Origin of the sequence: Iodidimonas sp. MBR-22 (assembly GCF_029946565.1) — a bacterium.
In the GTDB taxonomy this organism is placed as follows: domain Bacteria; phylum Pseudomonadota; class Alphaproteobacteria; order Sphingomonadales; family Rhodothalassiaceae; genus Iodidimonas; species Iodidimonas nitroreducens.
Genome location: NZ_JARKVQ010000010.1, coordinates 1 through 57,671, shown reverse-complemented (window position 1 = coordinate 57,671; position 57,671 = coordinate 1). Strand labels below are relative to the sequence as shown.

General features: G+C 56.1%; 52 protein-coding genes and 1 tRNA gene (1 of these 53 running past the window's edge). 30 read left to right on the top strand and 23 right to left on the bottom strand.

Going from position 1 to position 57,671, the window contains the following annotated elements:
- The 6 genes from QK300_RS09085 to QK300_RS09060 all read left to right on the top strand — a co-directional run.
- Positions 1-607 carry the 3' portion of a methyltransferase domain-containing protein gene (locus tag QK300_RS09085; RefSeq protein ID WP_281301374.1) on the top strand. The gene continues 203 nt to the left of window position 1, outside the view, so the window shows 607 of its 810 coding nt (coding positions 204-810); its start codon lies beyond the left edge, outside the window; the stop codon is at positions 605-607.
- A 118-nt stretch (positions 608-725) separates the two neighbouring features.
- Positions 726-1,580, top strand: a complete 855-nt coding sequence (locus QK300_RS09080) for a S49 family peptidase (protein WP_281301375.1) — start codon at positions 726-728, stop codon at positions 1,578-1,580.
- 88 nt (positions 1,581-1,668) lie between these two features.
- The gene (locus tag QK300_RS09075) at positions 1,669-2,553 is read left to right on the top strand and encodes a glycine--tRNA ligase subunit alpha (protein ID WP_281301376.1); all 885 of its coding nucleotides are present in this window, start codon (positions 1,669-1,671) and stop codon (positions 2,551-2,553) included.
- The gene (glyS, locus tag QK300_RS09070) at positions 2,546-4,579 is read left to right on the top strand and encodes a glycine--tRNA ligase subunit beta (RefSeq protein WP_281301377.1); all 2,034 of its coding nucleotides are present in this window, start codon (positions 2,546-2,548) and stop codon (positions 4,577-4,579) included. The genes QK300_RS09075 and glyS overlap by 8 nt, the downstream gene beginning before the upstream one ends.
- A gap of 184 nt (positions 4,580-4,763) precedes the next feature.
- A complete protein-coding gene (locus QK300_RS09065; protein WP_281301378.1) occupies positions 4,764-5,225 on the top strand; it encodes a hypothetical protein in 462 nt (153 codons plus the stop codon).
- Entirely contained in the window at positions 5,203-5,340 is a 138-nt protein-coding gene (locus QK300_RS09060) for a hypothetical protein (protein ID WP_281301379.1), read from the top strand. Before QK300_RS09065 ends, QK300_RS09060 begins: the two co-directional genes overlap by 23 nt.
- 69 nt (positions 5,341-5,409) lie before the next feature.
- Here QK300_RS09060 and QK300_RS09055 read toward each other — a convergent pair whose 3' ends face one another.
- The 5 genes from QK300_RS09055 to QK300_RS09035 form a co-directional block, all read right to left on the bottom strand.
- On the bottom strand, positions 5,410-8,619 hold the full coding sequence (locus QK300_RS09055; RefSeq protein ID WP_281301380.1) for an amidohydrolase family protein: 3,210 nt from the start codon (positions 8,617-8,619) through the stop codon (positions 5,410-5,412).
- A gap of 90 nt (positions 8,620-8,709) precedes the next feature.
- The gene (locus QK300_RS09050; protein WP_281301381.1) at positions 8,710-9,552 is read right to left on the bottom strand and encodes a DUF2189 domain-containing protein; all 843 of its coding nucleotides are present in this window, start codon (positions 9,550-9,552) and stop codon (positions 8,710-8,712) included.
- A 60-nt stretch (positions 9,553-9,612) separates the two neighbouring features.
- Positions 9,613-10,671 (bottom strand): alpha-ketoacid dehydrogenase subunit beta, encoded by a 1,059-nt coding sequence (locus QK300_RS09045; RefSeq protein WP_281301382.1) that lies wholly within the window; start codon positions 10,669-10,671, stop codon positions 9,613-9,615.
- A complete protein-coding gene (locus QK300_RS09040; protein WP_281301383.1) occupies positions 10,668-11,630 on the bottom strand; it encodes a thiamine pyrophosphate-dependent dehydrogenase E1 component subunit alpha in 963 nt (320 codons plus the stop codon). The genes QK300_RS09045 and QK300_RS09040 overlap by 4 nt, the downstream gene beginning before the upstream one ends.
- A complete protein-coding gene (locus QK300_RS09035) occupies positions 11,631-12,392 on the bottom strand; it encodes an SDR family oxidoreductase (RefSeq protein WP_281301384.1) in 762 nt (253 codons plus the stop codon).
- Between the two features lie 260 nt (positions 12,393-12,652).
- Here QK300_RS09035 and QK300_RS09030 point away from each other — a divergent pair, with 260 nt between their 5' ends.
- The 4 genes from QK300_RS09030 (at position 12,653) to QK300_RS09015 (ending at position 16,862) form a co-directional block, all read left to right on the top strand.
- On the top strand, positions 12,653-13,855 hold the full coding sequence (locus tag QK300_RS09030) for a pyridoxal phosphate-dependent aminotransferase (protein ID WP_281301385.1): 1,203 nt from the start codon (positions 12,653-12,655) through the stop codon (positions 13,853-13,855).
- 46 nt (positions 13,856-13,901) lie between these two features.
- Entirely contained in the window at positions 13,902-14,795 is an 894-nt protein-coding gene (locus QK300_RS09025) for a LysR family transcriptional regulator (RefSeq protein WP_281301386.1), read from the top strand.
- A 373-nt stretch (positions 14,796-15,168) separates the two neighbouring features.
- On the top strand, positions 15,169-15,990 hold the full coding sequence (gene proC / locus QK300_RS09020; RefSeq protein ID WP_281301387.1) for a pyrroline-5-carboxylate reductase: 822 nt from the start codon (positions 15,169-15,171) through the stop codon (positions 15,988-15,990).
- Positions 15,991-16,115: 125 nt separating this feature from the next.
- Positions 16,116-16,862: a TetR/AcrR family transcriptional regulator gene (locus tag QK300_RS09015; RefSeq protein WP_281301388.1), complete on the top strand. Its 747-nt coding sequence runs from the start codon at positions 16,116-16,118 to the stop codon at positions 16,860-16,862.
- A gap of 8 nt (positions 16,863-16,870) precedes the next feature.
- On the opposite strand, the gene QK300_RS09010 is transcribed toward QK300_RS09015, so the two are convergent.
- The 7 genes from QK300_RS09010 to QK300_RS08980 all read right to left on the bottom strand — a co-directional run bounded on the left by QK300_RS09010 (position 16,871) and on the right by QK300_RS08980 (position 21,056).
- Positions 16,871-17,359 carry a MarR family transcriptional regulator gene (locus tag QK300_RS09010; protein ID WP_281301389.1) on the bottom strand — a complete coding sequence of 163 codons (489 nt, stop codon included), beginning with the start codon at positions 17,357-17,359 and terminating at the stop codon, positions 16,871-16,873.
- A 4-nt stretch (positions 17,360-17,363) separates the two neighbouring features.
- Entirely contained in the window at positions 17,364-17,894 is a 531-nt protein-coding gene (locus QK300_RS09005) for a molybdenum cofactor biosynthesis protein MoaE (protein ID WP_281301390.1), read from the bottom strand.
- A 2-nt stretch (positions 17,895-17,896) separates the two neighbouring features.
- The gene (gene moaD, locus QK300_RS09000) at positions 17,897-18,151 is read right to left on the bottom strand and encodes a molybdopterin converting factor subunit 1 (RefSeq protein WP_281301391.1); all 255 of its coding nucleotides are present in this window, start codon (positions 18,149-18,151) and stop codon (positions 17,897-17,899) included.
- Positions 18,148-18,732 carry a CDP-diacylglycerol--glycerol-3-phosphate 3-phosphatidyltransferase gene (gene pgsA, locus QK300_RS08995; protein ID WP_281301392.1) on the bottom strand — a complete coding sequence of 195 codons (585 nt, stop codon included), beginning with the start codon at positions 18,730-18,732 and terminating at the stop codon, positions 18,148-18,150. The genes moaD and pgsA overlap by 4 nt, the downstream gene beginning before the upstream one ends.
- A 65-nt stretch (positions 18,733-18,797) precedes the next feature.
- Positions 18,798-19,466: a protein-methionine-sulfoxide reductase heme-binding subunit MsrQ gene (locus QK300_RS08990; RefSeq protein ID WP_281301393.1), complete on the bottom strand. Its 669-nt coding sequence runs from the start codon at positions 19,464-19,466 to the stop codon at positions 18,798-18,800.
- 18 nt (positions 19,467-19,484) lie between these two features.
- Positions 19,485-20,456 carry a protein-methionine-sulfoxide reductase catalytic subunit MsrP gene (gene msrP, locus QK300_RS08985; RefSeq protein WP_281301394.1) on the bottom strand — a complete coding sequence of 324 codons (972 nt, stop codon included), beginning with the start codon at positions 20,454-20,456 and terminating at the stop codon, positions 19,485-19,487.
- 132 nt (positions 20,457-20,588) lie between these two features.
- Positions 20,589-21,056 carry a Dps family protein gene (locus QK300_RS08980; RefSeq protein ID WP_281301395.1) on the bottom strand — a complete coding sequence of 156 codons (468 nt, stop codon included), beginning with the start codon at positions 21,054-21,056 and terminating at the stop codon, positions 20,589-20,591.
- A 289-nt stretch (positions 21,057-21,345) separates the two neighbouring features.
- Here QK300_RS08980 and QK300_RS08975 point away from each other — a divergent pair, with 289 nt between their 5' ends.
- The 14 genes from QK300_RS08975 (at position 21,346) to QK300_RS08910 (ending at position 33,825) form a co-directional block, all read left to right on the top strand.
- Complete coding sequence (locus QK300_RS08975) at positions 21,346-21,912, top strand: YqgE/AlgH family protein (protein ID WP_281301396.1); 567 nt, start codon at positions 21,346-21,348, stop codon at positions 21,910-21,912.
- Between the two features lie 36 nt (positions 21,913-21,948).
- Positions 21,949-22,440, top strand: coding sequence for a tRNA (cytidine(34)-2'-O)-methyltransferase (locus tag QK300_RS08970; RefSeq protein WP_281301397.1), 492 nt, complete (start codon positions 21,949-21,951; stop codon positions 22,438-22,440).
- 51 nt (positions 22,441-22,491) lie between these two features.
- Positions 22,492-23,358 carry an oxygen-dependent coproporphyrinogen oxidase gene (gene hemF, locus QK300_RS08965; RefSeq protein WP_281301398.1) on the top strand — a complete coding sequence of 289 codons (867 nt, stop codon included), beginning with the start codon at positions 22,492-22,494 and terminating at the stop codon, positions 23,356-23,358.
- Positions 23,359-23,634: 276 nt separating this feature from the next.
- Positions 23,635-23,709 (top strand) — tRNA-Val (locus tag QK300_RS08960).
- A 351-nt stretch (positions 23,710-24,060) separates the two neighbouring features.
- Positions 24,061-24,471 (top strand): hypothetical protein, encoded by a 411-nt coding sequence (locus QK300_RS08955; RefSeq protein ID WP_281301399.1) that lies wholly within the window; start codon positions 24,061-24,063, stop codon positions 24,469-24,471.
- Positions 24,468-24,821 (top strand): hypothetical protein, encoded by a 354-nt coding sequence (locus tag QK300_RS08950; protein WP_281301400.1) that lies wholly within the window; start codon positions 24,468-24,470, stop codon positions 24,819-24,821. The genes QK300_RS08955 and QK300_RS08950 overlap by 4 nt, the downstream gene beginning before the upstream one ends.
- A 326-nt stretch (positions 24,822-25,147) precedes the next feature.
- On the top strand, positions 25,148-25,648 hold the full coding sequence (locus tag QK300_RS08945) for a hypothetical protein (RefSeq protein ID WP_281301401.1): 501 nt from the start codon (positions 25,148-25,150) through the stop codon (positions 25,646-25,648).
- 96 nt (positions 25,649-25,744) lie between these two features.
- Positions 25,745-26,251 carry a biotin/lipoyl-binding protein gene (locus tag QK300_RS08940; protein ID WP_281301402.1) on the top strand — a complete coding sequence of 169 codons (507 nt, stop codon included), beginning with the start codon at positions 25,745-25,747 and terminating at the stop codon, positions 26,249-26,251.
- Positions 26,248-27,006, top strand: a complete 759-nt coding sequence (locus QK300_RS08935; RefSeq protein ID WP_348651864.1) for an efflux RND transporter periplasmic adaptor subunit — start codon at positions 26,248-26,250, stop codon at positions 27,004-27,006. Before QK300_RS08940 ends, QK300_RS08935 begins: the two co-directional genes overlap by 4 nt.
- Positions 27,007-27,030: 24 nt before the next feature.
- Complete coding sequence (locus QK300_RS08930; protein WP_281301403.1) at positions 27,031-27,756, top strand: ABC transporter ATP-binding protein; 726 nt, start codon at positions 27,031-27,033, stop codon at positions 27,754-27,756.
- Positions 27,743-29,029, top strand: a complete 1,287-nt coding sequence (locus QK300_RS08925; protein ID WP_281301404.1) for an ABC transporter permease — start codon at positions 27,743-27,745, stop codon at positions 29,027-29,029. The genes QK300_RS08930 and QK300_RS08925 overlap by 14 nt, the downstream gene beginning before the upstream one ends.
- A 179-nt stretch (positions 29,030-29,208) precedes the next feature.
- A complete protein-coding gene (locus QK300_RS08920) occupies positions 29,209-31,029 on the top strand; it encodes a methyl-accepting chemotaxis protein (protein ID WP_281301405.1) in 1,821 nt (606 codons plus the stop codon).
- A 19-nt stretch (positions 31,030-31,048) separates the two neighbouring features.
- Positions 31,049-32,233 carry a carbohydrate porin gene (locus tag QK300_RS08915; protein WP_281320837.1) on the top strand — a complete coding sequence of 395 codons (1,185 nt, stop codon included), beginning with the start codon at positions 31,049-31,051 and terminating at the stop codon, positions 32,231-32,233.
- Positions 32,234-32,328: 95 nt separating this feature from the next.
- The gene (locus tag QK300_RS08910) at positions 32,329-33,825 is read left to right on the top strand and encodes a capsule assembly Wzi family protein (protein ID WP_281301407.1); all 1,497 of its coding nucleotides are present in this window, start codon (positions 32,329-32,331) and stop codon (positions 33,823-33,825) included.
- A 24-nt stretch (positions 33,826-33,849) separates the two neighbouring features.
- Here QK300_RS08910 and QK300_RS08905 read toward each other — a convergent pair whose 3' ends face one another.
- From QK300_RS08905 to hemB, 4 genes are all read right to left on the bottom strand, one after another.
- On the bottom strand, positions 33,850-35,862 hold the full coding sequence (locus QK300_RS08905) for an ATP-binding protein (protein ID WP_281301408.1): 2,013 nt from the start codon (positions 35,860-35,862) through the stop codon (positions 33,850-33,852).
- Positions 35,863-35,990: 128 nt separating this feature from the next.
- Complete coding sequence (locus tag QK300_RS08900; RefSeq protein ID WP_281301409.1) at positions 35,991-37,814, bottom strand: amidase; 1,824 nt, start codon at positions 37,812-37,814, stop codon at positions 35,991-35,993.
- Positions 37,815-37,896: 82 nt separating this feature from the next.
- The gene (locus tag QK300_RS08895; protein WP_281301410.1) at positions 37,897-38,388 is read right to left on the bottom strand and encodes a PAS domain-containing protein; all 492 of its coding nucleotides are present in this window, start codon (positions 38,386-38,388) and stop codon (positions 37,897-37,899) included.
- A gap of 355 nt (positions 38,389-38,743) precedes the next feature.
- A complete protein-coding gene (gene hemB, locus QK300_RS08890) occupies positions 38,744-39,751 on the bottom strand; it encodes a porphobilinogen synthase (protein ID WP_281301411.1) in 1,008 nt (335 codons plus the stop codon).
- Between the two features lie 140 nt (positions 39,752-39,891).
- On the opposite strand from hemB, the gene QK300_RS08885 reads away from it, so the two are divergent.
- Together QK300_RS08885 and QK300_RS08880 are read left to right on the top strand one after the other, a co-directional pair.
- Positions 39,892-41,400 carry a CoA-acylating methylmalonate-semialdehyde dehydrogenase gene (locus QK300_RS08885; protein WP_281301412.1) on the top strand — a complete coding sequence of 503 codons (1,509 nt, stop codon included), beginning with the start codon at positions 39,892-39,894 and terminating at the stop codon, positions 41,398-41,400.
- A 129-nt stretch (positions 41,401-41,529) separates the two neighbouring features.
- A complete protein-coding gene (locus tag QK300_RS08880) occupies positions 41,530-42,780 on the top strand; it encodes a threonine ammonia-lyase (protein WP_281301413.1) in 1,251 nt (416 codons plus the stop codon).
- A gap of 22 nt (positions 42,781-42,802) precedes the next feature.
- Here QK300_RS08880 and QK300_RS08875 read toward each other — a convergent pair whose 3' ends face one another.
- The 3 genes from QK300_RS08875 to QK300_RS08865 all read right to left on the bottom strand — a co-directional run bounded on the left by QK300_RS08875 (position 42,803) and on the right by QK300_RS08865 (position 47,875).
- Positions 42,803-43,510 carry an endonuclease/exonuclease/phosphatase family protein gene (locus QK300_RS08875; RefSeq protein WP_281301414.1) on the bottom strand — a complete coding sequence of 236 codons (708 nt, stop codon included), beginning with the start codon at positions 43,508-43,510 and terminating at the stop codon, positions 42,803-42,805.
- Between the two features lie 129 nt (positions 43,511-43,639).
- Positions 43,640-46,780 (bottom strand): efflux RND transporter permease subunit, encoded by a 3,141-nt coding sequence (locus tag QK300_RS08870; RefSeq protein ID WP_281301415.1) that lies wholly within the window; start codon positions 46,778-46,780, stop codon positions 43,640-43,642.
- A 12-nt stretch (positions 46,781-46,792) separates the two neighbouring features.
- A complete protein-coding gene (locus tag QK300_RS08865) occupies positions 46,793-47,875 on the bottom strand; it encodes an efflux RND transporter periplasmic adaptor subunit (RefSeq protein ID WP_281301416.1) in 1,083 nt (360 codons plus the stop codon).
- 292 nt (positions 47,876-48,167) lie between these two features.
- On the opposite strand from QK300_RS08865, the gene QK300_RS08860 reads away from it, so the two are divergent.
- Positions 48,168-49,727 carry an acetyl-CoA acetyltransferase gene (locus QK300_RS08860; protein ID WP_281301417.1) on the top strand — a complete coding sequence of 520 codons (1,560 nt, stop codon included), beginning with the start codon at positions 48,168-48,170 and terminating at the stop codon, positions 49,725-49,727.
- Between the two features lie 18 nt (positions 49,728-49,745).
- On the opposite strand, the gene QK300_RS08855 is transcribed toward QK300_RS08860, so the two are convergent.
- From QK300_RS08855 to QK300_RS08840, 4 genes are all read right to left on the bottom strand, one after another.
- The gene (locus QK300_RS08855) at positions 49,746-50,597 is read right to left on the bottom strand and encodes an alpha/beta hydrolase (protein WP_281301418.1); all 852 of its coding nucleotides are present in this window, start codon (positions 50,595-50,597) and stop codon (positions 49,746-49,748) included.
- Positions 50,598-50,618: 21 nt separating this feature from the next.
- On the bottom strand, positions 50,619-53,318 hold the full coding sequence (locus QK300_RS08850; RefSeq protein ID WP_281301419.1) for a TonB-dependent receptor: 2,700 nt from the start codon (positions 53,316-53,318) through the stop codon (positions 50,619-50,621).
- Between the two features lie 77 nt (positions 53,319-53,395).
- Complete coding sequence (locus QK300_RS08845) at positions 53,396-54,433, bottom strand: FecR family protein (protein WP_281301420.1); 1,038 nt, start codon at positions 54,431-54,433, stop codon at positions 53,396-53,398.
- 110 nt (positions 54,434-54,543) lie between these two features.
- Positions 54,544-55,056: an RNA polymerase sigma factor gene (locus QK300_RS08840; protein ID WP_281301421.1), complete on the bottom strand. Its 513-nt coding sequence runs from the start codon at positions 55,054-55,056 to the stop codon at positions 54,544-54,546.
- Positions 55,057-55,266: 210 nt separating this feature from the next.
- Between QK300_RS08840 and QK300_RS08835 the strand changes: the two genes are divergently transcribed.
- The 3 genes from QK300_RS08835 (at position 55,267) to rpsI (ending at position 57,493) form a co-directional block, all read left to right on the top strand.
- Complete coding sequence (locus QK300_RS08835) at positions 55,267-56,340, top strand: COX15/CtaA family protein (RefSeq protein ID WP_281301422.1); 1,074 nt, start codon at positions 55,267-55,269, stop codon at positions 56,338-56,340.
- A 188-nt stretch (positions 56,341-56,528) separates the two neighbouring features.
- Positions 56,529-56,987 carry a 50S ribosomal protein L13 gene (gene rplM, locus QK300_RS08830; protein WP_042083644.1) on the top strand — a complete coding sequence of 153 codons (459 nt, stop codon included), beginning with the start codon at positions 56,529-56,531 and terminating at the stop codon, positions 56,985-56,987.
- Positions 56,988-56,992: 5 nt separating this feature from the next.
- Positions 56,993-57,493, top strand: a complete 501-nt coding sequence (gene rpsI, locus QK300_RS08825; RefSeq protein WP_348651863.1) for a 30S ribosomal protein S9 — start codon at positions 56,993-56,995, stop codon at positions 57,491-57,493.
- Positions 57,494-57,671 lie beyond the last annotated feature (178 nt).

Here is a 57,671-nt window from a genome sequence, read left to right as displayed (position 1 = left end):
CTGCCCCGATGCCCTGATCACCGGGATCGATATGGATCGCGATATGGTCGATCTGGCCAGCCGCAATGCCGCGCTCAATGATTTTCAGGATCGGGTTTCGTTTCTTGAGGCCCGTGTGACCGAACGGCCGGCTCTTTTGCCGCGCGGGCACTTTGATCATGCCATGGCCAATCCCCCTTATTTCGAGGATCAGACGAGCTTTGCCTCTCCGGCTGAAATGCGGGCGCGGGCATTTATCGATCGCGAAGCCCGCCTGGCCGATTGGGTGGCTTTCTGCCTTGATATGGTGCGCGAGCGCGGCAGTGTCAGCTTCATTCATCGGGCGGATCGCCTTGATGAATTGATCGCTCTTTTATATGGCCGGGCGGGAGAGATCGTGATCCAGCCTTTATGGCCGCGCGCGGGCTTGCCTGCGAAAAGGGTGATCGTGCAGGCGCGCAAAGGGATGAAGGGGGTATCGATGCTGATGCCGGGGCTTGTTTTGCATGAAGCGAGCGGGGCTTTCACGGAGATGGCTGATGCCATTTTTCGGGAAGCCAAAGCCCTTGATTTGAGCCGGGCGGCCTGGTCGCGTTTAATGCATCCCGGGCGTTCGCCGCAAAATTGATGAGATGCCCCTTTATTTGCCCCCTGTTGGGGGCTAGGGAAGGGGGCGATAGATGTGATCGTGCGGCAGATCATGGAAAAAGGCGCCAAGGGATCAGGCGCCATGATGGAGTGGATGGGTGAGTGTATTCAGCAAGATATTGCGGCGCAGTCGGCCCGTGGTGGGTGTTTTGCGCTTTAGCGGACCGATTGGCATCAGCAGCCGCTTCAAGCCGGGGGTGAGCTTTGAAAATGCCGCTCCCCAGATTGACGAAGCCTTTTCACTGGGTGGCCTGAAGGCGGTGGCTCTGGTGATCAATTCGCCCGGTGGCTCGCCCGTGCAATCGGCCCAGATCATGCGCCGCATTCGCGATCTGGCGCGTGAAAAAGATGTGCCCGTGCTTGCCTTTACCGAAGATATCGCGGCATCGGGGGGCTATATGCTGGCCTTGGCGGGGGATGAGATTTTCGCTCATGAAGCCTCGATCATCGGTTCGATCGGGGTGATTGCCGGGGGCTTTGGCTTTACCGGGCTGATGGAAAAGCTGGGGGTTGAGCGCAGGCTTTATACCGCTGGCACCAATAAGGCCCGGCTTGATTCCTTTTCCCCGGAAAAGCCCGAAGATGTGGCCTGGCTCAAATCTCTGCAGGCGCAAATTCATGAGTATTTCAAGGATATGGTGAAAGAGCGGCGCGGGCGTCGGCTGAAAACCGAGACGGATGGTTTATTTACCGGTGATGTGTGGCTGGGCGGCCCGGCGGTGGATATCGGCCTTGTGGATGGGGTGGGGGATGTGCGCACGGTAATGCGCCAGCGTTTTGGCAAAAAAGTGAAATTTCGCACCATCGGGGCGCGGAAAGGGCTGCTGTCCGGCCTTTTTGGCGGTGGCGGGGCGCGGGCATCAAGCCATGGTCTGATGGCCGATAAGGGGCTGGCCGATGATCTGCTGGCGAGCATCGAAGCGCGGCTGATCTGGGGGCGCTTTGGCCTTTAGGGCGAACGCCTCCTTGACCACAGCCGGGGGCCTGCCTACTGTCCGCCCGGCTTTTTCCGATTTTTCGTGCCTTTTGTGGAAACCTGATATGAGCGTTGATGCCACGGATCCCAAACGAAGCTTTCAAGGGCTGATTTTAAGCCTGCATCGCTATTGGGCAGAACAGGGCTGCGTGATCTTGCAGCCTTATGATCTGGAAGTGGGGGCGGGCACCTTTCATCCGGCGACCACCCTGCGCAGCCTGGGGCCAAAGCCATGGCGCGCGGCCTATGTGCAGCCTTGTCGGCGGCCCACCGATGGCCGCTATGGGGAAAATCCCAATCGCTTGCAGCATTATTATCAATATCAGGTGATCTTGAAGCCCAATCCGGCGGATATGCAGGATCTGTATCTGGGGTCGTTGAAGGCCATCGGGATCGATCTGCGCCGCCATGATATTCGCTTTGTCGAAGATGATTGGGAAAGCCCCACTTTGGGGGCCTGGGGGCTGGGCTGGGAAATCTGGTGCGATGGCATGGAAGTGACCCAATATACCTATTTCCAGCAGGTGGGCGGGATCGATTGCCGTCCGGTTTCGGGCGAATTGACCTATGGGCTGGAGCGGCTGGCGATGTATGTGCAAGGCATCGATAATGTTTATGATCTGGATTTCAATGGCTGCGGCGTGCGCTATGGCGATGTGTTTTTGGAGAATGAAAAGCAGTTTTCCGCCTATAATTTTGAAGCCGCTTCAACCGATATGCTGTTGCGGCATTTCAGGGATGCCGAAGCCGAATGCGCGGCTTTGGTGGATCGCAAGCTGATCCTGCCCGCCTATGATCAATGTATCAAAGCCAGCCACAGCTTTAATTTGCTCGATGCCCGCGGGGTTATTTCGGTAACGGAACGACAGGCTTATATCGGTCGGGTGCGGGCCTTGGCCAAAGCCTGCGCCGAAGGCTGGGCAGCGCATGAGGAGGCGGCTCATGTCTGAATTTCTGCTTGAAGTCTTCTCAGAAGAAATCCCCGCCCGAATGCAGGCAAAAGCCATCGCCGATCTGGAACGCCTGATGACCGAAAGCCTCAAGGCTGCCGATCTGGACTTTGGCGGGATGCGTCGTTTCGTGACCCCGCGCCGCCTTGTGCTGGTGGTGGATGGATTGCCTGCCCATCAGCCTGATCGCACCGAGGAACGCCGTGGCCCGCGCAGCGATGCCCCGGAACGGGCGATCGCTGGCTTCAAGGCGTCCTTGCCCGAGGGGGCGGTGATCAGCGAACGGGCCGAGAAGAAAGGCACTTTTTTGTTTGCCACCATCCATCAGCGGGGGGAAAAAAGCGTGGATGTGCTGGCCCCGATCACCGAAGCCATCATCCGTCAATTCCCCTGGCCGAAATCCATGCGCTCCGGCACCTCCGAAAGCCGCTGGGTGCGGCCATTATTGTCGGTTCTGGCGCTGTTTGATGGCCAGATCGTGCCCATCGAGATCGATGGCATCAAGGCTGGTCGCACCAGCTTGGGGCATCGCTTTTTATCGGATGGCGCCTTTTCGGTGACCGATTTTGCCGATTATCGCGCTCGACTGTTAGAGGCGCATGTGGTCCTTGATGCCGCAGATCGACGCCAGATCATCCTCGATCGGGCGCGGGCTTTAGCCGCCGATCATGATCTGGAACTGATCGAAGATGGCGACCTGCTCGATGAAAATGCCGGGCTCACCGAATGGCCGGTGCCCTATCTGGGGCGCTTTGATCCCGGTTTTCTGGATGTTCCGGCGGAAGTTCTGATCACATCGATGAAGGTGCATCAGAAATTCTTTTCTCTGCGCGATCCCAAAAGCGGTGCTTTGGCGCCATCCTTTATTTGTGTGGCAAATACTCAGGCCGTGGATGGCGGGACGACGATCATCGCCGGGAATGAGCGGGTTTTGTCGGCGCGCCTGTCGGATGCCCGGTTTTTCTGGCAGCAGGATTTGAAAATACCGCTCGAAGATCGCGTTGCGGCTTTGGATGCGATCATTTTTCATGAAAAGCTGGGATCATTGGCTGAGCGTGTGGCCCGGATCGAGGATTTGGCCGTCACCCTTGCGGCCTTTGTGGAAAAAGATGGGCAGGGGATCGATGAAGCCCGCCTGCGCCGGGCGGCACGCCTGTGCAAGGCCGATCTCACCACCGGCATGGTGGGCGAATTTCCTGAATTGCAAGGGCTGGTGGGGTGCAGGATTGCCGAAGCCCAGAATGAGCCTGATGCTGTGTGTCGGGCCCTGCTGGATCATTATGCCCCCAAAGGGCCGGATGATCGCTGCCCGGATGAAGGCCTTTCGGTTTGTTTGGCGCTCGCGGAAAAGCTCGATACGCTGATCGGGTTTTTCGCCATCGATGAAAAGCCCACCGGATCGAAAGATCCCTTTGCCCTGCGTCGCGCCGCTTTAGGGGTCATTCGCCTGATCCTTGAAAATGATCTGCGTATTCCGCTTTTGCGCCTGTCGGGTTTTAATGCCGATCTGCTCGCGTTTTTCGCCGATAGGCTGAAGGTGCAGCAGCGCGCCCTTGGCGTGCGCCATGATCTGATCGATGCGGTGTTCAGCCTGGGGGGCGAGGATGATTTGCTGCGCCTTCTGGCCCGGGTTGCGGCGCTCAGTCGCTTCATCGAAAGCGATGATGGGGCCAATTTATTGGCGGGCACCAAGCGCGCGGCCAATATCCTGAAAATCGAAGCCAAAAAAGATCAAGGCACGGATTGGGGCGCGGTGCAGCCCGCTCTTTTGAAGGATGCGGCGGAAAAAACCCTTTATGAAAAGCTGGGCGCTGCAAAAACAGAGGCAGCGCGGGCCTTGGAGGTGGAAGATTTCGCCGCCGCCATGCGGGCTTTGGCGGAATTGCGCGCCCCCATCGATGCCTTTTTCGATCAGGTGACGGTGAATGCCGATGATGCGGATTTGCGGCGCAATCGCCTTGCCCTTTTGGCGCATATCCGCGCGGCCGTGCATCAGGTGGCGGATTTCTCGAAAATCGAAGGCTGATGGCCACAGATCATCCTGCAGATAATCAATCACCTTTGTTGCACGTCTGACGAGCGCTTGGGCTATCTGTTGGCTTCGCACTGCCGTGCACTTGATATGCATAAAAAAGATTATTTATTTTATAAATTATCGTTATAATTGAAAACATAACAGGAGTAATTTACTTTTATTGAAGGGATTTTATATGGACACACAGGCAATGGTAACCGCTCCATCATGGACATGGGCAATTCCTTTGATCGCCTCTGTCGTGGCGTTTACTGGTGTTACGATCGCCGTTTTTTTGCAATCAAGGAACTTTAAAAAGCAATTGACTGTAACGTCCAAAGTAAAAATTGCTGAAATGAGAGCAGATAGGATTAACAAACTTCGAGACGCGATGGTTAACTTTCATTCATATGGTGTCACGCCAAATATAGATCATAAAAATACAAGAGAATTTTATGAATATGGCACTAGAATAGAACTTTTGATGAATTCAGAAGATAAAAATTATAAAAAACTTAATAAATGTCAATATAAATTTCTAAATGCTAAAAGTAAAAAAGACAAATATTCAGCTAACCGAAAATATGTAAAAGTTTGTCAGGCGATTCTCAAAGCTGATTGGGATGCTCTTGAGCGTGACGTCAAAGATGTGCCTTGATCAGGTGACGGTGAATGCCGAAGATGCGGATTTGCGGCGCAATCGCCTTGCCCTTTTGGCGCATATCCGCGCGGCCGTGCATCAGGTGGCGGATTTCTCGAAAATCGAAGGCTGATGCTGAAAGATTGAGGCGGCGGCGGGGTGAGCGCCCCCATCCGCCGCCCCATCCGCCGCCTTTAATGGCTCAGTTTTCCCAGTAGAAGGGTTTGCGCTGGCGATTGCCGGTGATGGTTTCATCCAGCGTTTCGGCATCATAAAGCCTGCCATTTTGCATGATCAGCGACAGATCATCGGTCGCCTCGATATCCTCCAATGGATTGCCATCCAGAACGATCAGATCAGCAAGCTTGCCGGTTTCCAGCGAGCCGATTTCGGCATCCATCCCCAGATAGCGGGCCGGATTGATGGTGGCGGTGGATAAAGCCTCCATCGGCGACATGCCGGCCATGGCAAAGGTCCAGATTTCCCAATGGGTGCCCAGTCCTTCGCGTTGGCCATGGGCGCCGCTATGGATGGAAACGCCGCGATCCATCAGCCTTTTGGCATTGGCGGCGCTATCGAGAAGGGGCTGATAATCGCGCATCGGCGCTTTTATGCGGCGGATGCTGCGCGGCTCTAAGATGTGCGGCGGTACATATTTCGACAGATGCGGATGCAGCCACACATCATCGCGTTGATAAAACATCACTTCAGCCGCCGGGCCACCATAATTCACAACAAGGGTTGGGGTATTGCCCACCTCTGTCTGGCTCCAGAATTGCAAAACATCCTCGTAAAAACGCTCGCCGGGGACATTATGCTCCACCCCGGTATTGCCATCGGCGATCAGCGACATATCCATATGATAAAGCGAGCCGCCCTCGGCCACCACCATCAGCCCTTCTTGGCGGGCGGCTTCCACCACCATCTGGCGCTGCTCACGCCGGGGCTGATTATAGTTTTTCACGGAAATGGCCCCCTGCGCCTTCAGGCGGCGCACCGCATCAAGGGCATCTTCGGGGGTTTTGATATCCACGAAAAAGCGGCTTTTCGCACCATAGAGAATTTCGCCGGTGGAAAAGATACGCGGCCCTAAAATCAGGCCCGCCCTTTGATATTCGCTGGCGGCAAAAATATGGGCCGCGCGGTTTGAAGGATCATGAACCGTGGTCACCCCCAGGCCGAGATGCGCCATCTGTGCCCAATTCTGTTGCGGGATGATGCCATCCACACCTTGCGGCCCATGGGCATGAATATCGATGAAGCCGGGCAGGATGGTTTTCCCGGCCACATCAACCCGTTTCGCATCATCGGGCACTGTGATGGCATCAGCCGCCCCCACCGCCATGATCTTGTTGTTTTCAATCAGGATCGTGCCATTGTCGATCACGGTGCGATCCGCATCCATGGTGATGATCCGCGCGCCCACCAGCGCCACGCGCCCCTGCGGCTTATCGGCTTTGCGGCTGAAACCTAGATCGAAGCCGCTGTCTGCGGGCTTGAAATCCTTGTCCAGAACCGCTGCCATATCCACATGATGCAAAACCGGCCCCACAGACCAATTGAGCCGATTGGCCGCCGACCAGCCCATGAAAGCGCCGCCGGTGGCAGACAAACGCTTCATCGGCAGGGATTTGCCATTGGGGGAAAGCTCCACCTCGCCCGATGGCGGGAAGGGCAGGGCATAGACCTGATAGCCTTCGCTATAAGCCAGCCATGATCCATCGGGCGAAATCCTGAAATCACTGCCATAAAGCGAGGTGGCGTGGGTGCGCTGGTCATTGCCATCGAGATCGGTGCTGACAAGGCTTTGTTTTTCGCCACCGATGGTGAAATAAACCCGATCATTGGATTGGCCGAAATGGGCATCGCGGCCATTATCGGCGATTTTTTTGGAGGCCCCGCTTTCCACCGAAAGCCGGTAAAGCCCCGGGTCCATCGACCAGAGATCACTGGTCAGCATCCCGCCTTCGCCGCGCTCCAGGATAATGGTTTTACCATCGGGCGAAAGGGCCGGGCGGCGATAATGGCCCGGTGTTTTGCTGATCAGCCGCGAATTGCCGCCACTGGCTTTCACCATGCGCACATGGCCCAGTTCCTGATCATCCCATGAAATGAAAACGATATTTTTGCCATCCCGGGAAAAGCTTGGGTAAAGCTCGAACTGATCACCTTCATCACGGGTCAGGCGCTTGGGCGTGCCGCCATCGGTTTTTTTGATCCACAGCTTGCCAAAAGCTTCATAAACAGCCTGCCCGCCATCGGGGGATTGGATGGCAAAGCGCAGCATTTTGGCGGCCACCTCATCGGGGGCCACATCCACCTTGAAGCGTGGGGGAGCAATCACCGTGCGGTTGTCTTTCACATGGAAAGGAATGGCGGAAACGCGGTTATCGGCCAGATCAATCCGCTTGATCCCACCCTTGGCCCAAAAAAGCAGGGATTGGCTGTTTGGTGTCCAGGCCATGGTGGGGTAAACCCCTTGGGTGGCCCAGGTTTCCTGCATATCCTGATCAAGATCATCATGGATCAGGGTTTCTGCACCCGATGTCAGATCCTTGATAAACAGGGCCGAACGGGTTTGGATGCGGCGCACGAAGGCGAGCTTTTTGCCGTCGGGCGAAGGGGTGGGGCGCACCGCGCCGCCGGGGCCATCGATCAGGGTTTCAATCTTGCCGCTGGCCATATCATAAGCGCGGATCTGGAAAATTTCATCATTGCTATCCTGCGCATAGATGAAGCGATTGCCCGGCGTGGCATTGCGGGTGAAATAAAGGGTTTTGCCATCGGGGGAAAAGGCCGGTTCGCCCTGTTCTTTCTGGAAATCCTCATTGGGGCGGGCCACCAGCTTCACCCCTGATCCGCCTTGAGCGTGATACAGCCAGATTTCCCCGGTGCCCAGCGAACGCTGGGTGGTGAAATGCTTGCGCGCCGCGATGAAGCGGCCATCCGGGCTCCACACCGGGCTATTGATCAGGCGGAAATCTTCGCGGGTGACCTGCCGGGGATCGCTGCCATCGGCCTTCATGATCCAGATATTCTCGCCCCCCGCCCGATCGGAAATAAAGGCAATCTGGCTGCCATCGGGGGAAAAGGCGGGATGCATATCCCATGACAAGCCCGATGCCAGCGCTTTCGCCTCGCCGCCCTCGATGGGCAGGCTATAGATATCGCCCAAAAGATCGAAAAGAATGGTTTTGCCATCGGGGCTGAGGGCAAGGCTCATCCATGTGCCTTCCCGCACATCGATCGCGACCTGAGACTGCGGCCCGGTGGGAGGATTTGAGACATCCCATTTGGCTTCTTTTGCCTCGCTGTCCTCTTTTGTCTCGGTATCCTGGGCGAAAGCGGATGTGCCCGCTACTGCCAGCAGGGGCATCGCCAGCAGGGCGATGAGACGGGTTAATCTGAGCATATTGAGATCCCTTGGATATGTTTTTTTTATAATAAAGCCGGATAATTGGTAGATGCGATCAGGGCCGGTAGAAATCAGGGCCGGGTCATTTCAGGGCTGGGTGAGATCGCGATAAGCATGCCATGTGGCCAGCCCCACCAGCGGAAAGGTGAGAACCAGGCCGATAAAGGCCGTGGCGACGCCGAAAGCGATCAGCAACAAGATCAGCCATGCCCATAAAAGCATCGGCGCAAAATTGGTTTTCACGGCTTCAAGGCTGGCGAGAATGGCGGTGATGGCATCGAGATTGCGATCCATCAACAAGGGGATGGAGAGCGCGCTCATGGCAAAAATAACAAAGGCGATGAGACCACCCGAAAGCGTGCCGATGATCAAAAGCCCCAAACCATCAGCGGTGAAAAACAGATTGGAGAAAAAGACATCCAAAGGCGGCATTTCCCCCCCAATGCCTGAGAAAAAGGCAAACAGCAGCATGGCAATCCGCACCCAGGCAAAATAGGCGAGCAACAGCACAACGCCCACAAAAGCCAATTGCGAAGGGGCCGCTGTTTTCACGAAAAGCGCCTGTTTGAAGCTGATCTCTTCACCTTTGCCAAAGCGCCGCGCCGCTTCATAAAGCCCCACCGCCAGCATCGGCCCCAAAAGCAGAAAGCCCCCCACCAAAGGCAGGATCAGGGGCAGGGCATTGCTGAATAAAAGCAAGACCACAAGGCCAAAGGAGATGATGGAAAAAACCAGCCCATAGCCCAAAGGCACTGCGGGGGCGCGCAAAATCTGCTGCCAGGCCAGAGTCAGCCATGTCCAGGGGGCCTCGGGGCTGATTTTTCGGATCACCGGTTTTGTGGCGGGCCCGCTCTTGTTCGCCCCAGCCTTTTTGGGTGTGGGTGTTTTCTCATCGGCATGGGGGCTGTGTCCGGCATCGATGGCGTTCATGCTCTCTCTCCCAAAAGACCTGTGGTGCACGATCTGTTCTATGAGGGGAGCAGATTGTTTTTATGGCTCCCCGGCACTGGGGTGGGCTTTTTCGGCCATCCCCGCATAAAGGTCAGTGTCACCCAAAAAGGGGCCTTTGCCAAGGGGCCAATCCTTGAGATCATGGGCGGCCTTAACGATCCGATCCACCGAGGGCAGCCAGGCATCTTCAAGGCTGGCGGCAAAAGGGATCGGCGCATGGGGCGGGGTGATCAGATGGATGGGGGCTTTCAGCGCGTTGAACGCCCGGCTGGCCACAAGGGCGGCAATATCGGCGGCCAAACCACAGCGCGCCGCCCCTTCATCCACCACCATCAACCGCCCGGTTTTCCGAACGGATTGCAAAATGGCAGTGCGGTCCAGGGGTTCGCTGCACCGGGGATCGATGAGATCGACCGAAAGACCCCTTTCTTCAAGGATGATCGCCGCTTTTTGTGCCAATCCCACCATCCGTGAAAAGGCAATGATGCTGAGATCATCGCCCGCCCGCAGCCGCCGCGCCGTGCCAAGGGGGATGGGGCGGATCGGTAAAGCCACATCGGCCGCATCGGCATAAAGCATTTTATGTTCGAAAAAAATGACCGGATCGGGATCGCGAATGGCGGCCAGCAACAGCCCACCGGCTTCATCGGGGGACGCGGGGAGGACGCATTTCAGCCCGGCGATAGAGGTAAACAGCCCATGCAGGGATTGGCTATGCTGTGCGGCGGCCCGTTCCCCCGCGCCGATGGTGGTGCGGATCACGAGCGGCAGGCTGGCCTGCCCCCCGGTCATATAGCGCAGCTTGGCCGCCTGATTGAGGATCTGATCAAGGCAAACGCCCGCAAAATCGCAAAACATCAGTTCCACCACCGGCCGCAGCCCGGTCATCGCCGCGCCGATGGCCGCCCCGATGAAGGCGGTTTCGGAAATCGGCATATCGATCACCCGATCCGGGCCAAAGCGCTCATAAAGCCCGGCGGTGACCCCCATCACCGAAGGGCGCACATCTTCGCCCATGATGATGATGGATGGATCGCGGGCCATTTCTTCGGCCAAGGCCCTTTGCAGGGCTGTGGCGGTGGTCAGGCGCTCTTTCATGGCTTTTCCTCATCCCCGGCAGTGACATCGGCCAGCAGCGCTTCGGGGGGCGGCGGGGCATCGGCGCGGGCGGCCAAAGCTGCGGCCTTCATCTCGTTTTTCGCCTGTTGGCGGAGAGCGTCTAAATCCTGGGCGCTGATGCCATGATTTGCGCACAGATGATCATGAAAAAGAGAGAGGCAATCCGCCAGTTGATCCCCATGGCGATAGGCTTGATCATCCCCTTCATAATGGCCGCCAAGGCGCGGGGCGCGGGCAACGAGGGTGGCTGGCCCCTTGCCGCACCGGGCTGCCCGGATGGCATCGCTCGCGGCATGGTAAACCGCCAGCACATCGCAGCCATCCACCCGAGCGGCGTTCATCCCAAAGGATGCGGTGCGGGCCGCCAGATCGGTGCAGCCGGTGACGGATCGGCTGGCGGTATATTCGCCATAGTCATTATCTTCGATCACGAAAATCATCGGCAAGGCCAGGGCCGCCGCCAGATTCATCGATTCAAACACCGCCCCCTGATTGGCCGCGCCATCGCCGATAAAGGCCATGCTCACCGCCCGCAGGCCCCGGCTTTTGGCACTAAGGGCCGCCCCCAAAGCCAGCGGCACATTGGCCCCCACGATTCCGTTTGATCCCAGATGCCCGCGCTTTAGATCAGCCAGATGCATCGAGCCGCCCTTGCCCCCGCACAGCCCCGTTTCGCGGCCCATGATTTCCGCCATCATCTGGTGGGGATCGCAGCCTTTGGCCAGCGCATGGCCATGGCCGCGATGGGTGCTGGCGATATGATCATCATCCCCCAGATGGGCGCACAGGCCGGCGGCGATGGCTTCCTGCCCATGATAAAGGTGCAGATGCCCATCGATGCCCCCTTGGGCATTTTCATGGATCAACTGATCTTCAAAGGCCCTGATCCGGGCCATCATCCGCCATAAAGCCAGCAAGGTTGCGCGATCCATGGTCATCTAAAGCCTGACAGCGTGGCTAAAGCCGCGATCCACCAAAAGCGTGCTGCCGGTGATGGCCGCCGCCGCCGGGCTCGCCAGAAAAACCGCCGCCCTTGCCACTTCATCGGCGGTGGCCATGCCGCCTAAAAGGCAGCGGGCGTTGAAATGATTATAAAGTTCGGGCTGTTCCTGCTTCACCCGATGCCAATCGCCGCCTTCAAAATAAACCGGGCCGGGAGAGAGGACATTGACCCTTATGCCATGGGGGGCAACCGCCTCAGCCAAAAGCTTGCCATAGCTGGCAAGGGCCGCTTTCATCGGGCCATAGGCCCCGGGGCCGAAGGCTGTTTCGGCAGCGGCCACCGATCCGATCAGGATGATCGATGCTGCCGATGATCGGGCCAGCACCTGCAGCAGGGCTTCGGCCCCGCGCACGCTGTGCATCAGATCCCCTTCAAAATTTGCCTGCCAGGCCGCATCCCCCGATCCGGCATTGCCCGCCGATACATTGGGAATGAAGATATCAAGCCCGCCCTCGCGCGCGCCTTCCGCTTCGATCCAGGCCAGATAGGCTTTGGCATCGCGGATATCGAGGGCTGTGCCATGGGCCTTAACCCCTTTTTGCTGAAGGCTTTTGGTCATCGCCTCCACATCCTTTTGGGTGCGGGCGCAAAAGCTGATAGCAACCCCTTCATCGGCCAGATTGAGGGCGATGGCCCGCCCGATGCCGCGTGTGGCCCCGGTGATCAGGGCGCGCCTGCCGGTGAGTTTCAAATCCATGGCCTCTGGTCCTTTGTTTCGTTTATTTTACTGCCGATCTCAGTGCGAACAGCATGATCCCTGCACATGCGAGAAAATGAGATGATGAGACCCGCATTTTGTTCAAAAATTACATAGATGATGCTGCAATGCCATATTGATTGCTTGTAACCGCCCGGATCAAACAGTAGTTTGCCTGAAGTTTGCAAGGGCGTTGCACATTTGCGCGACATTCTATGCGATCATATCCTTTTCTTCCCCTAGATAGATGAGCCAAATCCATGGATCTTTTGTCCCACAGCCTTGCCAAGGTCAAACCCTCGCCCACCCTTGCCGTGACCGCGAAAGCCGCTGAATTGCGGGCACAGGGGCGCGATGTGATCGGCCTTGGTGCCGGTGAGCCGGATTTCGATACCCCCGACCCCATCAAAGAAGCGGCCATTGCCGCGATCCGTGCGGGCGATACCAAATACACCAAGGCTGATGGTACACCGGCTCTGAAAGCGGCGGTGATCGATAAATTCAAGCGGGAAAACGGGCTTGATTACACGCCCGATCAGATCATCGTTTCCTGTGGCGGCAAGCATGTTTTGATCAATGCCCTGATGGCGACGCTCAATCCCGGTGATGAGGTTCTGATCCCCCGGCCTTATTGGGTATCCTATCCCGATATGGTGCTGATTGCCGGTGGCACGCCGCGCTTTATCGACAGCAGCCTTGAGACCGGCTTTAAAATCACCCCTGAAAGTCTGGAAGCGGCGATCACCCCCCAGACCAAATGGCTGATTTTCAACAGCCCGTCCAATCCATCGGGGGCGGCTTACAGCCGCGCCGAATTAAAGGCGCTGGCGGCTGTCTTGTTGCGTTATCCCGATGTGCTGGTGCTCTCGGATGATATGTATGAGCATATCGTTTATGATGGCTTTGAATTTACCACTATGGCCGAGGTCGAGCCGGCGCTTTATGAGCGGGTGCTGACCATGAATGGCGTTTCCAAAGCCTATGCCATGACCGGCTGGCGGATTGGCTATGCCGGTGGACCGACCCGGATCGTGAAAACCATGGCCAAGCTGCAAAGCCAGACCACATCCAACCCCTGTTCGATCAGCCAGGCGGCGGCGGTGGCGGCGCTCAATGGGAGCCAGGATTTCATCGCCGAACGCGCCCGCGCTTTTCAGGAACGCCGCGATCTGGTGGTCAGGCTTTTGAATGAGGCGGAGGGGATCAGCTGCCCGCTGCCCGATGGGGCTTTTTATGTGTATCCTTCCATTGCCGGTTTGATCGGCAAATCCACGCCGGATGGCAAGCGGATCGAAACAGATCTCGATTTTTCAACCTATTTGCTGGAGCAGGAAAGTGTGGCCGCCGTGCATGGCGAGGCTTTTGGCCTGTCGCCGCATTTCCGGGTATCTTATGCCACCAGCAGCGATATTCTGCGCGAAGCCTGCACCAGAATTCAGCGGGCCTGCGCGTCTTTACGCTGAAAGCCAGATTTTGCCAGACAAGCTTTGGCGATAAAAGGGGACGGCAATGGATTGGGACAGACTGCGAATCTTTCACACCGTTGCCGAAGCCGGAAGCTTCACCACGGCTGCTCGTAAGCTCAATCTGAGCCAATCGGCAGCCAGCCGACAAATCCGGACGCTTGAAGAGTCTCTTAATGTCACCCTGTTCAATCGCCATGCCCGTGGTCTGGTGATGACCCAGGAAGGTGAGCAGCTTTATCAGGCCGCCTGCGAGGTGATGCAAAAGCTGGAGGCGGTTGAACAATCCCTGCTCGATGCCAAAGGATCGCCGCGGGGCCGCCTTGTGGTCACCACGATGATCAGCTTCGGGGCCTTGTGGCTCACCCCCCATATGCGGGAATTCGTCCGGCGCTATCCCGATATCGATCTGCAGATCAATCTATCGGATGATGATCTCGATCTGGCCCGGCGGGAAGCCGATGTGGCGATTCGCTTTCATGCCCCGCATCAGGCGGAATTGATCCAGCGCCCCTTGGTGAAGGTGCATCATCATATCTATGCTTCAAAAGACTATATCGCCCGCAAGGGGATGCCCCAAACCCCTGAGGATCTTGATGATCATGATATCATCATCTATGGGCCCACCACCCCTTTGGCGATCAAGGATATCAACTGGACCCTGACCCTGGGGGCCAGTGGCAAGCCGCGTCGTCCGGTGCTTCAGATCAATAACACCTATGCGGTTTTACGGGCCATTGTGGCCGGGATCGGGCTTGCCGCCATCCCCGATTATCTGGTGACAGGGGAGCACAGCCTCGTGCGGGTGCTGCCCGATATCGAAGGCCCGGCTTTTGAAACCTATTTCGTTTATTCCCGTGAATTGAAAGGCTCGAAAAGGGTAGGACTGTTCCGGGATTTCCTGATCGAACAGGTGCGCGGCGATGCCGGCATCATGTGAATAAAGGGGTTTTGCCCATAAGCCATGCGTGAAATGCATAGCTGCCGCGCGTTCCATCCGCCTTTACGCTGCACCTGCGAAATCCTATATCCCCCTAAGCGCTGCATTGCAGCAAAGTTTTGAGACTGCCTCGCCCCTGAGACGTGGTCTCTCTGGCCTTCATGGCCAAAAAGCTTTGATGTATCGCGCCGCCGAAAAGGGCTCCTCCCCCCTTATTATGCCTTTTCGGCACCTGTCTCTCCCATAAGACGAAGAGCGGACCCTTCATGGGTCCGCTTTTTTCTTTTACAAGCCTGCCCATTGGCCATGGGTTCATGCTATGGGCAGGGACTATGAAACGATAGGATATGAATAGTCTTTCAGGAGGACTGCAATGGATTTATCGCAGATGTTTCAGCCGCAAAAGCCGCTTTTGCTGATTGGCTGTGGCCGGATGGGAACAGCCATGGCCCGGGGTTGGCTCGATGCCGGTTTGGCGCGCGATGCTTTGGCCATCATCGATCCTGCGGGGGTGCCCGATGTTTTAAAAGGGGCCGCCCATTATGCTTCGGTTGAGGCAATCCCCGATGGACTGAAGCCGGAAGCGATTATTCTGGCGGTGAAGCCCTATATGATGGCGGATGTGGTGGCGGCTTTAACGCCCAAGGCTGCGGCTGATCCCCTGGTGATTTCGGTGGCTGCGGGGATCAGGCTCAAGCTGATGTCGGATGTTTTTAAAAGTGCGGTACGGGTGATGCCCAATACCCCGGCGGCGATTGGCAAGGGCATGATGGTGGCGGTGGCGGCCCACGCTGTTTCCGATGAAAAGAAAGAGCTGACCACGGCCCTGATGGCGGCGGCGGGCGCGGTTTTATGGGTGGATGATGAAGCCCTGATGGATGCGGTAACCGGTGTTTCGGGCAGTGGCCCGGCTTATATTTTCGCCCTGACCGAAGCCATGGCCGCTGCCGGGCTGGCCAATGGCCTGTCGCGCGATGTGGCGGAAAAACTGGCCCGTCAAACCGTGATCGGGGCGGCGCATCTGATGGAGAAAACCCCTGATATGTCGGCCGCCCAATTGCGCGAACAGGTCACAAGCCCGGGCGGCACAACCGCGGCGGCGCTGGATGTTCTGCGCGCGGATGATGGATTTGGCCCGCTTCTGGAACGGGCCGTGCGTGCTGCGGCCGATCGATCAAAAGAATTGGCTGAATGAAAACTGGCAGAATGAAAAAACCGTATCATATGCCAGTGGATCGGTGATTTTGATGGCATCTGATCCGTCTTTGTTTCTATAAAAAACCATCTGATTCCAGCACGACAAGAAAAAAGGACAAGGCTATGGCAGAACGGAACACCACAGATCAAATGCCCACGATCCGTGACAAGGTGATCGATGCGGCTTTGATAGCGGTGACCGATCGTGGCTGGCGCCGAACCCATATTGATGATGTGATCGAGGCGGCCGGGGTGAGCGAGGCTTTGTTTTACCGTGAATTTGATGGCCTTGTTTCGGTTATGGTGGCGGCATCGCGGCAATTGAATGCCGCCATGGCCGATGCCGTGGCTGATTTTGAAGAGCAAGACAGCACCCGGGAAAAGCTTTTCGCCCTGATCATGGCTCGCTTTGATGCGGCCATGCCATGGCGGGCAGCGATTGTTGATCTGGCCCGATCCGCGCCCACCGATCCGGTTCTGGCCGCCGCTGCCGGGCAGGCTTTGATGACCATGGCCTCGCGCGCGCTCAGCCTGGCCGGGATCACGGTGAGCGGGCCCTTGGGCTTTGCCAGGGTTAATGCATTCATGCTGTCGGTGATTTTGCCAGCGGCGCGCATCTGGCTGAAAGATGAGAGCGCTGATCTGTCTAAAACCATGACCGGGCTGAATGATCTGTTGGAACGCGCGGAATGGGTTGCCAGCCGATCCGGGCCTTTATCCGGATTATCGGGGGGCAATATATCGGGGGCTATGGCCGCCGATGAGGCTAAAAATCCGGCCGCCGCGCCTAAGGCCCTTGTGGGGGCTGAAGCGGGATCGGACCGAGGCACCGGAACCCCATCAGGATCGCGCGCTGATCAAGGCCGCTGATCGATCATTCACTCATGGCTGATGGGGTCTTCACCGGCCAGAGCTGTCAGCACATCCCAAAAGCCCCCCACCGCCACCGGACCCGCCCGGCGATAGGCATTGGCCATGCGTTCGCGAATGGCATTGAACAAGGCACTTTCAAGGGCCAGTCCGCTTTCGGTCAGCGACACAAGGCGCAGTCGTCGATCCCGCCCCGCCGGGCGCGTGGTGATGAGATTTTGCGCATTCAAATCCCGGATGATGCGGGCAAGGCTTTGTTTGCGCACCCTTAAAAGATGCTGCAGATCGGTTAGCGAAAGCTCGCGATTGCGGGCAATCATTAGCAGGGCCCGATAATGGGCCCGCCCCAGCCCCTTGGCGGCCAAAACCCCATCGATGGCATCCCCCAAAGCCGCATAAGATCGCATGATCAGCTCGGCCCCGCGCTTTAATTCATCCTCGCGCAGAAAGAGGCTGGGAATATGGCTGCTGCGGGGGACAGGGGGTGTTTGGCTCATGGGGTTACTGTTCTGATCGGGGCTTATTGAGCTGATGAACGGGCGCCTCCCAGGATCGGGCGGCATCCAGATCGCTGTCCTTTTGGGCCACCCAGTGCTGTTCTTGCCCCAGATCCTCCTTTTTCCAGAAGGGCGCTTTGATTTTCAGCCAATCCATGATGAAATCGGCGGCGGCAAAAGCGGCTTTCCGGTGGCGCGCTGCGGTGATCACCAGAACGATTTCATCATCGGGCACAAGCCTGCCATGGCGATGGATGATGGTGCAGCCAGCCAGCGAAAAGCGCGTGATGGCACCAAAGGCGATGGCTTTGATCTGGCGTTCGGTCATTGCCGGATAATGTTCGAGATAAAGGCTTTTGAGGGGGGTGCCATGATCAAGATCACGCACCAGCCCGGTAAAGCTCAATAAAGCCCCGATCCCGCTGTTTTTCTCGCCTTCACTCTCGGGGTTGGTGCGGCATGCCATGCGCAGGGCCGAGAGTTCATCGGCGATGTTGAACGCTTCGCTTTGCAGCCGCACGATTGAGGGCGCCATCCTTATCCTCCGGTGATCGGTGGGAAGATCGCCAGTTCATCCCCCTTGCGGATCGGGCTTTCGAGGGTTGCATGATCAAGATTGATGGCAAAGCGCAAGGCCGAAGGATCGGATAACACCCTTTGATGGCCGGGGCTTTGACCCTTGAGCCAGTGGATGATATCGGCCAGAGATGTGCAATCGGCGGGCGGTGCGATCGTCTCGCTTTCGCAGCCGATCCCTTCGCGGACCCAGGCGAAATAAACGCAGGTGATCATGGCGTTGCAGGCGGTTTTGTGCCGGTCTTACGGATATGGGCCAGACCCGCACGCACATAATCATAGCCGGTGATCATGGTGAGCAGGGCAGCGATCCACAGCCCGATGAGGCCCACCTCCTGCGCGGGCAGGCCGATTTCAGCGCCCCCCTCAGTCCATGTCAGGGCTCCAAGGGCCACCATCTGCACGGTGGTTTTCCATTTTGCCAGTTTCGTTACAGGCATGGAAACGCTCAATTCCGCAAGATATTCCCGCAGGCCAGAGACCAGAATTTCGCGCAATAAGATGATCACGGCGGCGATCACATGCAGGCCGGCCACCCAATGGGCAGACACCAGCAAAAGGATCACCGCGCCCACCATCAGCTTGTCGGCAATGGGATCGAGAAACCGCCCGATGGGGCTGACCAGATCCAGCTTGCGGGCGAGCATGCCATCGAAATAATCGGTGATCCCGGCCAGGGTGAAGACAATGAACGCCATCCAGCTTCCCAAGGGTTGATCCATATAAAAGGCAACAACCAAAACAGGAATGGCCACAATACGCGACAAAGTGAGAATATTGGGAAGATGTGCGATCATTTTTTCTGTACGCCGCTTATTCTTGGGAAGGAACAGGCTTAAGGTGGAGCCTTCTGAAGGGCGGGTCAACTCCGGGCTTGCGCTTTATCACGCTTTATTGTGCTGTTTTTAAAGTCTGGCTTCATCGCGCGCCTTTTGATCATCGGCCAAAGCCGCCAAAGTCTGATGAGGAGAAGGCCTGCGATGATGGCCGCATAGATTTTCGGCTCAAGCTGATTGCCCTTGGCCATATAAAGATAATGCAGGGCGGCGAGGATGCCAGCCAGATAGACCAGCCGATGCAATTGTTTCCAGCGGCGGGCTTTCAAACGCCTGATCCAGCCTTTGGTCGAGGTGAGGGCAAGGGGGATGAGGCATAAAAAAGCCCCCAGCCCGAACAGGATATAAAGCCGTTTTTTGATATCCTCCCAAAAGGCATCCATATCGCCTAAAAGATCGAGCCCCAGATAGCTGGAAAGATGCAGGCTGGCATAGAAAAATGCGAACAAGCCCAGCATCCGCCGGATTTGGATGGGCCATGTGAGGCGGAACATCAGCGCAACCGGGCCAAGGGCCAGAGCCGCGATCAGCGCACGCAAGGCCCAAATTCCGCTGAAACGATTCGAAGTTTCCTGCGGGTTGAAGCCCAGATCATGGGGCCCGCCCATGGCATAAAAGCCCCATTGCCCCAGCAGCCATAAAGCGGGCAGGCAAAACAGCGCAAAAATCAGAATCTTGAAAGATTTCACAGCCACCAAAGGGGTACTTTTCGTTCAGAAATTTCGGCGCAAATTCATGCCCGCATAAAGCGATGCCACCTGATCGGCATAGCCATTGAACATCAGGGTATCACGGCGGCGAAAGTCTCCGATCCGGCGTTCGGTGGCCTGGCTCCATCGGGGATGGCGCACATCGGGGTTCACATTGGAATAAAACCCATATTCCGAAGGGGCCGATTGGTTCCAGGATGTTTTCGGCTGCTTTTCCACAAAGCGGATGGCGACGATGGATTTGATCGATTTGAAGCCATATTTCCACGGCACCACAAGCCGCAGGGGCGCCCCATTCTGATTGGGAAGCGGCGCATCATAAAGCCCGGTGGCCATCAGGGTCAGGGGGTGCATGGCTTCATCGATCCGCAGCCCCTCCACATAGGGCCAATCCAGCACCGGATAAACGAGGCCGGGCATCATTTTGGGATCGGCCAGAGTTTCAAATTGCACATAGCGGGCTTTGGATGTGGGCCCTAAGGGGCTGAGGATCTTGTGGAGCGGCACCCCGATCCATGGGATCACCATCGACCAGGCTTCCACACAGCGCAGGCGATAAATTCGTTCTTCCAGATCGCTCATGGGGATCAGATCGGCCAGATCATAAAGGCCGGGGCGTTCACAGGCGCCTTCCACCAGAACCGACCAGGGCGCAGTGATCATCTGCCCGGCATAGCGGGCCGGATCGCCCTTGTCGGTGCCGAATTCATAGAAATTATTATAAGATGTCACCGCTTCATGCGCCGTCAGTTCTTCACTGCTGGAAAGCCCCTGATTGCGCGGAGCCTGTTGATAGGGATCAAACCGGGCGGGCTGATCGGGGGATTGGGCATGGCTTTTCGGGGCGTTGAGGCCGCCTGCCATCATCGCACCCGCCCCCAGCATGGATAAAAAGGCCCGGCGATTGCGATAAAGCGCCAAGGGCGTGATATCGGATGCCCGCAGATCTGTGGGGGCGCGATGACGGATGAGCATGAACCCTGCCTTTGAAAAACCGCTTCGGGTGATCGAGCATGACACAGACCGCCATCATAGAAAACGGCCAGCCTATCAAAAGATACGCCGGCCGGTTTTCATTGGTTCAGTCGATGCTTGATCCCCTGTGGATCAGGCAATCAGGCTGCGGAGCATCCAGGCCTGTTTTTCATGATCGGCCAAACGATCCGAGACCAGAGCAACGGTCGATTCATCATGGGCTTTGCTTGCGGTTTCCAGCAGGTGCCGGGCCGAGCGGATCACCGTTTCATGGCTTTTGACCAGATCGGCGAGCATGGCTTCAGCATCGAGGGTTTCATCGCCGTCCTTGATGCTCGTTGCCTTGGCGTAAGCAGCAAAGCTGCCCGGGGCTTTTTCACCCAATGTGCGGATACGCTCGGCAATATCATCAACAGCGGCGGCCAAGGCCAGATATTGCTGTTCTGTCAATTCATGCACGGCTTTGAAAAGCGGGCCGGTCACATTCCAGTGATAATTATGCGTTTTCAGATAAAGAGCATAGCTATCGGCCAGAAAACCTTTCAATTCCTTGGTCACAGCTTTCATCTCATCTTTATCAAGGCCAATATTGATCGCCATATAAAATCCCCTTTTCCTGAGATGTAATAAGAACACTTTATCAGATAGGGAGACATCACGGGCTGACAAGGGGTTTTTAATAAAATAACAAAGAGAAGTTCAGAGCTTTCAAATCCTTACTAAGATGCGGGTAAATTATTCCCCTCCTTTTGTTTCTTTGTTTTCCGGCCCAGAAAAAAACGTCAAGGCCCTTGCCGTTGGGTCAAAAAAAACCGAAACTATGACGCGAAGGCAATGAAAGAAAAGAGCAAGCTGGTAAAGGGCCATTTGTGTTGAAGGCAATCGCGCAGTGACAGAACGGGGCAATTATCTGCAAGGTCAGCTTTTGCTGGCCATGCCGGGAATGGCGGATACCCGCTTTGAACGGGCGGTGATTTATCTGTGCTCGCATTCCGATGAAGGGGCGATGGGCCTGGTGATCAATGATGATATGCCGGGTTTGAGCTTTGCTGAATTGCTTGATCAGCTTGATATCGAAACCCAGGGAACGGTGGCGGATATTCCCATCATTGCCGGTGGTCCGGTGGAAACCGGGCGCGGATTTGTGCTGCACAGCACGGATTTCATTCAGGAAAGCACTCTGGTGGTCAGCGAAACCATTGCGCTCACCGCAACCGTGGATATTTTAAAGGCCATGGCCGAAGGCACGGGGCCGCGCCATCATATTCTGGCTTTGGGCTATGCTGGCTGGTCTCCCGGTCAGTTGGAGCTGGAAATCCAGAATAATGGCTGGATGATCTGCCCCGCCGATGAAGAACTGATCTTTAAAACTGAAATCGAGGATATGTGGCCCCGGGCCATGCAGATGATCGGGGTGGATGTTTCGATGCTGTCGTCTTTTTCCGGCCATGCCTGATTATTGTATTCACATCAGCGGGGGTGGGCTGTCTTTGTGGATATAGCCTTATTTCAGCCCGATATTCCGCAAAATACCGGCACCATTCTCAGGATGGGGGCTTGTCTTGATGTTGCGGTGCATATCATCGAACCAGCAGGCTTTCCCTTTTCAATCAAGGCACTGCGGCGTTCCGGCATGGATTATGTGGATCATGTGCAGATCCATCGCCATGCGGATTGGGCCGCTTTTGAACAGTGGCGTCAGGCGGCGGGGCGGCGGGCCATTCTGCTGACCACCAAAGCATCGCGCCCCTATACCGATTTGATCTATCGCAAGGACGATATTCTGATTTGCGGGCAGGAAAGCAAAGGTGCGCCTCAGTTCGTGCATCAATCCTGTGCGGATCGTGTTTTGATCCCTTTGCAGGCGAAGATGCGATCACTGAATGTGGCGATTGCGGCGTCGATGGTTTTGGGTGAGGCGCTGCGGCAAACCGATGGATTTCCCGCTTTGCCCGATGGGGCTGCCGGGGAACACAGGCTGTGATGGGATCATGATATGACCGGAATTTTTGAAGCGAACGGGATAGAGCTGGATATGATGGACGATCAAAAAACACGGGCGGCCACATGGTTTGAAAGCCTGCGCGATCAGATTTGCGCGGCGTTCGAGCATTTGGAAGAAACCCATAGCGGACCTCATGCCGATTGGCCTGCAGGCCATTTCGAGCGCAAGGCCTGGAAACGCGAAGGCAATGGCGAAGAGGCCGGAACCGACAGCGGTGGCGGTGAAATGTCGATCATGCGCGGCCGGGTGTTTGAAAAGGTGGGGGTCAATATCTCGCAAGTCTATGGCCGATTCGATGCGCCCTTCAATCAGCAGATCCCCGGTGCGGCCGAAGATCCGCGTTTTTGGGCGGCGGGGATTTCGCTGGTGGCGCATATGCACTCTCCCTTCGTTCCGGCTGTGCACATGAATACCCGGATGATCGTGACCACCCAATCATGGTTTGGTGGTGGGGCCGATCTCACCCCGGCTTTCCCCGATCCCAAAGATACAGCGGATTTTCACGGGGCTTTGAAGGCGGCTTGTGATGATCATGATGCAAGCTATTATCCGCGCTATCAAAAATGGTGTGATGAGTATTTCTTTTTGCCCCATCGTCAGGAAACGCGTGGTGTGGGGGGCATTTTCTATGATCAATTGGCCAGCGATGATTGGGAGGATGATTTTGCCTTCACCCGTGATGTGGGGCGGGCCTTTTTGGATATTTATCCCAAAATCGTTGATCGCCATATGAACAAAAGCTGGACCGATGAAGACCGCGACCGGCTGATGATCAAGCGCGGGCGCTATGCGGAATTTAATCTTCTTTATGATCGGGGGACCAAATTCGGTTTACAAACGGGCGGCAATATCGAGGCGATCCTGATGTCCCTGCCGCCGGTCGCAAAATGGCCCTAAGGGCGGGTGCGGTCCCAAATTCTCTGGCGTTATCCCGGGCCGCGCTAAAACATCATTCCGTGCATGAAACAACAACACGATTGCCGGCTCGGGGGCTGGGATGACAGGGGGGAGAGGGCCCTCAGCGTGTCTGGAAAAGTAAAACGGTGGCGCATCAGCCGCAAAATGGGGATAGATGAGAAAAAGCACTTGCCCCCCATAGCATGGCTCGTTTATACGAACCTTCCCTTGAGCCGCACCACCCACCCGGCTCAGCGCGGCAATCGGCTGCATTATGGGCGCGTAGCTCAGTGGGAGAGCACTACGTTGACATCGTAGGGGTCGCAAGTTCAATCCTTGCCGCGCCCACCATTTTCTAAGAATAAAAACAACAGATTATTTCTCCTTCCTTTAGGGGATGAAGTGGACATCTGAACTCTCTCGGGTACAATTCGGGTGCAAAGGCAGCTTCGACGCAGCGGAGACCTCATTGAGAAAGTCGCTTAATGCTGGCGTCAGCGGGTAATCCCCCCATTTTCAAGGGAGTGCATGCTTAGAATTTATAAAGCCATTTTATCGCCTTGCGCCCGTTTTGGGAGTCATTTCATGGCGGGTGTTGTGCCGCCAATGCCCATGTTGGGGCGTTCGTTGTTATAAGTCCATAGCCATCTCCTTCTTATCCGTCCATCATGAAGCGGATGCGTTGGATTATGGGGGTGACTGATGAGAGGTGGAGACACTTCGCGGGCGGGGCGGCAATATGCCCGCCCGATTTTCATTGACCGGCTTGATGAGACCGGAACCGCCCGCAGCCTTGAGCCCGTGGCATTGGATCGGGGCGATATTCGGCCTGATGAAGCATGGCTGCAAAAGCTGATTTTCCACGGGGCAGAGGATGGGTTCTATATCCAGCCGCGCATTCTGGCCCGCACGGTGAATATCGAGCGCGGCATTGTCAGGATCATTGATGGCCGTGTGGCTATGGAGGCACCGCAGGCGACACAAGACCTGCGCGCTTCGGGTCGTCGCACCTTGATTTCCCAGGATCGTATGCTGGAAATCCTTGAAAAGGCCGACCCCGTTTGCCTGCGGCCCTTCAGGCATTTCTTGATCGTGCTGCCGATCAGGCCGTGACACTGGAATCGGCCTCGAAATCGCTGCAACTGCGTGTGCGCGGGCCGGGGGATGATCTCTATGCTCTTGGCGGGATTAATGAAAAGGGGGAATGGGTCTCCCACAATGTTAACTGGTATGCTGATAGTTTGGGCCGTATCGATCTTGCCCATGATTATCTGGAGATGATCGCCGGGATCATTGGCGGTGAGGTGCGAAAAACCCCTAATCCAAGGAATTGGTATGTGGTGGAAAAGGGCACTTTAAAACAGCCCCGGGCGATGGCGCTGCTCGCGCATCCTGAAGCCTGGCTCGCCGCTATCGAGGCTTATGCCGAGAAGCTGATGGCGGCCTGTGATGATCTGGATTGAACTGAGAGGGGAGGCATAGGGAATCTGGAGCTAATCCCCATAGTCCTCCCGGCCCAACTTTCAACGTCATCCCGGGCGGAGACCCGGGGGCCACTCTTTCCCATCCTCATCCCTTTACGAGATGAATTCCGTCTCGGGAGCCGGAATGATGAAGTTGATAATTCAACAAGAATAACATCTTTTAGTTGAAAATTATCAATTCATGAAGTTGCGGGGAATTTTTAAGCGATTGACGACTTCGCGTACAGTGCGTAAAAATATTTTAAATTCTTATAATAAGGAATATTCAGTTGCCTATAATGCACCGTTTTTCTGGAAAATATCTGTTGGCATCTTGCCTTGTATTTGGTTTGGCGGCTTGCGATGGCGGAGGGGCTTCATCAGGCGATGTTGCTGGGCTGCCCATTGGTGCGGCCGATGTGGCCGGGCAATGGACGATGGAAATCGATACCAGCGAGGCGGCGCGCAGCGAATATGCCTCGACATCAGGGGTGACGGTTTCTGTGATGCCGTCTGCATCGAGCGATCCCACTGCCCCTGTCGATGAAGACAAAATGATTTATGAGATGGATTTTGAATTCTCGGATGACAATTTAACCCGCTGCACGGCCAAAGATGTGGCGGAAGGCATGAAATATGTCACGGTGCAATGTCATCTGGAAAACAATGTTCTTGTGGTTCGGCTTGGATCGGCAGAGCAAGGGGGAACGGTTATTTCCAGCCTTGTTCGTCAAAGCCTTGATGGCCCCATCTTAGGCAAAACGGTTATGTCTGCCAGCGGATTGCCGATGGATGTGGTGATGGGGAAAGCCACCCTGCTGCGATAGGGCAGGGCATTTCTGTTCTTTCAGTTTCATATAAAGCAAATGGGTCAGATGCTAGCCTGATCAGCCAATCTTTGCGGAAAAGGTGCAGGGCCTGTGATGAAAATAACCAAAAGAAAAATAATCGTTGCATTGGTTATTCTGGTTCCTGTTGCCCTTTATTTTTATCTGTGTTCCAGCGATGCGCCCAGATATGAATATGATTTTGTGACCACAGGCGCTGTTTCGGCGAGCATTGCCACGTCGGGAACCTTAAAGCCCGGTTTGATGGTATCGGTTGGTGCGGAAGTTTCGGGCAAATTGCTTGAGGTGACTGTCGATTTCAATGATCGGGTCAAGCTGGGGCAGCGTCTTGCCGTTATCGATCCTTCCGATGTTGAAGCGCAGATCGGCTCTTTGGAAGCCCAACGCGAACGCTCTGAAGCCGAGCGATTGCAGGCGGAAGCAGATCTGATCACAGCGAAGGCCGAGCTTTTGAATACCGAGCAGGGGCTTCAACGCAGCATGCAGCTTCAGGGGGGCGGATATGCCTCCAATCAAACGCTGGATGAAGCAAGAATGCGCAAGACCCAGGCCGAAGCCGCCGTTTTGCGCGCGGAAGCCTGAAGATCGCGGCCGCAAATATTCGCAGTGCCGAGGCTTCTTTGGCGCGCGCCAAGGTTGATCTGAAACGCACGATCATCATTTCGCCGGTTGATGGCACGGTGATCAATCGGGCTGTTGAGCCGGGTCAGACATTGACATCCGGCTTTCAAACGCCCCTTTTGTTTGAAATCGCATCGGATGCTGAAGCTTTGGTGCTCGAAGCGCGGATCGATGAGGCCGATATTGGCGGCGTTGCCGCGGATCAACCCGTCAGTTTTACGGTGGATGCCTATCCCGATATCAGTTTTTCAGGTCGGGTTAAAATGGTCAGGCGGTCGCCGGTGGTGAATGATGGCATTACCACCTATCCGGTTATCATTGATGTGAGCGAGATGGATGATCGGCTTTATCCGGGGATGACAGCGATGGTCAGCATCATTGCCAAAAGCCGGGATGATGTGATTCGGGTGCCCAATCGTGCCCTCAATTTTGATCCCATGCCTGCGAAAGATGAGGATAGCGGAAAGATTGCCGTGCGGTTCGTCAATCCAGAAGAAGCCGAGCGGATCAAGCGATCATCTGCCATGCGCGATCAGATCCGAAAAGGGAAGGGCGATGGCGGCAATATCTTGTGGGTGCAGCAGGGGACTTCGGCTGAAGAATTGACCCCGATCACGGTCAAAACCGGCCTGCGGGGGGATCAGTTTACCGAAATTCTGGACTCTGGCATCAGGCCGGGGGATCGCATTGCCATTGGCTTTCTTGGGCAGAAATGAGATTGCCCCGGTGAGGTGCAGGATATGAATATTGATAGCCACGAACAGCCCCCTGATAGAGCTCCGCTTTTGAAGGTGGAGGATCTGCACAAGATTTTCAGGGTGGGCGATCAGGATATTCATGCCGTGCGGGGGGTTAGCTTTTCAATCCATGCGGGCGAGTTCATCGCGATCAAGGGGGCATCCGGTTCGGGCAAATCCACCTTGCTTGGACTGATTGGCGGGCTTGATCGCCCCAGCGATGGGCGGATCATGATCAATGGCCGCGAAATGTCGACCATGTCGGCGGCGGAGCTTGCGCAATTCAGAAATGCCCGCCTTGGCTTCATCTTTCAGCAATTCAATCTGCTTGCGGGGATGACGGCTCTGGAAAATGTTGAACTGCCCCTGCTTTATGCGCGTGTGCCGCTTTTGGAGCGGCGGCAACAGGCCATGGCGGTGCTGGATCGTGTGGGATTGGCAGATCGTGCAGCCCACCGCCCCGCGCAATTATCGGGCGGACAGCAGCAAAGGGTGGCGGTGGCCCGGTCGCTGGTCAATAAGCCATCGCTGATCATCGCCGATGAGCCCACAGGCGCCTTGGATAGCCAAACGGCAAGTGCCCTGATGGCCCTGCTGACCGATCTGAATGACGAGGGGATGACGATCATTATCGTCACCCATGATGATGCCGTTGCTGCCACGGCGCATCGGCAGATCTTTGTCAAAGATGGGCAGATCATATCGGATCATGTGCATGAGCAGAGCTGATTTCAATCGCAGTGTGCTGGAATTTCTGGCGCGATTGGGCGAGGTTTTCTCCGCTCCCCATCTGGCGATGAATATTTCCATCGCCTATATCGCCATTCAATTGCAGGTTTTGCGGTCCACATTGACGACCCTGGGCGTGATTGTGGGTGTGTCCTCGATGATCCTGATCGCCACCATCGGGGAAGGTGCAAAATGGAAGATCGAGCAATCGGTCAATATGATGGGCAGCAATATGGTGATCTTGTCGGCAACGCCTGATGGCAATCCCGCAGGCGGTGCGGCAGGCCGCCTGACGGTGCGTGATGTGGATCAGATCGCCGAAAAGATCCCCGATATTCTCCATGCCGCACCACAAATTATGGTTTATTCCTCGTTGGTTGCGGGCAATGCCAATAGCCGTACGAATGTGGTTGGCATCACCAATGATTATTTTGCGATCACCAAAGCTGAGGTGGCCCGGGGCAGGCTCTTGTCTGATGCCGATCAAAGGCTGAAAGCCCGGTCCATCGTGGTGGGGGCCACGGTGGCGCGCCGCTTGTTCGGATCGGATGATCCGGTGGGCAGATCGGTTCGGGTCAATGGGGTTCCCTTTGAAATCGTCGGCCTTTTAGCGGGCAAGGGCAAAAGCCTGTCATCTGATCCCGATGATACCGCCCTCATTCCTTTGTCCACGGCGATGCAGCGGATGCGCGCAGTGGGTGCCCGTGCTCATGATGCAATTGATCTTGCCTTCATTCAGTTTGGGCAAGAGGCCGCCATTGAAAAAGGCGAAGAAGCGATCCTCAGTCTTTTGCGGGAAAAATACCGGGTGGGGGAGAATGATATCGATCCCTTCACCCTCACATCAACCAAGGAATTCGTGGCGCAATCCTTGTCGATCATCACTGCGATCCAGCTTGGGCTGGTTGCCATTGCTTCGATCAGCCTGCTTGTGGGCAGCATCGGGATCACCAATATCATGCTGGTCTCGGTCAGCGAACGCACGCGCGAGATTGGCCTGCGGATGGCTTTGGGGGCAAGGCCGGTGGATATTCGCAATCAGTTTGTCGTGGAAGCCGCCTTGCTCTGCCTGATTGGCGGGGTGCTGGGGATCGTTTTCGGCAGCCTTTTTGCCATTTTGGTTTCAAATGCTCTCGATTGGCCTTTTTCTGTCGATTTTCCGATCCTTGTCATTTCGCTCGTCACGTCTGTTGCGGTTGGTGTTCTGGCCGGGGCCTATCCGGCCATCCGGGCCTCGCGCCTCACCCCGGTCGAGGCTTTGCGCCATGATTAGGGGATCATGTCAGGGTGATTAAATATTTTAATAAAATTATTTTGTGAACACACTTTATAAGTTAAATTTTAGCCGATAATTAATTAATTACGCCCTAAATCGATCATAGGGCTTCATTTTATTTCCTTCCATTGCGCGCTGCTAAGGACGTGCGGCCCGATTTTATACAGGGTGGTATAATGCAATTATTAAAGCTGAATCTGGGTGGAAAGTTGGCTTTGATCTTTCTGCCGTTGGCTGCTGTCATCATCGTGCTTGGCCTGATGGCTGGCTGGATGCTGGATAAGCAATCCGATGCGATGAAAATCATTGGCAATGGGTCTGATGAGGTTGGCACCGGTGTTGTGCCCTTGATCCGCTCATTGGCCGATATTCGGCAGTCGGTGCTTCAGGTTCAGCAGTTTCTGACCGATATTTCAGCAACGCGCGGCCAGGATGGTCTTGATAGCGGCTTTGATGAGGCCGCCCAGAATGCAGCGGCCTTTGCCAAGGCAGTAGAGACGGCGAAGGTCACGGCCAAAAGGCTGGGGCTTATAAGCTTGCAGGATCGTCTCGATGATGTGAACGACCGCTTCCCGCCCTATTACCAGATGGGCCAGACCATGGCCCGTCTTTATATTGATGAAGGCACATCGGCTGGCAATGCTGTGATGGGCCAATTTGATGCAGCAGCCATTAATCTTAATGAGGCGGTCGAAGTCCTGCTTGAAGAGGGCAATGCTTTGGCGAATGACAAAATTGCCGATCTTTTGGCGGTGGTGTCTGCAGCTCAGGCTGATGCAGCATCCTTCAAGACCCAGTCGCGATTGGTTTCGGGATTTGGAATATTCATCGCCATTCTGGCGGCCATATTCTTGATGATGACCATCGCCAGGCCCATTGCGGTGATTGGCAGAACCTTGACCGCGATCATGTCGGGGGCTGCAGATAGCGCGATACCCTATCAATCCCGCAGCGATGAAGTGGGGGCAATGGCGCGGGCTTTATCGCAATATCAAATCGTTCTGGCCGAGCAGGCTGAAAGCCGGGAAGTTCAAGTGCGGGCAGATCAGGATCGCCAGGCGCAAGAGGTTAAACGCGAACGCGAGCAACGCCTTGAGGATGATCAAAAACGTGAGGAACAGGCGCGCCTCGAGGCTGATGCGCGCGCTCGCCAGCGTGAAACGCTGCAAGCCTTAGCGCGGGAATTTGAAAGCACGGTGAAGCTGGTTGCCGAGCAGGTGGCAAGTTCATCTGAACAGGTGCGCTCTGCGGCCGCCAATATGCTCAATAATGCCGAGGCCGTTAATCAATCCGTCACGTCGGCAGATCGTGCCACCGAAACGGCGAGTTCGAATGTGACCGTTGTTGCCGCTGCCGCCGAAGAATTGAGCTATTCAATCAACACGATTGTCGAGCGGGTAAGGGAATCGTCGCGTCTCGCCAGCGAAAGCGCGCGGAAATCTGATAATGCCAATGATCGCATCGCCCATCTTGCCGATACGGCCGAAAAAATCGGCAAGGTCATTCATTTGATCAATGATATTGCCGAACAAACCAATCTTTTGGCGCTGAATGCCACCATTGAAGCCGCCCGCGCTGGTGAAGCCGGCAAAGGCTTTGCCGTTGTGGCCAGCGAGGTGAAAAATCTGGCCGCCCAAACCGCCAAGGCAACGGAAGAAATTTCCACTCAAATCACCTCGATCCAGGAGGTTTCAAAAGAAGCGGTCGGCTTGATTGCCGATGTGACCAAAGCCATCAGCAATGTCAATGCTATTGCCGGTGCCATATCTGAAGCGGTCGATCAACAAAGTGCGGCCACCGCCGATATTTCAAAAAGCACGCAGCAGGCGGCAGCGGGCACGGCCGAAGTGCGCAATGATATTTTAGAGGTCAGCCGGGTTGCGGGAGAAACCGGATCGCAGGCGCGCGAGGTGCTCGGGGCAGCCGAATCTTTGGTTTCCGAAGCCGGGCGTTTGCGCAGAGATGTTGATCAATTCCTGAAGCATGTGATGTCCTGATCGCCCAAGAAATCCGATGATGAACCAGAATAAAGTGCTCTTTTGGTCAGCCATGGCCGTTTTTTTTGTGCCTTTCGGGATGGCTTTGGCCGAAGAAGAGGCGAAATCTGAACCTGCATTTTTATTGGAGGCGGTTTACACCGGTGAAGTCTGGTCTTTGGCGCGTGGGGGGCTGAATAAGGGTGTCAGCTATTTGCATAATGTTGATCTGATGCTAACAGCGGATATGGAAAAAGCTGTGGGGTGGGACGGAGGAACATTATTTTTATACGGCCTTCACACCAATCAATCGAGTTTTAGCGATAAACGGGTCGGTGATTTTCAGGTCGTCTCGAATATCGATAGCGGCACCGTTTTTCGTCTTTTTGAAGCATGGTATGAACAAAGTCTGGCCGATGGAGCCATATCGCTCAAGGCCGGGCTTTATGATCTCAATACGGAATTTGATGTCACCGAAACTGGCGGCTTATTCATCAACAGCTCCCATGGGATTGGACCTGATTTTTCTCAGGCCGGAGAAAATGGCCCATCGATTTTTCCGTCCTCATCCTTGGCCTTTCGTTTGCAGGTTCAGCCTGCTGAAAATTGGCTGATCCGTGCTGCCGTGCTTGATGGGGTTCCCAATAATTCGGATCGGCCAAAACGTCAGGCCATCAGATTTGGTGCGGGCGAGGGCATCTTACTGGTGGGTGAGATCGAATATCGGCCTGATGATCGGACGCGGATGTTGGCGGGCCATTGGTTATTCACCGATGATTTTGAGGTCATCGAGACGGGTTTGATGGCCGATGGCGATAGCGGCAGCTATGGTTTGATCGAGCGCCAGCTTTATCGCGAGGCGGCCGATTCCGCGCAGGGGCTTTCGGCCTGGATACGCGCCGGGGCTGCGGATGGACGCTTTAATGATGCCTCGGGCTTTGTTGGGGCGGGTCTGGCTTATACCGGGCTTTTTGCCAAGCGTGATTTTGATCAGTTGGGGGCCGCCGTGGCCATAGCTTTGCCAGGCGATGGCTTTTCCAATATTTTGGCCGAAAAATCGGCGCGCGAGGTCAATATCGAACTGACATGGCGGGCGGAAATCATCCCCGGAATTGTGGTGCAACCCGATCTGCAACTCATCAGAAATCCGGGAATGATCGAAAGTCGGCGCGATGCCATAGCCCTTGGTTTGCGTCTTGAAATTGGCTGGGGCGGTGGCTTCTAAAAGGCTCTGGCCCTCGTTTTGGTGCTGTTTTCTCTGTCGTTTAGGCGCGGATATGTTAAGAAGCGATCCCATCACAGATTGCGGAAAGACGGACCATGCGCGAAATCAGGTCTTTTGGGGTGCTGTTGTCGGCCATGATCGCTGTTCTGGCTCTTTTTGCCACAGCACGGGCCGAACCCTGGATCGAGGCGGGCGATGCCCGGATGCGCGCCGATATTGAATTGTTGGCGGCCTATGGCCTCATTGATGGGCCGATCACCATGTGGCCTTTGCCCTGGGCACAGGTCACCCGCAGCCTCGCCTCCATGCCGGATCGCAGCTTTCCCTTTCATGTGGAAGCGGCCTTGGCCCGGGTGCGCGCGAAAGTGCCCACCACATCGGATTATCGCTCTTTGGGGATTGAAGCCCATGTGGGGGCCACCAGCCGCGAAAAGCTGGTGCGCGGCTTTGATGGCGGTGTGCGGGAAAATGCCGAGGCCAGTGTTTCTTTGGAAAAGCATTGGGGATCAAGCTATGCCAAGCTCAGCATTGGCGGACGCGACGGCCAACCGGGAAGCGATGTCAGCTTTGATAACAGCTATTTCGCTCAGGCCTTTGGCAATTGGGTGGCTTATGCCGGAACCCTGGATCAATGGTGGGGTGGCGGCTGGGATGGCGGGATGATTTTATCCAATAATGCCCGACCTTTCCCCCGCATCGGTATCCAGCGTCTCGATCCCAAACCCTTTGATACCAAATGGCTAAGCTGGCTGGGGAATTGGAATGTCAATTTCACGCTGGGCCAATTGGATAGTGGTGCCACCCGCACCGATTTTGATAATATCCTGCTCGCGCATGTCCGGGTCACTTTTCAGCCCTTCGATCGGTTGGATATCGGCTTTAATCGCGCCATCCAAACCTGCGGCAGCGGGCGGGATTGTGGCTTTTCAAATTGGGTGGATGCTCTGATTGGCTTTGGTGATCGCGATAATACCGGCACGCCTGATGAGCCGGGCAATCAGATCGCCGGGGCGGATATTCGCTATAGCGATGTGATCGGCGATTTCAGCTATGGGCTTTATGCCGAAACCATTGCCGAAGATGAAAACCAGCCCATCGTCGATAAATACAGCCTGCTTTTGGGGGCCACCCTTGGCGGCTATTGGGAAGGTCAGCAGCTTCAATGGCGGCTGCGGGTTGAAGCCAGCGACACCATCGCCGGGAATATTTTCGGGCTGGGGCGGGATGTGCGGCCCAATGTGACCTTCAGCAATTTCATCTTCACTGATGGCTTTGAATTTCTCAACCGTACCATTGGCCACACATTGAGTACCGATAGCCAATTATACACCTTTGAAACCAGCTTTGTGGATCGCCATGATCGCAGCTATTGGCTGCGCTATCGCCGGGCGAAGATCAATGCATTCGATGGCCCCCGCAATGAGGTGAGCGCCAATCGCGAGCTGATCAATCTGTTTGAAATAGGGGCCGAGGGCGGTTTTGGCCGGGGTTTTGGGCGGCTGGAAATGCGGATCATGGATGATCGCGCCAATACCCCCGGACGCAATGATTTCGATGCCCAGATCGAAGCCAGCCTGAACTGGCGTTTTTAGCGCCGAGTTTGAACGGACGCACCCTTAATCAAGGCGCATCAGCCGGGCAGGGATGGTGAGGCTGATGCGCGTGCCTTCATTGGGCTTGGATTTTATATCAAGGCTGATGGATTGCAGATCGCATAAGGCCTTGGATAAGGTAAGCCCGAGCCCGGAGCCGGATTGATCCACCGATTTTTTCGACGGGATCTGGCCAAAGGGCCGCAGGGCATCGGCCAGATGATCCGGGCTCATGCCGATGCCATTATCCTTCACACAAAGCGCATAAGCACCATCGCTGCGTTCTTCGCAATAAACGAAAACCGAACCGCCCGGCAAAGTGAATTTGATGGCATTACCGATCAGATTGAGCAAAATCTGGCGCAGGCGCGCGCGATCAGCATAAAGGGATAAAGGCACATCCGGGGGCATGATGCTTAAAACGATGCCTTTGTCGCGGGCCAATTGGATGGTGATGCTGTTGCATTCTTCAAAAAGGCCATGGATGGCAACCCAATCGGGGGTGATGGGCATTTCCCCGGCTTCGATCCTTGAAAGATCGAGAATATCATTGATCACCACCAGAAGATGTTCGCCGCTATGGTGAATATCATCGATATAGCCGGCATAGCGCGCCGGCTTGATTTCGCCGAAAAGCCCGCGTCTGATGATTTCTGAAAAGCCGACGATGGCATTCAGGGGCGTGCGGATTTCATGGCTGAAATTGGCCAGAAAACGGGATTTCAGTTCATTGGCGGTTTCCGCGATCATGCGGGCTTGTCGCAATTCCGCTTCATAATGCATGCGCCCGGATATATCGCGAAGATGAACGATCCGCAGGGATTTTTCATCCTGCTCCATCCAGCCGGTGCTGATTTCTCCGGTGATGGCATGGCCATCGGCGGGGAGCAGGCCAATCACCATCCGGCTTTCGGGATCACCGTCTGTTGCTTCAAGCCTCATCGGTTCCAGATCATGGAGCGCCTCGCGCGATGGATCGAGGAAATCTTCAAAAGAACGGTTCTGAAGGGCGCTGAGCGGACTTTTTAAAATGTCCGAGGCTTTGGGATTGGCATCGAGAATTTTACCGTTGGCATCATCAAGGATCAAAATACCATCGCTGGCATTTTCAAATAATCGACGAAAGCGCTGTGCCGATTGCTGCAGGGCCCGCCGGGCCAGGGCCTTTTCGGTTAATCTTCGGTCGCGTACATAAAGGATCATCAAACCGGCGGTGAAAGTCAGCAGCGGCAATGGGATGAGATCGGCCATTTTCATCCCGCTTTGCTGCCAGCCGCCTTTGGGGATCGCCGCTAATTGCCATAATCCGGCGGGCAAATGCACCTGGGTCTGAACCGGTGCTTGATCAAGGATGTCGGGGTTCCCGTAAAAAAGCGCATTGCTCATATCCTCGCCCAAGGCATGGATCGCCACATCAAGGGGCTGATCGGCGCGATCAAGCCCCGCCTGTGCATAGAGTATTTGATGATCAATGACCGATGATAAAAACCGCCCTTCCTGTGGCAAGGCACCGGGGATGGGCATGCGGATGATGAACCGCTCCCCCCCGCCCTGAACCAGTGTGACCGGGCCGGTCAGCACCGGGGCGGAGGCTTTCAAGGCATTTTCTATGCTGCTCAATTGTTTGGGGATATTGCGATAATCCATCCCCAAAGTGATTTCATTGCCTGCCAGTGGATAAACCGAGATGATCTGCATATCTTTGGCGGCGGAAAGATGGGTGATGGCGGTGGTTCCGCTCAAAAGAGCATCCACAAAGCGCCCATAGCTTTCGGACGTGATATCGGGATGGGTAGACAGCTCGACAGCCAGAGCTTTCGACAGGGCCATATCGCGGAGCAGCGCCCCTTCCAATCGGGCAGAGATCGCGCTCAGGCGATTGAGGCTCGTGATGCGTTCCTGCTGATGGCGGCTTTTGGCGGCTTCGCGTTCCAATTGCCAACTGAACGCGAAAACGATCCCAACACATAAAAGGATCAGGAGCAAGGGCGCCAGCAAACGGGAGACGCGATTGTGGTTTGTCTCGATCTGGTTCACGAAGGGCTTTCATCCCGGTCATTCAAGCTCAGCACTGGATCCGCACGATTTTGTGATCATACGCAACTTTGATGAGCATTTCCTTAAGATTCTTAAGGGAATGGATGACCGGGAGGATGCTGTCTCCTTTATTTGTCCAGCTTTTGCCGCCATTGATCAAGGGGCGGGCGGGCACTGGCGACCCCCAGCTTTTGTTCAAGAGCCGCCCCCATGGTGAGAAGCTTCCGTTCTTCAAACAGCGGCCCCCAAAGGGTGATATTATGGGGCACCGAGACGATTTCGGGATTATCAGGCTTTGGCTGGCCAAAGGCCGTGCGCGTGGGCATATCGGTAAAGCCAGCCCGCAGGGTGAGGCAGGGATGGCCGGTATAATTGGTGATGATCAACAGCCCGCCGGCGAAATTGGGGCTTAAAATCACATCCAGATCGGCAAAGCGTTCGGCCATCATGGCCATCACCCGCCGCCGGAACCGATCCACCTGAATAAGATCGACCGCCGAGAAGAAATGCGCCCGCCGCCAGCTATTGGGCCAGGCTTCATCGGCCTGCCAAACCAGTTCATCATCGCGGTTGCTTAAGGTCAGTTCCTGAAAAGCTGCGGCGGCTTCGGCTTCAAGCTGGGGCAGCAGGGTTTGATAGGGCCAATCGGGCAGGGCGATTTCAACCATCTCTACCGGCAGGCTGCGGGCCACATCCAGCACTTTGCGGTCGATATCATGGCCATTTTGAAACCAGGCCGGATCATAGCCCACCCGAAAGCCATCCACCTTGGCGGAAGCATCCCATTGAAAACCATGATCGAGGGCCGAAGGATCCCCCTGATCGGGGCCATTGATGGCTTCAAGCACAAGCGCCGTATCGGCAGCAGTGCGACAGATCGGGCCAAGCTTATCAAGGGACCAGCACAAGGCCATGGCACCGGTGCGCGGCACCCGGCCAAAGGTGGGGCGCAGGCCGGTGGTGCCGCAGCGCGCCGATGGGCTGACGATGGAGCCCAAAGTTTCGGTGCCGATGGAAAAGCCGCATAAACCCGCCGCCGTGGCCGAAGCCGATCCCGCCGATGAGCCCGACGATCCTTCACGCGGGTTCCACGGATTGCGGGTGACCCCGCCAAACCAGATATCGCCATAAGCAATGGCGCCATTGGTGGTTTTTCCCAGCAGAACCGCCCCGGCATTTTCCAGCATTTTAACAATGGTGGCATCGTTTTTGGCCACACGGTCGGCAAAGGGGGTGGCCCCCCATGTGGTGGGAATATTTTTGGTATCAATGATATCCTTCAGGCCATAAGGGATGCCGTGCAAAGGCCCCCGTCTTTGGCCATCGGCCAGCAACTGATCGGCGCGGGTGGCCTGTTCCAGGGCCAGATCATCGGTTACAGTCACGAAATTTTCCAGCATCGGGCGATAGCGGGCGATCCGTTCCAGATAGATTTCAGTGAGTTCGCGCGATGTGATCTCGCCGCTTTCGATCCAGCGTGACAACAGCGTCACCGGGGCATAGGCCACATCCTCGGCACTGCCCGGGGCTGCGGCATTGCGGGCGATGGCATGGGTCACACCGCCCGATTGGGGGGCAAATTGGCTGCCGGGAAGGCGCGGATCAAAAACCAGAGCCGGGGCATCGGCATTATCGAAAGCCACCCCGCGCAAGGCCCGGATGCCTTCGAGCTGATCATCAAGGGTGGCCAGAATCTGGGCGCGTTCATCATCATCGAAGGCCAGATCGAGCATTTTTTCGCATTGGGCCACCACACCCTGATCAAGGGGCGGGGTGTTTTTGCCAGCGCCAGGGATGGTTTCCTGCGCCATCACGGCGCTTGCCCCAACACTGGCACCGGCAAGGCCGATGGCCGCTCCCCCCAGCAAAAGCGTGCGGCGGCTATGGGATATGCTGTCTTCCGGCTGTGCTTTGCCGGTCTGTTTTTTAATGGGTGTGTCTTTATTGGCCATGTCGCTCCCCCCTTGATTGCTTTCCACGTCAGTCTTTGGCCGACTTTAAGACGCCATGGGGGCCGTGCCAAGGATTTGCTTTTTAGGCGGCCAAGGGGCCGATATTGCTGCGGGGCTGGCAAGACATACCCATCAGCAGCATATTGATGCGCGATTGATCAGGAGACAGGGGCAGGGCCAGAGTTTCATGGATAAAAATATCGGTCTGATCCATATGGCACTGGATCGGCCCAAACAAAACCGGAGCGCGTTCATCCAGAACCGGATGGCAGTAGCTTTCCAGCAGATGCAATAGGGGGTCTTGATGATGGGCGATCATCTGGCCGGTCAGATCCCGATCAAAACAATTCACAAGGCGTGTGCCCATCAATCGGATGCGGAGATTTTTTCGCCCCGCAGCCACATCCACCAACAACAGATGGCCCAAAATATCGCAGATATCCTTGGGGTTGATATCTTTGCGGGCCGGCGCAAAACGGCCCCCGCGCACGCTGTTCCAATAATCGAACAGCCTTTGCAATTCGGGGCTGCGAATATGCTGAGCCGTGCTTACAGTGCGCCGATTGGAAAGCATGTTGATACTTGTCCTTTCGCACCCCGCAGGTCTGAACGCATTCTCGCTTCTACTGATATTCATGTATATATGGTGTTCTTTATTTGGATTTCCACAAACAAAGGCCATGTGCAGTTTGATTAAAAGGTTAATAAAGAATTAACTGCACTTGAAACCATAGATATAGAAGCATGAAAATATGTCTTGTTTTTGTTCACTCTGGGGCACAGGCGCATAAAATGCCAAACCCGACAGACTGCTAGAGCGATTTCGAGCGGAGTGGAATCACGACGCGGCAAGGTTTTCGCGGTAAAACAGATATTTAGAGCATTTGATCCGATCCACTTTGATCGGAAAATGCTCTAGGGTCCTGACCCTAGGCTGAGGACCCATTCAGCAGGCGTGCGGCCCGGGGGGCAAAATAGCTGATGATGCCATCAGCTCCGGCGCGGCGGAAGGCGAGCAGGGCTTCGAGCATGGCGGCATCAAGATCAAGGGCCCCGGCTCTGGCTGCGGCTTGGAGCATGGCATATTCCCCCGAGACCTGATAGGCGAAGATCGGGATATTGAAGGATTGCCGCACCCGGCTGATGATATCAAGATAGGGCATCCCCGGCTTGATGATCACGCTATCGGCCCCTTCGGCGATATCGAGCGCCACCTCGCGCAAGGCTTCATCGCTATTGGCCGGATCCATCTGATAGGTTTTCTTGTCGCCTTTCAATAAGCCGCCCGAACCGACAGCATCGCGAAAGGGCCCATAATAGGCCGAGGCGTATTTTGCGCCATAGGCCATGATCTGCACCGATTGATGGCCAGCCTGATCAAGGGCTGCGCGAATGGCCTTCACCCTGCCATCCATCATATCGGATGGGGCGATGATATCGCAGCCCGCGTTCGCCTGCACCACGGCCTGCCGGATCAGAACATCGATGGTGGCATCATTCATGACCGTGCCATGGCGATCCACCAATCCATCCTGACCATGGCTGGTATAGGGATCAAGGGCCACATCCGCCATGATGCCGATCTCTGGCACGGCTTTCTTGATGCTGCGAATGGCTTGGCACACCAGATTTTTGGGATTGAGCGCCTCACCGCCATCATCGCTGCGCAATGCGGTGGGGGTATTGGGGAACAGGGCAATCACCGGGATTCCCAGATCGGCGGCCATTCTGGCCTGATCGGCGATGCTGGCCAAACAAAAGCGGCTGACATCGGGCATGCTTTCAATCGGCTGATCGGCATCGCCTGCGGTGATGAAAACCGGCCAGATCAGATCATTTGGGCCGAGCCGTGTTTCGGCCACTAGTCGCCGCGACCATTGGGTGGCGCGGGTGCGGCGCAGGCGGGTGGCGGGGAAATGACCGGAAAATGCAGCCATGCTGTTTGATCCTTTGCATCAAGATCGGGCGATAGGGGATTTCTTCGCTTCAAGTGATAGCCCAGTCATGTCATCCTTGGAAAGCACCCTTGGGCGGAAATGGCCCAAGGATAAAAAACCGGAATTATTGGGGACTGATCATGACCGTTAACCACACCCATTTCATCAATGGCAAACATCGTGCAGGCACATCGGGTGCCTTTCATGATGTGTTTAATCCATCCACCGGCGAGGTGCAGGGCAAAACACCGCTGGCTGATAGCGCTGAAGTCGATGACGCCGTGAAGGCCGCTGTTGATGCCTTTCCAAATTGGTCGCGCACATCGGTGGTGCGGCGGGCCCGCATCCTGTTCAAATTTCTGGAACTGGCCACCGCCGATAAAGACAATCTGGCGCGGCTTTTATCCTCAGAACATGGCAAGGTTTTTGAAGATGCGCGCGGCGATGTGCAGCGCGGGCTGGAGGTGATCGAATTTGCCTGCGGTATTCCCCATTTCATGAAGGGGGAATATTCCAATGCGGTGTCGGATGGGATCGATGTCTATTCCATGCGCAAGCCGCTGGGTGCCGTGGCCTGTATCACGCCTTTCAATTTCCCCGCCATGATCCCCATGTGGATGTTCGGCATGGCCATTGCGTGCGGCAATACGGTGGTTTTGAAGCCATCGGAAAAAGATCCCTCAGTGCCTTTGCGTTTGGCAGAACTGATGCTGGAAGCCGGGGCGCCTCCGGGGGTTTTGAATGTTCTGCATGGCGATAAGGGGGCGGTGGATGGCCTGCTCGATCATGCCGGGATCAAGGCGGTGAGCTTTGTGGGCAGCACCCCCATTGCCCAATATGTTTATGCGCGCGGGGCTGCGGCGGGGAAACGGGTGCAGGCCATGGGCGGCGCCAAAAACCATATGATCGTGATGCCTGATGCCGATATCGATCTGGTGGTGGATAGCCTCATCGGATCGGCCTATGGCTCGGCGGGTGAACGCTGCATGGCCAATCCGGTGGCCGTGGCGGTGGGCGATCAGGTGGCTGATGCGATCATCGAACGGTTGATCCCCCGCATTGGCGAATTGAAGATCGGTCCATCCCTTGATCCCGAGATGGAAATGGGGCCATTGGTCACGGCCGAACATCATGCCAAGGTGAAAAGCTATATCGATATGGGGGTGCGCGAAGGGGCGAAATTGCTGGTTGATGGCCGCGAATATCGCTGCGGCATCCAAGGCTATGAAAAGGGCTTTTTCATGGGGGCCAGCCTGTTCGATCAGGTGACACCGACCATGCAAAGCTATCGGGATGAAATTTTCGGCCCGGTTTTGCAGATCATGCGCAGCCCCAATTTTGAAGATGCCATGTCCTTGCCTACACAGCATCCTTACGGAAACGGAACATCTATTTTCACCCGTGATGGGGATGCCGCGCGGGATTATGCTGATCGTGTGGAGGTGGGCATGGTGGGCATCAATGTGCCGATCCCGGTGCCGGTGGCCTTTCACACGTTCGGGGGATGGAAACAATCGTCATTTGGCGATACCAATCAGCATGGCACGGCCGGGGTGCATTTCTATACCAAGATCAAAACCGTTACCAGCCGCTGGCCAAAAGGGGTGCGTGCCGGTGCCGATTTCTTTATCCCGACCCTGAATGATTGATCCTATCCGATGATCCCACAGTCCTCGCCCTAGACTTTAGGGCCAGGACTGTGGCACAGGGTTGGGGCACAGGGTTGGAGCACAGGACTGTGTCCCCCCGTTTAACGATGATTTCAGGTACAAGGCCCCATGAAAGATCAAATTCAGCCTGCTTTGCCCATCAGTTTTTCCGATATCGAGGCGGCGGCCCGTGTCATCAAGGATGCCGTTCTGAATACACCTGCGGCCCGTTCCGAAACACTTTCGGCGCTGACCGGGGCGGAGATCGTTCTCAAATTCGAGATTTTCCAGTTTACCGCCTCTTTCAAGGAACGCGGGGCGCTCAATCGTCTCTCGGCCCTAACCGATGAAGAACGCAAGCGCGGCGTGGTGGCGATGTCGGCGGGCAATCATGCGCAGGGTGTAGCCTATCATGCCAACAGGCTGAATATTCCGACCACCATCTTCATGCCCGAAGGCACCCCCTTTACCAAGGTGCGCAATACCGAAAGGCTGGGGGCGACCGTTGTTTTGAGCGGCGAAACCTTGAGCGAATCGTCTGATGCTGCCCGCATATTCGAGGCCGAAAAAGGGGCCGTGTTCATTCATCCTTTCGATGATCCTTTGGTGATGGCGGGGCAGGGCACTTTGGCGCTTGAATTTCTGGCAAGCTTTCCTGATCTCGATGTTCTGGTGGTGCCGATTGGTGGCGGGGGCCTGATATCGGGCATTGCCGTGGCCGCCCGCCATATCAATCCCAAAATCAAAATCATCGGCGTGCAAACCGAAGCCTATCCGGCGATGAAAGCGGCTTTGGAAGGGCGTGAAATCAGGCCCACCAAGGTGACGATTGCCGAAGGGATCGCGGTGAAAATGCCGGGGCTTTTGACCCGCGAAGTGGTGCGGGCTTTGGTGGATGATATTCTTATCGTCAAGGAATCGATGATCGAAGATGCCATTGATGCCCTGATGGAGATCGAAAAAGTGGTGGTTGAAGGGGCAGGGGCTGCGGGATTGGCGGCGGTTTTGCAATTCCCCGATCTGTTTCGCGGCAAAAAGGTGGGGCTGCCTTTATGCGGGGGGAATATCGATCCGCGCACCCTTTCTTTTTGCGTGATGCGCGGCATGGTGCGGGATGGGCGCATTTCCCGGTTGAAGGTCACGACCCTTGATCTGCCCGGTGCCTTGGCACGGGTAACGGCCATCGTTGGCCGCATCGGGGCAAATATCGTGGAAGTGTATCACCAAAGGCAATTTGCCACGGCGCCGGTCAAATATACCGAAATCGAACTGGTAGTGGAAACCAAGGATCGCCTGCATGGGGAGCGTTTGATCAAGGCTTTGGAAGAGGTTGGCCTCGAGGTGACCGATACATCCGGTGCCATGGCCATGCGTGGCTGAGGCTGCTCGCGATCCTGCTCGATCATATTAAAGGCCGCCATGTAATATCGGCAACCACCGGCAGATGATCGGATGCTTTGGCCGTGGTCGGCGTGCGCCAGACTTCGGCCGAATGAAAGGCCAATTTGGGCGAAAGATAGATGCGATCAAGGGGCACGCGCGGGGCCCGGCTGTGGAATGTGGGCAGCGCGGTATAGTGCGGCAAAAGCTGGGATAGGGGGCGAAACATCGCCCCTGCCGGTTTCCAGCTATTGAAATCACCCATCATGATGATGTTCTGATCGCCATGGTCGTGGATTTCCGCGATCAAGCGCTTTAATTGGCGCGCCCGATCCCATGGGGTGAGCCCCAGATGCACATTGATGATGATCAGTGGCTCTGCGCCAAAGCGGGTTTGTGCAATCACACATCCGCGCGGAATATGCAGGGGCCAGGATAGATCGAGGGTGCGATAGGCATGTGCCGGCTCGCGCATCAGGATGGCATTGCCATAATGGGCGCGGGCATGGGATTTGGTTGGCCCTTCGATGATATGATAGCCGGTCATCTCGCGGATGAAGGCGAATTGATCGAAATTCCGTCGGCCTCGATGATGCCAGCCCAATTCCTGCAGGGCAACGATATCGGCATCGATTTCGCGCAGGGCATCTACGATGCGTTCCGGCGCAAAATGACGATCCGTGCCGATGCAGCTATGCACATTATAGCTGGCGATCCGAAATTGGCTCACGCTGATCATCCTTTGTTGCAAAACAATCTGATCATAAGGGGCGTTCAAAGGCTATAACGTCGCTTTAAAAAAGAAGGGCGGGAATGATCCCCGCCCTGTTTCCTGGCTGTGATGAAAGATCTCTCGTGCTTATTCGGCAGGGGAACCGGCAGCGCCACTCAAGCCCCCGTCTGCTCCGGCTGCCTTGCGATCGCGTTCGGCCTGCTGTTTTTGCAGGCGGGCCGCCTCATAGCCCGGCGAGCGGGTATATTTCGCCAGCATATCATAAAACACCGGGACCATGAACAAGGTGAGGATGGTTGACAAAGCCACACCGGAAAAGATTACGACGCCAATGGTCAGGCGGCTGGCCGATCCCGGGCCGGTGGCAATGATCAGGGGAACCGAGCCCATCACCGTGGAAATACTGGTCATCAAAATGGGCCGCAGGCGGATCATCGAGGCTTCAATGATCGCTTCGCGCACCTCTTTGCCTTCATCACGCATCTGATTGGCAAATTCAACGATCAGAATACCGTTTTTGGCCGCCAGACCGATCAGCATCACAAGCCCGATCTGGCTATAGATATTGAGGGTGGACCCCGCCAGATACAGCCCCAAAAGCCCGCCTGCCGCAGCCAATGGCACGGTGAGCATGATCACAAAGGGATGGATGAAGCTTTCAAACTGAGCAGCGAGGATCAGGAAAACCACCAGAAAGGCCATGGCAAATGTGAAGAAAACAGCGCTGCCCGCCTCCTTCAATTCGCGGCTTTCGCCCTTATAATCGATGGAGGAAACATCGGGCATATTGGTCCGCACGACATCTTCAAGGTCGCTCAAGGCCTGATCAAGAGAATAGCCATCCGCCAATTGCGCGGTGAGGGTCAGGGCCCGCACACGGTTATAGCGATTGAGGGTGGCGCTGGCCGCCTGCTCGCCGATCTGGATCACCGAAGAAAGGGGGATCAATTCGCCGGACGTATCCGACCGCACATAGATATTGGTCAGATCCGAGGGCTGCCTGCGGTTGGCATCATCGGCCCGCAGGATCACATCATATTCCTCGCCGCGTTCGATGAAGGTGGTGATCCGGCGACCCCCCAGCATGGTTTCAAGGGTGCGCCCCACGGCGGCCACGGAAACCCCCAGATCGGCTGCACGATTGCGATCAATCGACACGCGCAATTGTGGTTGCGTTTCACGATAATCGGTATCCACCCCGATCAAAGGCAGCTTGGCGGCTTCTTCTTCAAGAATGGTGCGATATTGCGCCAGATCTTCATAGGTATCGCCGCCAACAACGAAATTGACCGGGTCACGGCCACCGGAAGCGGAAATGCCCTGACGCATATTGATGAACACGCTCACCCCGGTCATGCTGGCAAGCCTGCCGCGTAGCTCATTGATAATCTCATCAGCCGAACGCTTGCGATTGGCCCAAGGTTCAAGAACAACGACGGAAAAGCCGGTATTATCGCCATCGGCGCGGACGATAATGACCCGGACTTCCTTGGTTTCATTGACCAGATACATCGCCCGGTCTTCAACTTCTTTCATTTGTTCGCGCATATATTCAAAGCCGGCACCTTCCGGCCCGCGAACGACGATGAAAAATGCGCCCCGGTCTTCGCGGGGGGCTAATTCAGTGGGAATCGCCCGCATCAGGCCAAAAATCGAGGCGCTGACCGACAGGAACATCAACAGGATGATGAATTTATGGGCAAAACAATAATCCAGAGCGCGGGCATAAGCGCTGCGGCCTTTTTGAAAGCCATCGTCAATCCTGGCCGTGGCCCAGTTTTTCGAGCCGGTGCGGCGCAAAAGCCGCGAGCACATCATGGGGGTCAGGGTGAGGGCCACAAGACTTGAGAAGGCAACCGTGGTGGCCAGGGTGATGCCCAATTCAGAAAACAGCCGCCCCACATTGCCTTCCAGAAAGGCAATCGGCACAAACACGCCGATCAGCACCAATGTGGTGGCAATCACCGCAAAGCCCACCTGGCGGGCCCCATTATAGGCGGCAAGCAGGCGCGGTTCGCCGTCTTCGATGCGGCGATAGATATTTTCCAGAACCACAATGGCATCATCAACCACAAGGCCGATAGCCAGAACCAGCGCCAAAAGCGTCAGCAGATTGAGGCTGACCCCTAAAATGCTCATCACCGTAAAGGCCGAAACAATGCACACGGGCACCGTAACCGCAGGCACCAGAACCGTGCGCATGGACCCTAAAAAGGCGTAGAGCACCAAAACCACCAGAACCATGGCAATGCCAAGGGTGAAATAGACTTCATTGATGGCTTCGGCGATGAAGATCGATCCATCGAAGCTTTCATCAAGGCTCATGCCTTCGGGCAGGGTTTCGCTGATGCGGTTGGCTTCGGCGCGCACGGCTTCGGCCACTTCCAGCGTATTGGCGGTGGATTGGCGAATGATGCCCAGGCCCACGCGGGGCAGGCCATTACCGCGATAAAAGCGCTGATCATCTTCGGGGGCGCGCTCCACCCGGGCGATTTCACCCAAGCGGATGAGATGGCCATCATCGCCCACACCCAAAACGAGATTGGCGAAATCGGCGGCGGTTTGATAGCCCCGTTCCACCCGCACGGTGAGGTTCCGCTCCGTGGATTCGATGCGCCCCGCAGGCAATTCCACATTTTCAGACAGAAGCTTTTGTTCAACATCAACAGTCGTGAGATTGCGTGCCGCCATGGCTGCGGGATCGAGATAAATCCGCATCGCAGGGCTTTGATCGCCGCCCACCCGAACATTGGCCACACCGGTTGCCACCGAAAGCCGATCAACGATATTGCGCTCGGCATAATCGGTGAGCTGCATCACATCCATCACCGGGCTGGAAAGCGAATACCACATGATGGCATCGGTATCGCTATCCACCTTCGAGATTTCAGGTGGGTCGGCCTCATCAGGCAGATTATCAAGAATCCGGCTGACCCGATCCCGCACATCATTGGCGGCCGCATCGATATCGCGATCAAGGGTGAATTCGATGGTCACCCGTGATCGGCCATCGCGGCTTGAGGAACTGATGGATTTGATGCCCTCGATCCCGGCAATCCGATCTTCGATGATCTTGGTGATCCGGGTTTCCACCACCGCCGCCGAGGCCCCGTTATAATCGGTATCAATGCTGACAATGGGCGGATCGATATCGGGCAGTTCCCGCACCGGTAATTGGGTGAAGCTGATGATCCCGAAAGCCACGAGCAAAAGGCTGATGACAGCAGCAAAAACGGGCCGTTTGACGGACATGTCAGAGAGCAGCATGGTTGATGTTCCTCAGGCCTGTGGGCGACTTGCGGGCGAGGCAGTTTCGTTGATTTTCACGGGCATTCCCGGCCGCAGCCGCATTGTGCCCGAAACCACCACTTTCTCACCGGCTTTGACCCCGGACAAAACTTCGACCACACCGGGCCGCCGCAGGCCGATTTTGATCTCGCGGCGTTCGGCGATATTGTCCGTGTTGATCACATAAACAAACTGATCCTGCCCAAAGGGCACCACCGCCCCTTCGGGCACGGCCAGAGTTTCGCGCTCGCGGCTGATGACATCGATGGTCATCATCATGCCGGGGCGCAGGCGTTTGTCTTCATTGGGGATTTCAGCCCGAACAGTGACCGCGCGGGTGACCGGATCCACGCGGGAATTAACGGTGATCACCTTGCCCGCGAAATCTTCATCGGGGAAAGCGGCGGCCTGGGCCACCACGGTCTGCCCGGCTTTCAGGGTCGCCAAAAAGCGCTCGGGAACGGCGAAATCCAGCTTGATCGGGGTCACATCATCCAATGTGGTGATGGGGGTGCCCGAAGTCAGATAGGTGCCGGGGCTGACCTGACGCAGGCCCAAAATGCCATCAAAGGGCGCGCGCACGATCCGATCAGCAATGCGGGATTTGGCAGCATCCACCTGGGCTTCGGCAGTTTCAACGATCCTCACCCGTTCATCGAGAACCGCCCGCGAAGCATTGCCGCGTTCCACCAGATCGCGCGTGCGATCCAATTGCTGGCGGGCTTCATTGAGGGTGGATTGCGACACTGCCAAAAGGGCTTCTTGCTCAGAACGATTAAGGGTGACAAGAATATCGCCCGCCTCGACGAGATCCCCATCATTGAAATTGACGCTTTCCACGGTATCGGCCACCCGGGCATTGATCACCACGGATTCATTGGCCTGGGTGGTGCCGATGGCTTCGATGCGATCAGCAAAGGGATGGGTGGATACCGTTGCCACCCCCACCGCCACAGTGCGATCCCCAAAGCCCCGCCCATTGGCAGGGGTTTGTTCATAAAACATCAAAAAAGCCCCGCCCCCCAGAATGGCGAGCGAGATCAGTGTCAGAAACACGGAAGCGAAACGTGTCATAAGTCAGCCCAATGCAGTTGATCAGTTTACGAAAACACTTACGCAGCCGACGATGAAAACGACCAAAAATAGTTTATGGTAATCATTTGGACCGGCATTCAGACCTGATACGCGATCCAGCCGCCGATCCTGCGGTGCAGGTGATGATTATTTTTCAGATGAAACTATTTAACATTGTTTTGCCCCCTGTGCCAAGCGGCAGGGTGCGCCGGAGAGGGCTTTCAACGAGACGTGATTGCCGCGATGATAAAGCCTGATGCGCCCTGCCTGTTATGCCTTGAAGGGGAAAACCATGCTTGACCCATCAACACCGATCCTGATCGGCTGTGCCCAACACACTGTGCGTGATGCTGCGCCCGATGCCTTGCTCTCGCCGCAGGATCTGCTGGCCCATGTGGCGCAAAAAGCTCTCGTCGATGCAGGCGGTGGGGCTTTGGATGGTCAACTTGCGCAAACAATCGCGCACAAGATCGATAGCCTTGCGGTGATCCGCAGCTTTGCCGATTCCGCGCCGCAATTTGCTTCGCCCCATGGCGGCTGTTCGCATTATCCGCTGGCCATTGCCCGGCGGATCGGGGCGCATCCCACACGCTGTTTTTATCCCCATCTGGGGGGCAACAGCCCGCAGATGATGGTGAGCCTGCTGGCGGAAGACATCCGCGCCGGACGGTCGCGCATGGCGCTTCTGGTGGGGGGCGAGGCGATCCGCTCTGCCAGCCTTGCCACAAAAGCCGGGCAGCGCCTTGATTGGTCGGAAGATCATGATGGCCCGCTGATCACCCCCGGCGATCCCCGCCCCGGGATCTCGGTTCATGAATTGCGCCATGGTCTGGGCAATCCATCCGATTGTTATCCTTTGTTTGAAACGGCGTTGGCCCATCATTATCAGCGGCCCATGTCGCGCCATCGTGCCCATATTGCGGATCTTTTTTCGCGGATGAGCGCGGTGGCGGCGGCCAATCCTCATGCCGCTACCCCTATCCATCATCGCCCCGAAACCATCATGGAGGCGAGCGACGATAATCGCATGATCGCCTGGCCCTATACTAAATTCATGAATGCCAATCTGTTCGTCGATCAGGCTGCCGCCCTTGTGCTCACCTCGGTCCATGAAGCCCGGGCCTGCGGGGTGCCCCCCGATCAATGGGTGTTTCTTGCCGGGGCTGCCGATCTTGATGATGCCTGGTTGATGAGCGAACGCCCCTCATTTCATCGCTCTGAGGCGATCCCTCGCGCGGCCCACGCCGCCATGGATCAGGCCGGGATTGGGGGGAATGATCTCGATTTCATCGATCTTTACAGTTGCTTTCCGGTGGCGGTTGAAATCGCCGCCGATGCCCTGGGGGTGGCCCATGATGATCCCCGTGGCTTAAGCATCACCGGCGGATTGCCCTATTTCGGCGGGGCGGGCAATGCCTATTCGCTGTTTGCCATTGCCGAAATGGTGGCCCGCCTGCGGGGCCGGGATCGGGGCTTTGGGCTGGTTACCGCCAATGGCTGGTATCTGACCAAACACAGCATGGGGGTTTATAGCGCAGCACCCCCCAAAACCCTTTGGCAAAAGCGTGATCGCCCCGATCTTCAGGCCGAAATTGATGCCATTGCGGCACCCCCCCTTATCATCGAACCCCAAGGCCGGGGCCGGATCGAGGCGACGACCGTCCGCTTTTCCCGCAAAGGGCCCGAACAGGGGATTTTATTTGGCCGCCTGCCATCGGGGGGGCGCTTTCTGGCCAATATGGCCGGGGATGATCAGGCGGCCCTTGATGCCCTGATGGGGGAGGATGCCATTGGATTGGAGATCGATGTGCGCATGGATGAAAAAGGCCGTGGGCTGGCCCATTTGATCTGATGGTTTTTGTCGGGGGCTTTAGCGTGCGCGAAAGACCGCGAGGAATTCATCGATGGCGGAAAGGGCCGCAGGTTCATCGAGCAGGGGGGCATGGCCGCGATCCGGGATGGTGACGCCCCGGCAATTTTGCTGGCTGCGGCACATTTTGTCCATCACCTCGGGCGCCAGAATATCGGAATGGCTGCCGCGAAGGATCAGAATGGGAATGCCATCCAGCCCCTGCCATAAAGGCCATAAATCCGGCGGCACGGCCTCGCCGCTTTGCATGGCATTGGCAATCGCAGGGTCATAATCGGGGATGATCCCAGTATCCGTTTCAACACACAGATTGCGGGTGAAGCGATCCCAGGCCGCCTCATCAAGGCCGGGCAGGGCATCGCCATTGATCGCCTGCATCTTTGCCCGGGCTTCATCCCAGTTTTTGGCCGGGGTGCTGGCCCCCACATAGCCGCGAATGCGATCGAGCCCCTTTGGGTCGATTTCCGGGCCGATATCATTGATGATGATGGCCTTGATGCGATCTTTGATCTGCGCCCCCATGATCATGCTCATCAGCCCCCCCATCGAGGTGCCGATCAGGATCACCTCATCAAGGCCCGCATCATCAAGCAGCATCAGGGTATCTTCAACATAGCGGCCGGGGTGATAATTTTGCGGATCGGGATCGCGGTCGGATTGCCCACGGCCCCGCACATCCATGGCCAGAACCCGGAAATCAGCGCGCAGGTGGTTGGCCAGATCGCTGAAATCAAGGGAATTTCGGGTGAGACCATGCAGGCATAAAATCGCCGGTTTGCCGATGTTTTCGGGCTGATCGCGATAGGCGATCCTTAAGCCTTGAGCATTTTTGAACTGGCGAAGCGGCCACATGGTCTCATCCCTTTTTTTTGGTTAAAATTTCATGCGGACTGTACCCGTGAAGGTCCGGGGATTGCCGAAAAAGGCGGTCAGGGTCCCTTCCAATCCCAATTCCGGCGCCAAAGTTTCATCGTTGACGAAATCAAAGCCCGAAACAATATATTCCTTGTCGGTCAGGTTCTTACCATGCACGCCCACTTGCCAGCGATCATCATCTGATGTCCAGACAATGCTCATATCAAACAGCACATAGCCTTCCTGATCAAGTTGATTGCTGGAAACCTCGAATTGATTGGTGGTGGAACGATAAGAGGCAACAGGCAGGAATGACAAAGTGCCCGACGCGCCGAAAAGCTTGAGCGGGCGACTGTAATCGAGGCGCACATTGGCGGTCCATTCCGGGGTATTTTGGAATGTGGCCTGATCGGCAATATCCTGGCCGAAAGCATTGATGAATTCCTGAAATTCAGCATCAATATAGCCGACCGCCGCCGTGGCATTGAGATGATCGCCGCTGGCCAGCAGATTTTCGGCCAGAATGGCATCAAATTCAAGCTCGATCCCCCGGATGCGGGCTTCACCGGCATTGGATGTGATGCCCACAAAGCTTTCGGCGATCCCATCATTATCGGCATCAACCCCCACCGAGCCGGGAATCTGGATATCGTCATAGGTGCTCCAGAAGGCGGCGATAGAGCTGCTCAGGCGTCCATTCAGCATGGTGCCTTTATGGCCGATTTCATAGGTGGTGATCTCTTCCGGTTTGAACATCAGGAATTCCTTGACATCATCCGGATCGTCAGCCCCGGCAATCCCATCGCCATCCAGATCGGGTGCCGCCGCCCCTGAACCCCGGGGATCGAAACCGCCGCCCTTAAAGCCTTGGGAAAAGCTGAAATACAGCATGTGGTCGTTGGTCGGTTTCCAATTCAGGCTGGCCCGGGGGGTGAAATCATGAAAGGTTTCGCTGCCGTTGAAATCGGTCGCCGTAGCAATGGGGGCGCGATCAGGCCCGCCCAGCAGGGGCGATGCCCCGCCCAGAAAAGTGGATCGGTTGATCCGTGCGGTGCGTTGATCACTGGTAAAGCGCCCACCCACGGAAAGCGCCAGATTTGTGGTGATATCATAGGTGAAATCGCCAAAGATCGACCAGGTTTCGGTATCCACATCGCCCAGGGTAAAGGCATTGAGCCCGGGCAGGCCCAGCAGATCGCCGGTGGTGCCCAAAATCACATCGAAAGCATTGAATGCGGTCGCATCCATATAGAAAAAGCCGAGAACGCCATTCAATCGCTGGCTGTTATAAAGCAGTTGCAGTTCCTCGCTGAACTGATCGTCGCGGGTGATCAGCGCCACATCGACATCTGCGGCGGGCAGGCTATCGAAATCTTCGGGCAGGCTGGATTTATTATCCCGATAAGCGGTGATGCTTTTCAGCATCAGGCGATCATTGATGGTATATTCGATCAGCCCGGAAACTCCGCGATTGACGACATTGGCTTCAGGATCATTCAGCCCGGCGCGGGTATCGAACACATTATCAAGCACGGGGGCACCCGATAACAGCCCCGGGGTCAGCCGCGCGCCTTGCCGGGGATCGGAATTATCATCGGTCCAATCGGCGGCCAGCCGGATATAAAGGTCGCTTGTCGGGGTCCATTCGGCGCTCAGGCGTCCGCCCAGAATATCCTTGCTGCCATTTTCAAGCCCTTCCAGATTGAGATTATCGCCAAAGCCATCGCGTTTGAAGCTGGCCACCGTGCCGCCCATCCGAAAGGTCTCGGTTACGGGCAGGGAAAAGGTGCCCACGAAATCGATCTGGCGAAAGGAGCCGCCCGATGCCCGCACACTGAATTCCGGCTCATCGGCGATCCTTTTGGTGACATATTTGATGGCCCCGCCAATCGTGTTGCGGCCATAAAGTGTGCCTTGCGGTCCGCGCAAAACTTCGACCCGTTCGATATCATAAAGATCGAGCACGGCCCCCTGAGGGCGATTGAGATAGACATCATCCACATAAAGCCCCACGCCCTGCTCGAAGCCCGCCACCGGATCCTGCTGCCCCACACCACGAATGAACGGGGTGAGGGTGGTATTGGTGCCGCGCGAAACTTCGATGGTGACATTGGGCACAAGCTGATTGAGGCCGGTGATATCGACGGTGCCGAGGCGGTCCAAAGCATCGCCGGTAAAGGCGCTGACCGCGATGGGCACATCGAGCAGGCTTTCAGCCCGGCGTCTGGCGGTGACGGAGATTTGTTCCAAAACGCGGGGCTGGGCCGATCGGTCATCGGGGCGTTGCAGCATATTGGCATCATTGCCTGCATTGGCCTGCGCATAAAGCCGGCGATGATCATCCTCGGCGGCACTGATGGTGATGGCCTTGATTGAAATGGTGGTTTCATCCACCCGCTCGAAGGTGAGCCCGGACTCGCCGAGCAGCGTTTTAAGGGCGACATCCTGTTCCAAACGCCCGGCGATTTCGTTTGAGCGCTGATCGCGGATCAGATCATCAGAGACCAGAACCGATACCCCTGCCTGCAGGCTGAAATCGATGAGGGCGCTATCAAGGGGCTGGGCCGGTATGTTGAATTGATGGGCTTCAGCCGCTATCGCGCTGGCCGGTGCCAGCAGGGGCAGCGCGGAAAGGCTGCCCAGGCTTCCAAGGCTTGTGAGCGCGGTGGACAAGAGAAGGGTGCGGAGCTTTGGTGCGTGCCATAGAACGTGGGCCATGATGATCTCCCAAATGGAACCTGCGCCGCTTTTTCATGCGGCTTGTGATCCCAAAGACGGTTCAGGCAGAAAACCCCTCAAGTTTTTTTTGGCTTTTCTTGTTCATAAAGCATCGTGGTGCCATTGGGCAGGGTGATCAGATCGATGGGCAGGGCGAGACCCAAGGCCTTCAGGATGGCCTCGCGGTCTTCGATGCGGATCACCGCGGTTACCCGCATGTCGCTCAAAGTGTCATCGCCAATCCGCACGGCATCCACCATATAACGATTGAGATCTTTCACCACCTGCGCCAAAGGGGTGCCGCGATAGATCAGGCGTCCCTCTCGCCATGCGGTGATGCTGGCCACATCGATCCGGCTTTTGGCGCTGACATCCGCACCCGAAACGCGCGCCCCTTCGCCGCCTTGTAATTGGGTGGGTGGGGTTGATGGGCGGCTTTGCGACGAGACCGCCACATGGCCATCCATCACCGCAATTTCGGTTGCCTCGTCCCGCAGATGAATATTGAAGCGGGTGCCCAGAACCCGCACGGTTCCCGCGCCTGCATTCACCACAAAGGGCCGGCCCGCATCCGGGCGCACATCAAACAGCGCCTCGCCCTCGATCAGCCGCACATGGCGATCTTTTTGGCTGAAATCGACGGCGATGCGGCTGCGGGTATTGAGATAAATCGTTGTGCCATCCTCGAGCAACAAAGTGCGCTGCTCGCCCGCCGCTGTTTGATAATGGGTGGCGCGCCAATCCTGGGGCCAGGAGATGACCCCGGTCTGGCCCAGACCAAAAACGGAAAAACCGATGAGGAACAAAACCATGGCCGCCGCAAGGGGGCGAAAACGAGAAGCCCGGTGCGGGCCGAATTGGGGTGCAGGGGCTTCAAGGCGCGCATCCTTGTGCTCATCATCCCGATCATTTTTTTGGCTTTCCGGGATGGCTTCCAAAGCATCCATGCTGGCCCACAGGGCTTGAATTTCCTCATAGGCCCGGCGGTGCGCCAGATTTTCATCCCGCCATTGCGCAAAGGCCTTTTGCTCAATTTCGCTTACATCTGAATCGCGCAAGCGGGCAAACCAGCGGGTTGCCTCATCCAGTGCCTTATTGCGCGTGTGTTTTATCATGGTTTTGATGCAGTCATCTTGATGCGGTTGAGCAATGTTTAAGGGGCTGCCTTCATAAGTCCATAGAAGATGACGAACCAGAAAGCTTCAGCCTCAATCGGGAAGGCTGATCAAAGTATTTTTTTGCGGCAGGCGGTCAGGGCTTCGATGATATATTTTTCAACACTGCTTTTGGACACATGCAATTCCAAAGCGATAGCGTCATAAGATAATCCATGAAAGCGGTGAAGAATAAAAGCCTGCCGACAACGGGGGGGAAGCGCATTGATCGCCTCGCTGATGGCATCGATCTGCTGCCTGGCGGCAAGTGTGCGTTCGGGATCATCACAAGATGGCCCGGCCAGATCATCAATCTCGCCGTCAAAAGATGGCTGCTCGGTCTGTCTTTTGCGCTTTCGGGTGCGCAGCCTATCAATCGCCAGATTGCGCGCACTTTTCCCGATGAAGGCGGCCAGATTGCTGATCGGCCCGGGATTTTGGATGCGCAAATAGCGAACATAGGCATCCTGCGCCGTATCCTGCGCATCCTGATGATGATTGAGCTTGCCAACCAAAGAACGCACGAGACGCGCATTTCCTGTTCTGACAAGGCGATCAAGCTCGGCATTGCGCTGCCTGCTCATGTCTGGCGCTGCCTTATGTTATATATCCCCAAAGATGTGTGGATTAGATCGCGCCAATCTGCACATTGCAAGGGAATTATATGGGGGATTTCGCCGGAACCGGATTGGGCTGCCTCATGATCCCGCCTTTGCAAAGGGTGCGGCATCAGGTCCGCTGTTGGGGATGCACGCGCCCTTGCGCTACGAAGGGGGTGGGATTAGCTTGCAGGCATGAAAAGCATTACAACACATAGCGGTCAAGCGGGGAGCGGCCTGCGCAGTCGTTCGGCTCAGGAGCGCGCTTTGGGGCGCTGGCTTTTATGGGTTGCGGCGCTGGTCTTCCTCATGGTGGTGGTAGGGGGGATCACAAGGCTGACGGAATCCGGGCTTTCGATGGTCGATTGGCGGCCGGTTACGGGGATTTTACCGCCCCTCAACGAACAGGAATGGCAGGCGGCTTTCGATCAATATAAAGCCTCGCCGGAATATCGGATCAATAATCGCGGGATGAGCCTTGCGCAGTTCAAGGGCATTTTCTGGTGGGAATATGGCCATCGCTTATTGGGGCGGCTGATCGGTTTGGCCTATGCACTGCCTTTGGCCATTTTCTGGCTTAGGGGCCGTGTTCCCGGCGCTTATAAGGGGCGCTTGCTCTTTCTTTTGCTTTTGGGTGGGGCGCAGGGGTTTCTCGGCTGGTTCATGGTCAAATCGGGCCTGGTCGATCATCCTGAAGTCAGCCATTATCGGCTGACCGCGCATCTCACCTTGGCTTTTGTGATCTTCTCCGCCCTTTTATGGACAGCGCTCGATCTGTTGTCGCGGGGTCGGCCTTATCGCGATGGGCATTTGCGCACTCTGGCGAAATGGCTGCTCGCCCTTGTCTTTTTGCAGATCATTATGGGTGGCCTGGTGGCGGGATTGAAGGCGGGCTATATTTTCAATAGCTGGCCCTTGATGGATGGTCGATTCGTTCCCGCTCAATTGGTGGATATGGCCCCCTTTTGGGTCAATCTGTTCGATAACAGCGCCACCGTGCAATTTGATCATCGCATGGGGGCTTATGCCCTGTTTATCTTTGGGATCATCCTGCTCGTGAAAACCTGGCGGCGGCGGGTGCCTGTGCGCCTGAAAATGCTGGCGGGGCTTATCTTTGTGGCTTTATGCGGGCAGATCGCGCTGGGGATTTTCACCTTGCTTCATCATGTGCCGGTAGCTTTGGGGGCCGCCCATCAGGGGGGGGCGCTGGTGGTTCTGGCTTTGGCTTTGGGCTATCTGCACGGCGTGCGGAAAAGCGATGGGCCTTAATTGCGGTATAATAATACCACAATTATAAACTGCTGCCAAATAAAGCGTTTTTTTCTTGACCTTCTTTGATTGCCGCTATAGATGGCGCAGGGAATGAGGTGTTCCTTGATCAAATGTCCATGAATTTTATCATGGGGTTTTGGGGCATTTCTTTTTAATTTCAATCCAAGCACAAAGGATCACCGGATATGAAAACCTATTCGGCCAAGCCGAGTGAGGTTGAGAAAAAATGGCTGATCATCGATGCGGAAGGGGTCGTCCTCGGCCGTCTTGCATCTTTGGTTGCCATGCGCCTCCGCGGTAAGCACAAGCCACTTTATACCCCGCATATTGATTGTGGTGACAATGTCATCATCATCAATGCCGATAAGATCAAGCTGACCGGCAATAAGCGCGATCAGAAGATTTATTATCGCCATACCGGCCATCCCGGCGGGATCAAGCAGGCTACCGCCCGCCAGATTCTGGAGGGGCGCTTTCCCGAGCGGGTCGTTGAAAAAGCTGTTGAACGCATGATTCCGCGCGGTCCGCTGGGTCGTCAGCAGATGCGTAATCTCAAAGTCTATGCCGGCACCGATCATCCTCATCAGGCCCAACAGCCTGAAGTGATCGATCTCGCCAGCATGAATCCCAAGAACGCGAGGTAACGGGCATGGCCACTGAAAAACAAAGCCTTCAGGATCTCAAGGAAATGACCCGGGCCGCTGTCACTGATGATGTGTCGGCTTCAGATGTTGTTGTTGAACGCAAGCAGGAAATCGATGCGCAGGGCCGGGCCTATGCCACCGGTCGGCGCAAGGATTCGGTTGCCCGCGTATGGGTGAAGCCGGGTTCGGGCAAGATCACGGTGAATGGCCGCGATCAGGAACAATATTTTGCCCGCCCCACTTTGCGTCTTGTGGTCAATCAGCCCTTCGATGTTTCGGGCCGGAAAAACCAGTTCGATGTGGTGGCAACGGTTAAAGGCGGTGGTCTTTCGGGGCAGGCCGGTGCGGTGAAGCATGGCATTGCCCAGGCTTTGCAGCGCTATGAGCCGGAATTGCGCGGTGCCTTGAAGGCCGCCGGTTTCCTGACCCGGGATGCGCGCATGGTGGAACGCAAGAAATACGGTCGGGCCAAGGCACGCCGCAGCTTCCAGTTCTCCAAGCGCTGATTTTACGTCTATCGCAAAAAAATGGGCCGTCCCTTATGGGGGCGGCCTTTTTTTGTCACCTCGGCTCCCTTTTTCGTCAAGCCGGGCTATTTTTCTTTCGTCACCCCGGGTCAAGCCCACTGCTGTCCGGTTTAAATTCACTGCCATTGCAGCACCATTTGGTTCGTGTTTTCCGGTG

Excerpts from the sequence above, each read along its gene's own strand:
- QK300_RS09075 (WP_281301376.1), top strand. The coding sequence starts at position 1,669 with ATGAGCGTTGATGCCACGGATCCCAAACGAAGCTTTCAAGGGCTGATT.
- glyS (WP_281301377.1), top strand. The coding sequence starts at position 2,546 with ATGTCTGAATTTCTGCTTGAAGTCTTCTCAGAAGAAATCCCCGCCCGA.
- QK300_RS09065 (WP_281301378.1), top strand. The coding sequence starts at position 4,764 with ATGGACACACAGGCAATGGTAACCGCTCCATCATGGACATGGGCAATT.
- QK300_RS09055 (WP_281301380.1), bottom strand. The coding sequence starts at position 8,619 with ATGCTCAGATTAACCCGTCTCATCGCCCTGCTGGCGATGCCCCTGCTG.
- QK300_RS09050 (WP_281301381.1), bottom strand. The coding sequence starts at position 9,552 with ATGAACGCCATCGATGCCGGACACAGCCCCCATGCCGATGAGAAAACA.
- QK300_RS09045 (WP_281301382.1), bottom strand. The coding sequence starts at position 10,671 with ATGAAAGAGCGCCTGACCACCGCCACAGCCCTGCAAAGGGCCTTGGCC.
- QK300_RS09040 (WP_281301383.1), bottom strand. The coding sequence starts at position 11,630 with ATGACCATGGATCGCGCAACCTTGCTGGCTTTATGGCGGATGATGGCC.
- QK300_RS09035 (WP_281301384.1), bottom strand. The coding sequence starts at position 12,392 with ATGGATTTGAAACTCACCGGCAGGCGCGCCCTGATCACCGGGGCCACA.
- QK300_RS09030 (WP_281301385.1), top strand. The coding sequence starts at position 12,653 with ATGGATCTTTTGTCCCACAGCCTTGCCAAGGTCAAACCCTCGCCCACC.
- QK300_RS09025 (WP_281301386.1), top strand. The coding sequence starts at position 13,902 with ATGGATTGGGACAGACTGCGAATCTTTCACACCGTTGCCGAAGCCGGA.
- proC (WP_281301387.1), top strand. The coding sequence starts at position 15,169 with ATGGATTTATCGCAGATGTTTCAGCCGCAAAAGCCGCTTTTGCTGATT.
- QK300_RS09015 (WP_281301388.1), top strand. The coding sequence starts at position 16,116 with ATGGCAGAACGGAACACCACAGATCAAATGCCCACGATCCGTGACAAG.
- QK300_RS09010 (WP_281301389.1), bottom strand. The coding sequence starts at position 17,359 with ATGAGCCAAACACCCCCTGTCCCCCGCAGCAGCCATATTCCCAGCCTC.
- QK300_RS09005 (WP_281301390.1), bottom strand. The coding sequence starts at position 17,894 with ATGGCGCCCTCAATCGTGCGGCTGCAAAGCGAAGCGTTCAACATCGCC.
- moaD (WP_281301391.1), bottom strand. The coding sequence starts at position 18,151 with ATGATCACCTGCGTTTATTTCGCCTGGGTCCGCGAAGGGATCGGCTGC.
- pgsA (WP_281301392.1), bottom strand. The coding sequence starts at position 18,732 with ATGATCGCACATCTTCCCAATATTCTCACTTTGTCGCGTATTGTGGCC.
- msrP (WP_281301394.1), bottom strand. The coding sequence starts at position 20,456 with ATGCTCATCCGTCATCGCGCCCCCACAGATCTGCGGGCATCCGATATC.
- QK300_RS08980 (WP_281301395.1), bottom strand. The coding sequence starts at position 21,056 with ATGGCGATCAATATTGGCCTTGATAAAGATGAGATGAAAGCTGTGACC.
- hemF (WP_281301398.1), top strand. The coding sequence starts at position 22,492 with ATGATGGACGATCAAAAAACACGGGCGGCCACATGGTTTGAAAGCCTG.
- QK300_RS08955 (WP_281301399.1), top strand. The coding sequence starts at position 24,061 with ATGAGAGGTGGAGACACTTCGCGGGCGGGGCGGCAATATGCCCGCCCG.
- QK300_RS08940 (WP_281301402.1), top strand. The coding sequence starts at position 25,745 with ATGAAAATAACCAAAAGAAAAATAATCGTTGCATTGGTTATTCTGGTT.
- QK300_RS08930 (WP_281301403.1), top strand. The coding sequence starts at position 27,031 with ATGAATATTGATAGCCACGAACAGCCCCCTGATAGAGCTCCGCTTTTG.
- QK300_RS08925 (WP_281301404.1), top strand. The coding sequence starts at position 27,743 with ATGAGCAGAGCTGATTTCAATCGCAGTGTGCTGGAATTTCTGGCGCGA.
- QK300_RS08920 (WP_281301405.1), top strand. The coding sequence starts at position 29,209 with ATGCAATTATTAAAGCTGAATCTGGGTGGAAAGTTGGCTTTGATCTTT.
- QK300_RS08915 (WP_281320837.1), top strand. The coding sequence starts at position 31,049 with ATGAACCAGAATAAAGTGCTCTTTTGGTCAGCCATGGCCGTTTTTTTT.
- QK300_RS08910 (WP_281301407.1), top strand. The coding sequence starts at position 32,329 with ATGCGCGAAATCAGGTCTTTTGGGGTGCTGTTGTCGGCCATGATCGCT.
- QK300_RS08900 (WP_281301409.1), bottom strand. The coding sequence starts at position 37,814 with ATGGCCAATAAAGACACACCCATTAAAAAACAGACCGGCAAAGCACAG.
- QK300_RS08895 (WP_281301410.1), bottom strand. The coding sequence starts at position 38,388 with ATGCTTTCCAATCGGCGCACTGTAAGCACGGCTCAGCATATTCGCAGC.
- hemB (WP_281301411.1), bottom strand. The coding sequence starts at position 39,751 with ATGGCTGCATTTTCCGGTCATTTCCCCGCCACCCGCCTGCGCCGCACC.
- QK300_RS08885 (WP_281301412.1), top strand. The coding sequence starts at position 39,892 with ATGACCGTTAACCACACCCATTTCATCAATGGCAAACATCGTGCAGGC.
- QK300_RS08880 (WP_281301413.1), top strand. The coding sequence starts at position 41,530 with ATGAAAGATCAAATTCAGCCTGCTTTGCCCATCAGTTTTTCCGATATC.
- QK300_RS08870 (WP_281301415.1), bottom strand. The coding sequence starts at position 46,780 with ATGCTGCTCTCTGACATGTCCGTCAAACGGCCCGTTTTTGCTGCTGTC.
- QK300_RS08865 (WP_281301416.1), bottom strand. The coding sequence starts at position 47,875 with ATGACACGTTTCGCTTCCGTGTTTCTGACACTGATCTCGCTCGCCATT.
- QK300_RS08860 (WP_281301417.1), top strand. The coding sequence starts at position 48,168 with ATGCTTGACCCATCAACACCGATCCTGATCGGCTGTGCCCAACACACT.
- QK300_RS08855 (WP_281301418.1), bottom strand. The coding sequence starts at position 50,597 with ATGTGGCCGCTTCGCCAGTTCAAAAATGCTCAAGGCTTAAGGATCGCC.
- QK300_RS08850 (WP_281301419.1), bottom strand. The coding sequence starts at position 53,318 with ATGGCCCACGTTCTATGGCACGCACCAAAGCTCCGCACCCTTCTCTTG.
- QK300_RS08845 (WP_281301420.1), bottom strand. The coding sequence starts at position 54,433 with ATGATAAAACACACGCGCAATAAGGCACTGGATGAGGCAACCCGCTGG.
- QK300_RS08840 (WP_281301421.1), bottom strand. The coding sequence starts at position 55,056 with ATGAGCAGGCAGCGCAATGCCGAGCTTGATCGCCTTGTCAGAACAGGA.
- QK300_RS08835 (WP_281301422.1), top strand. The coding sequence starts at position 55,267 with ATGAAAAGCATTACAACACATAGCGGTCAAGCGGGGAGCGGCCTGCGC.
- rplM (WP_042083644.1), top strand. The coding sequence starts at position 56,529 with ATGAAAACCTATTCGGCCAAGCCGAGTGAGGTTGAGAAAAAATGGCTG.
- rpsI (WP_348651863.1), top strand. The coding sequence starts at position 56,993 with ATGGCCACTGAAAAACAAAGCCTTCAGGATCTCAAGGAAATGACCCGG.